General features: G+C 30.2%; 49 protein-coding genes (2 of these 49 cut by a window edge). 8 read left to right on the forward strand and 41 right to left on the reverse strand.

Annotation, left to right across the window (positions count from 1 at the left end):
- Positions 1 to 1,105, reverse strand: partial view of a phosphoribosylamine--glycine ligase gene (gene purD / locus ABD939_RS08140; RefSeq protein WP_345166819.1) — the 5' portion only. The gene continues 167 nt to the left of window position 1, outside the view; only the first 1,105 of its 1,272 coding nucleotides appear in the window; the start codon lies at positions 1,103 to 1,105; its stop codon lies off the left edge, out of view.
- Between the two features lie 91 nt (positions 1,106 to 1,196).
- Here purD and ABD939_RS08145 point away from each other — a divergent pair, with 91 nt between their 5' ends.
- Complete coding sequence (locus tag ABD939_RS08145; RefSeq protein WP_345166822.1) at positions 1,197 to 2,504, forward strand: phenylacetate--CoA ligase family protein; 1,308 nt, start codon at positions 1,197 to 1,199, stop codon at positions 2,502 to 2,504.
- On the opposite strand, the gene ABD939_RS08150 is transcribed toward ABD939_RS08145, so the two are convergent.
- The 24 genes from ABD939_RS08150 to ABD939_RS08260 all read right to left on the reverse strand — a co-directional run bounded on the left by ABD939_RS08150 (position 2,488) and on the right by ABD939_RS08260 (position 30,915).
- Positions 2,488 to 3,267 carry a glycosyltransferase family 2 protein gene (locus ABD939_RS08150; RefSeq protein ID WP_345166825.1) on the reverse strand — a complete coding sequence of 260 codons (780 nt, stop codon included), beginning with the start codon at positions 3,265 to 3,267 and terminating at the stop codon, positions 2,488 to 2,490. The genes ABD939_RS08145 and ABD939_RS08150 overlap by 17 nt on opposite strands.
- A gap of 2 nt (positions 3,268 to 3,269) precedes the next feature.
- On the reverse strand, positions 3,270 to 4,679 hold the full coding sequence (locus ABD939_RS08155; protein WP_345166827.1) for an exopolysaccharide biosynthesis polyprenyl glycosylphosphotransferase: 1,410 nt from the start codon (positions 4,677 to 4,679) through the stop codon (positions 3,270 to 3,272).
- A 7-nt stretch (positions 4,680 to 4,686) separates the two neighbouring features.
- On the reverse strand, positions 4,687 to 5,673 hold the full coding sequence (locus ABD939_RS08160) for a UDP-glucuronic acid decarboxylase family protein (RefSeq protein ID WP_345166829.1): 987 nt from the start codon (positions 5,671 to 5,673) through the stop codon (positions 4,687 to 4,689).
- 102 nt (positions 5,674 to 5,775) lie between these two features.
- Positions 5,776 to 7,728, reverse strand: coding sequence for a polysaccharide biosynthesis protein (locus ABD939_RS08165; protein WP_345166831.1), 1,953 nt, complete (start codon positions 7,726 to 7,728; stop codon positions 5,776 to 5,778).
- A gap of 27 nt (positions 7,729 to 7,755) precedes the next feature.
- Complete coding sequence (locus ABD939_RS08170) at positions 7,756 to 8,892, reverse strand: aminotransferase class I/II-fold pyridoxal phosphate-dependent enzyme (RefSeq protein ID WP_345166834.1); 1,137 nt, start codon at positions 8,890 to 8,892, stop codon at positions 7,756 to 7,758.
- Positions 8,893 to 8,907: 15 nt separating this feature from the next.
- The gene (locus ABD939_RS15735) at positions 8,908 to 9,885 is read right to left on the reverse strand and encodes an MraY family glycosyltransferase (RefSeq protein WP_425550281.1); all 978 of its coding nucleotides are present in this window, start codon (positions 9,883 to 9,885) and stop codon (positions 8,908 to 8,910) included.
- Entirely contained in the window at positions 9,878 to 10,822 is a 945-nt protein-coding gene (locus tag ABD939_RS08175) for an NAD-dependent epimerase/dehydratase family protein (protein ID WP_345166836.1), read from the reverse strand. Before ABD939_RS08175 ends, ABD939_RS15735 begins: the two co-directional genes overlap by 8 nt.
- Positions 10,812 to 11,939, reverse strand: coding sequence for a glycosyltransferase family 4 protein (locus ABD939_RS08180; RefSeq protein ID WP_345166839.1), 1,128 nt, complete (start codon positions 11,937 to 11,939; stop codon positions 10,812 to 10,814). Before ABD939_RS08180 ends, ABD939_RS08175 begins: the two co-directional genes overlap by 11 nt.
- A gap of 96 nt (positions 11,940 to 12,035) precedes the next feature.
- Positions 12,036 to 13,166 carry a hypothetical protein gene (locus tag ABD939_RS08185; protein WP_345166842.1) on the reverse strand — a complete coding sequence of 377 codons (1,131 nt, stop codon included), beginning with the start codon at positions 13,164 to 13,166 and terminating at the stop codon, positions 12,036 to 12,038.
- A 183-nt stretch (positions 13,167 to 13,349) separates the two neighbouring features.
- Positions 13,350 to 14,450: a glycosyltransferase gene (locus tag ABD939_RS08190; RefSeq protein ID WP_345166844.1), complete on the reverse strand. Its 1,101-nt coding sequence runs from the start codon at positions 14,448 to 14,450 to the stop codon at positions 13,350 to 13,352.
- A gap of 4 nt (positions 14,451 to 14,454) precedes the next feature.
- The gene (locus ABD939_RS08195) at positions 14,455 to 15,621 is read right to left on the reverse strand and encodes a hypothetical protein (protein ID WP_345166847.1); all 1,167 of its coding nucleotides are present in this window, start codon (positions 15,619 to 15,621) and stop codon (positions 14,455 to 14,457) included.
- Positions 15,618 to 17,432: an asparagine synthase (glutamine-hydrolyzing) gene (asnB, locus tag ABD939_RS08200; RefSeq protein ID WP_345166849.1), complete on the reverse strand. Its 1,815-nt coding sequence runs from the start codon at positions 17,430 to 17,432 to the stop codon at positions 15,618 to 15,620. Before asnB ends, ABD939_RS08195 begins: the two co-directional genes overlap by 4 nt.
- Positions 17,433 to 17,450: 18 nt before the next feature.
- On the reverse strand, positions 17,451 to 18,971 hold the full coding sequence (locus tag ABD939_RS08205; RefSeq protein ID WP_345166851.1) for an oligosaccharide flippase family protein: 1,521 nt from the start codon (positions 18,969 to 18,971) through the stop codon (positions 17,451 to 17,453).
- Complete coding sequence (locus tag ABD939_RS08210; protein WP_345166854.1) at positions 18,952 to 20,193, reverse strand: O-antigen ligase family protein; 1,242 nt, start codon at positions 20,191 to 20,193, stop codon at positions 18,952 to 18,954. Before ABD939_RS08210 ends, ABD939_RS08205 begins: the two co-directional genes overlap by 20 nt.
- On the reverse strand, positions 20,186 to 21,199 hold the full coding sequence (locus ABD939_RS08215) for an SDR family oxidoreductase (RefSeq protein ID WP_345166857.1): 1,014 nt from the start codon (positions 21,197 to 21,199) through the stop codon (positions 20,186 to 20,188). The genes ABD939_RS08210 and ABD939_RS08215 overlap by 8 nt, the downstream gene beginning before the upstream one ends.
- Before the next feature lie 3 nt (positions 21,200 to 21,202).
- Positions 21,203 to 22,486 carry a nucleotide sugar dehydrogenase gene (locus ABD939_RS08220; protein WP_345166860.1) on the reverse strand — a complete coding sequence of 428 codons (1,284 nt, stop codon included), beginning with the start codon at positions 22,484 to 22,486 and terminating at the stop codon, positions 21,203 to 21,205.
- Between the two features lie 7 nt (positions 22,487 to 22,493).
- Positions 22,494 to 23,282, reverse strand: coding sequence for a dTDP-4-dehydrorhamnose reductase (gene rfbD / locus ABD939_RS08225; RefSeq protein WP_345166862.1), 789 nt, complete (start codon positions 23,280 to 23,282; stop codon positions 22,494 to 22,496).
- A complete protein-coding gene (gene rfbC / locus ABD939_RS08230) occupies positions 23,279 to 23,824 on the reverse strand; it encodes a dTDP-4-dehydrorhamnose 3,5-epimerase (protein WP_345166864.1) in 546 nt (181 codons plus the stop codon). The genes rfbD and rfbC overlap by 4 nt, the downstream gene beginning before the upstream one ends.
- Positions 23,821 to 24,690: a glucose-1-phosphate thymidylyltransferase RfbA gene (rfbA, locus tag ABD939_RS08235; protein WP_345166865.1), complete on the reverse strand. Its 870-nt coding sequence runs from the start codon at positions 24,688 to 24,690 to the stop codon at positions 23,821 to 23,823. Before rfbA ends, rfbC begins: the two co-directional genes overlap by 4 nt.
- Positions 24,691 to 24,701: 11 nt before the next feature.
- A complete protein-coding gene (gene rfbB / locus ABD939_RS08240) occupies positions 24,702 to 25,745 on the reverse strand; it encodes a dTDP-glucose 4,6-dehydratase (RefSeq protein ID WP_345166868.1) in 1,044 nt (347 codons plus the stop codon).
- 10 nt (positions 25,746 to 25,755) lie between these two features.
- On the reverse strand, positions 25,756 to 26,820 hold the full coding sequence (locus ABD939_RS08245) for a hypothetical protein (protein WP_345166871.1): 1,065 nt from the start codon (positions 26,818 to 26,820) through the stop codon (positions 25,756 to 25,758).
- Between the two features lie 4 nt (positions 26,821 to 26,824).
- Positions 26,825 to 28,513 (reverse strand): DUF6909 family protein, encoded by a 1,689-nt coding sequence (locus ABD939_RS08250; RefSeq protein ID WP_345166873.1) that lies wholly within the window; start codon positions 28,511 to 28,513, stop codon positions 26,825 to 26,827.
- A gap of 38 nt (positions 28,514 to 28,551) precedes the next feature.
- Positions 28,552 to 30,045: a GH3 auxin-responsive promoter family protein gene (locus ABD939_RS08255; protein WP_345166875.1), complete on the reverse strand. Its 1,494-nt coding sequence runs from the start codon at positions 30,043 to 30,045 to the stop codon at positions 28,552 to 28,554.
- On the reverse strand, positions 30,046 to 30,915 hold the full coding sequence (locus tag ABD939_RS08260; protein ID WP_345166878.1) for a M23 family metallopeptidase: 870 nt from the start codon (positions 30,913 to 30,915) through the stop codon (positions 30,046 to 30,048).
- 116 nt (positions 30,916 to 31,031) lie between these two features.
- On the opposite strand from ABD939_RS08260, the gene ABD939_RS08265 reads away from it, so the two are divergent.
- Positions 31,032 to 31,211, forward strand: a complete 180-nt coding sequence (locus ABD939_RS08265) for a Sec-independent protein translocase subunit TatA/TatB (RefSeq protein ID WP_345166881.1) — start codon at positions 31,032 to 31,034, stop codon at positions 31,209 to 31,211.
- A gap of 874 nt (positions 31,212 to 32,085) precedes the next feature.
- Here ABD939_RS08265 and ABD939_RS08270 read toward each other — a convergent pair.
- The 6 genes from ABD939_RS08270 to ABD939_RS08295 all read right to left on the reverse strand — a co-directional run bounded on the left by ABD939_RS08270 (position 32,086) and on the right by ABD939_RS08295 (position 38,111).
- Complete coding sequence (locus ABD939_RS08270) at positions 32,086 to 32,586, reverse strand: hypothetical protein (protein ID WP_345166884.1); 501 nt, start codon at positions 32,584 to 32,586, stop codon at positions 32,086 to 32,088.
- 11 nt (positions 32,587 to 32,597) lie between these two features.
- Positions 32,598 to 33,203: a hypothetical protein gene (locus ABD939_RS08275; protein ID WP_345166886.1), complete on the reverse strand. Its 606-nt coding sequence runs from the start codon at positions 33,201 to 33,203 to the stop codon at positions 32,598 to 32,600.
- 366 nt (positions 33,204 to 33,569) lie between these two features.
- Complete coding sequence (locus ABD939_RS08280) at positions 33,570 to 34,109, reverse strand: hypothetical protein (RefSeq protein ID WP_345166889.1); 540 nt, start codon at positions 34,107 to 34,109, stop codon at positions 33,570 to 33,572.
- A 182-nt stretch (positions 34,110 to 34,291) separates the two neighbouring features.
- Positions 34,292 to 35,275 carry a DUF4837 family protein gene (locus ABD939_RS08285; protein ID WP_345166892.1) on the reverse strand — a complete coding sequence of 328 codons (984 nt, stop codon included), beginning with the start codon at positions 35,273 to 35,275 and terminating at the stop codon, positions 34,292 to 34,294.
- A 20-nt stretch (positions 35,276 to 35,295) separates the two neighbouring features.
- Entirely contained in the window at positions 35,296 to 36,849 is a 1,554-nt protein-coding gene (locus ABD939_RS08290) for a lytic transglycosylase domain-containing protein (protein WP_345166895.1), read from the reverse strand.
- 74 nt (positions 36,850 to 36,923) lie between these two features.
- Complete coding sequence (locus ABD939_RS08295) at positions 36,924 to 38,111, reverse strand: phosphoglycerate kinase (protein WP_345166897.1); 1,188 nt, start codon at positions 38,109 to 38,111, stop codon at positions 36,924 to 36,926.
- 246 nt (positions 38,112 to 38,357) lie between these two features.
- On the opposite strand from ABD939_RS08295, the gene ABD939_RS08300 reads away from it, so the two are divergent.
- A complete protein-coding gene (locus ABD939_RS08300; protein WP_345166900.1) occupies positions 38,358 to 39,551 on the forward strand; it encodes a serine hydrolase domain-containing protein in 1,194 nt (397 codons plus the stop codon).
- A gap of 187 nt (positions 39,552 to 39,738) precedes the next feature.
- Positions 39,739 to 40,893, forward strand: a complete 1,155-nt coding sequence (locus ABD939_RS08305) for a DNA polymerase III subunit (RefSeq protein ID WP_345166903.1) — start codon at positions 39,739 to 39,741, stop codon at positions 40,891 to 40,893.
- Between the two features lie 66 nt (positions 40,894 to 40,959).
- Here the strand turns inward: ABD939_RS08305 and ABD939_RS08310 are convergent, their stop codons facing one another.
- The 5 genes from ABD939_RS08310 to ABD939_RS08330 all read right to left on the reverse strand — a co-directional run bounded on the left by ABD939_RS08310 (position 40,960) and on the right by ABD939_RS08330 (position 48,457).
- Complete coding sequence (locus ABD939_RS08310) at positions 40,960 to 41,481, reverse strand: OmpH/Skp family outer membrane protein (RefSeq protein ID WP_345166906.1); 522 nt, start codon at positions 41,479 to 41,481, stop codon at positions 40,960 to 40,962.
- Between the two features lie 241 nt (positions 41,482 to 41,722).
- A complete protein-coding gene (locus ABD939_RS08315) occupies positions 41,723 to 42,574 on the reverse strand; it encodes a class I SAM-dependent methyltransferase (RefSeq protein WP_345166909.1) in 852 nt (283 codons plus the stop codon).
- A gap of 88 nt (positions 42,575 to 42,662) precedes the next feature.
- On the reverse strand, positions 42,663 to 44,534 hold the full coding sequence (mnmG, locus tag ABD939_RS08320) for a tRNA uridine-5-carboxymethylaminomethyl(34) synthesis enzyme MnmG (RefSeq protein ID WP_345166912.1): 1,872 nt from the start codon (positions 44,532 to 44,534) through the stop codon (positions 42,663 to 42,665).
- A 79-nt stretch (positions 44,535 to 44,613) separates the two neighbouring features.
- On the reverse strand, positions 44,614 to 45,024 hold the full coding sequence (ybeY, locus tag ABD939_RS08325) for an rRNA maturation RNase YbeY (protein ID WP_345166915.1): 411 nt from the start codon (positions 45,022 to 45,024) through the stop codon (positions 44,614 to 44,616).
- Entirely contained in the window at positions 45,017 to 48,457 is a 3,441-nt protein-coding gene (locus ABD939_RS08330) for a hypothetical protein (protein WP_345166918.1), read from the reverse strand. The genes ybeY and ABD939_RS08330 overlap by 8 nt, the downstream gene beginning before the upstream one ends.
- Positions 48,458 to 48,570: 113 nt before the next feature.
- Here ABD939_RS08330 and gltX point away from each other — a divergent pair, with 113 nt between their 5' ends.
- A complete protein-coding gene (gltX, locus tag ABD939_RS08335; protein ID WP_345166921.1) occupies positions 48,571 to 50,082 on the forward strand; it encodes a glutamate--tRNA ligase in 1,512 nt (503 codons plus the stop codon).
- A gap of 27 nt (positions 50,083 to 50,109) precedes the next feature.
- Entirely contained in the window at positions 50,110 to 50,526 is a 417-nt protein-coding gene (locus ABD939_RS08340) for a hypothetical protein (protein WP_345166924.1), read from the forward strand.
- Between the two features lie 7 nt (positions 50,527 to 50,533).
- On the opposite strand, the gene ABD939_RS08345 is transcribed toward ABD939_RS08340, so the two are convergent.
- Positions 50,534 to 51,217, reverse strand: coding sequence for a hypothetical protein (locus ABD939_RS08345; RefSeq protein ID WP_345166927.1), 684 nt, complete (start codon positions 51,215 to 51,217; stop codon positions 50,534 to 50,536).
- A gap of 77 nt (positions 51,218 to 51,294) precedes the next feature.
- Here ABD939_RS08345 and ABD939_RS08350 point away from each other — a divergent pair, with 77 nt between their 5' ends.
- Both ABD939_RS08350 and ABD939_RS08355 read left to right on the forward strand, forming a co-directional pair.
- Complete coding sequence (locus tag ABD939_RS08350) at positions 51,295 to 52,221, forward strand: SPFH domain-containing protein (RefSeq protein ID WP_345166930.1); 927 nt, start codon at positions 51,295 to 51,297, stop codon at positions 52,219 to 52,221.
- Positions 52,214 to 53,326 (forward strand): serine hydrolase domain-containing protein, encoded by a 1,113-nt coding sequence (locus tag ABD939_RS08355; RefSeq protein ID WP_345166932.1) that lies wholly within the window; start codon positions 52,214 to 52,216, stop codon positions 53,324 to 53,326. Before ABD939_RS08350 ends, ABD939_RS08355 begins: the two co-directional genes overlap by 8 nt.
- Here ABD939_RS08355 and ABD939_RS08360 read toward each other — a convergent pair.
- The 4 genes from ABD939_RS08360 to ABD939_RS08375 form a co-directional block, all read right to left on the reverse strand.
- Complete coding sequence (locus tag ABD939_RS08360) at positions 53,313 to 53,807, reverse strand: hypothetical protein (RefSeq protein ID WP_345166935.1); 495 nt, start codon at positions 53,805 to 53,807, stop codon at positions 53,313 to 53,315. The two genes, ABD939_RS08355 and ABD939_RS08360, sit on opposite strands and share 14 nt — an antisense overlap.
- A 68-nt stretch (positions 53,808 to 53,875) precedes the next feature.
- Positions 53,876 to 55,030, reverse strand: coding sequence for a GNAT family N-acetyltransferase (locus ABD939_RS08365; protein WP_345166938.1), 1,155 nt, complete (start codon positions 55,028 to 55,030; stop codon positions 53,876 to 53,878).
- A 66-nt stretch (positions 55,031 to 55,096) separates the two neighbouring features.
- Positions 55,097 to 55,582 (reverse strand): DUF1761 domain-containing protein, encoded by a 486-nt coding sequence (locus ABD939_RS08370; protein ID WP_345166940.1) that lies wholly within the window; start codon positions 55,580 to 55,582, stop codon positions 55,097 to 55,099.
- Positions 55,583 to 55,677: 95 nt separating this feature from the next.
- On the reverse strand, positions 55,678 to 57,671 hold the 3' portion of the coding sequence (locus ABD939_RS08375) for a glutamine--tRNA ligase/YqeY domain fusion protein (RefSeq protein ID WP_345166943.1). It continues 4 nt past the right edge of the window; only the last 1,994 of its 1,998 coding nucleotides appear in the window; the start codon falls outside the window, past its right edge — the gene reads right to left on this strand; it ends in the stop codon at positions 55,678 to 55,680.

The following is a 57,671-nucleotide window of genomic DNA, read 5'->3' on the forward strand; positions in this document are numbered from 1 at the left end:
CTGCATGAAATGGAATTGAATCTTCGATTTTGTTAAGGCCTGTTATTTCCTTTCCTTTTTCGTATGCTTCAGGGTAGCCACCTGACACCAACATGATGGTTGTTGCAGCACGCTCATCAATTTCTATATCAATTTCATTTAGAGTTCCATTAGCCATAGCTTTAAGAATTTCAACAAAATCATTTTTTAATCTTGGTAGAACTACTTCAGTTTCTGGATCTCCCATTCTTACATTGTACTCAATCACTTTTGGGTCGTCTCCAACTTTAATCAATCCAATAAATACGAAACCAACGTAAGGTAAATTATCCTTTTTAAAACCGTTAATAGTTGGTTTTACAATGCGTTCTTCTATTTTATTTAAAAAAGCATCTGTTGCGAAGGGTACTGGAGAAACTGCTCCCATACCTCCTGTATTTAAACCAGTATCGCCTTCGCCAATTCTCTTATAATCTTTTGCGGTTGGTAAAATCTTGTAGTTTTCTCCATCTGCTAACACAAAACAACTTAGTTCTATCCCGTCTAAAAATTCTTCAATAACTACTTTAGTACTGGCATCTCCAAATTTAGCATCAACAAGCATGCTTTTTAATTCTGATTTGGCCTCGGCTAAGTCATTTAAAATAACAACTCCTTTTCCTGCTGCTAAACCATCTGCTTTTAAAACATAAGGAGGTTTTAAAGTTTCTAAAAACGCATACCCTTTTTCTACGGTTTGTTTAGTAAAACTCTCGTATGCTGCTGTTGGGATATTATGACGGTATAAAAATTCTTTTGCGAATTCCTTACTACCTTCCAACTCTGCGGCTAACTTTTGAGGACCAATAACTGAAACGTGTTTTATAGCGTCATCATTCAAAAAATAGTCGTGTACGCCATTAACCAAAGGGTCTTCAGGCCCCACAACAACCATATCTATATTTTCTTTTAAAACTAATTCTTTTATAGCCTCAAAGTCATTAACTCCAATATTAACATTTGTTGCAATTGAGGCAGTTCCTGAGTTACCTGGAGCAACATACAATTGTTTACATAAAGGGCTTTGTGCTATTTTCCATGCAAAGGTATGTTCTCTACCGCCAGAACCAAGAATTAGAATATTCATGAGTGTTATTTTTAATGCATGGCAAAAATAAAATTAATGCTTCTAAAACACGAATATTTTTTATTTACTTTACAGAAAATTATCCTTTATCTTGAATTTATTTAATCTTTCGTTAAAATTTAATGGCTTTCCTATAACCAAAGCTAAAAAGCACTTAAAGACAATTCAAAATAAAAATGATGACGAGCTCAAAGATTACATTAAATCGAAAAAGCAAGACATTGTAGCTTATCATTTAAAACACAACTCCTTTTATAAATCCTTTGCTAAAAATACAAATCCATTGGAATGGGAAACTATTCCCGTAATGACAAAAAGTGATTTACAACAACCTTTAGTAAATAGACTTTCTGATGGATTTCATTCAAAAAATATTCATTTGAATAAAACCTCAGGATCATCAGGGACTCCATTTATTTTTGCTAAAGATAAGTTTTCTCATGCTTTAACTTGGGCCATTTTTTTTGATAGATATAATTGGTTTAATTTAAACTTAAATCGTGCCAAACAAGCTCGGTTTTATGGAATTCCATTGGACAAAAAAGGCTACTACAAAGAGCGCTTTAAAGATAGATTAGGAAATAGATTTCGGTTTTCTGTTTTTGATTTAAGCGATATTCAATTCGAAAAAAATATAGAAAAGTTTACAAATACTTCTTTCGACTATATAAATGGCTATGCAAGTGTTATTGTTCAATTTGCTAAATATTTAAAACAAAAAAATAGTATCCTTAACTCAATTTGTCCTTCTTTGAAAGCTTGTATTGTGACTTCTGAAATGTTATTTGAAGAAGATAAAACTCTTCTAGAAACGCAATTTGGTATTCCTGTTATTAACGAATATGGTGCTGCCGAATTGGGGTTAATTGCTTTTCAGAATTTAAAAAACGAATGGGTAATTAATAGTGAAGATTTGTTTGTTGAGATTTTAGACGAACAGAATAATATTTTGCCTTACGGAAAAGAAGGTCGCATTGTAATTACATCTCTTTACAACAAGGCTCACTCATTTATAAGATATGATTTAGGAGATATTGGAATACTCTCAAAAAAAAGTACAATACAAAAACCAATTCTAGAAAAGTTAATTGGACGAACAAATGATATTGTTCTTTTGCCTAGTGGAAAAAAATCTGCTGGATTAACCTTTTATTATGTTACAAAAACTGTTATTGAAGATAGTGGAAATGTAAAAGAATTCGTTATTCAACAGCTAAAATCAGATACTTTTAAGATAATTTATATTAGCGAAACTGAACTTTCTGAGAACGAAAAAAATAATGTGCAAATCGCAATTTCTAAATATTTAGAACCAAACTTGAATGTTATTTTTGAAAGACAAGAAAAATTAGATCGCTCGAATAGAGGGAAATTAAAACAATTCAAGTCTTATTTATAGAAACTATAAGCTTAGATTTTACAAAAAATTGCTCTTTTAAAAAAACAATCATAAAGTAAATTGATTTTATTGTAGAAAATCCCAAACCCTTTTTATAAACCCAATAATTGTGCTTAATCAATTCAAATTTATTTGACGACATGGCGTTTTCTCTAACTCTGTAATATGCCAGAGATTCTTCAATTCCGTAAGCAGGTTGTCCAGCTTTTTTAATAACAGATAACCATAATAACCAATCTTGCCTTTTTCGTAAATTGGGAGCTTTTATTTTTCCAAGTATTTCCACAGAATACATTCCAGTTAAATTACCTATATAATTACTCTTTAAGTATTTATTGTAAGGCAGATTAGGCAATGCCTTAACTAACTTATTTAAAGGGTTTCCGTTTTCATCTATTTGTTCATAACTACTATATGAAACGGCGTATTTGTTAGCATTCATGAAAGCAATTTGAACTTCTAATTTATGAGGTTTCCATAAATCATCACCATCAAGAAAAGCAATGTAACTACCTTTTGCAACTTCAATCCCTTTGTTTCTAGTTATTGCTGCGCCAAGATTTTTGTCGTTTTTAATTAATTTAATATTTGAATATTTTGATAAAAAGGGCTTAACTTTTTGAAGTGTGTTATCTTTAGAGCAATCATCTATTAGAATCAATTCCCAGTTTTTATATGTCTGCTTAATTACACTGTTTATAGTCTCTAAAATAAAATTTTCAGAGTTGTACATTGGTGTGATTATAGAAACTAAAAACTTCAAATCTAATAGGCTTTTTCTTCTCCTTTTATAATATTTGCTATGGTTTGAAAAATAATCTTTAAATCTAAGAGTATAGACCAATTTTCAATATAAAAGTTATCGTATTTAACTCGATTAATGATATCATTATCAGTTTCAACTTCTCCTCTAAATCCGCTAACTTGAGCTAACCCTGTAATCCCTGGTTTTATATGATGCCTGTATATAAAATTGTATTTGTTTATCACTTTAGAATATTCATCTGTGTAGGATAACATATGTGGCCTTGGACCAACAACACTCATTTCCCCTATTAAAACGTTTACAAATTGGGGCAGTTCATCCATATTGGTTCTCCTAAGAAACTTTCCGATTTTTGTTAGTCTAGGGTCTTGTGGTTTTACGTAAGTTCCTTTTACTTCTTCCGTGGTTTTTAAAGATCTGTATTTATAGCAATCAAACTCTTTATAATCAATTCCATTTCGCTTGTGTTTATAAAATAACGGCCCTTTTGATTCTAACTTAATTAAAATAAATAAAATAACGGATAGCCACGAAAGAATAAATGTTATAGTGAATAAAGAAAATAAAACATCAAAACCTCGTTTTATGAACTTATTAAAATCATCACTCAAAGGTCCTTCTTGTATTGATAAAATGGGTTGATATGCATAATAATCAGCTCTAAGCTTTTTTGTAAAAAGCTTAGAAGTTTTAGGTATAAACTTAATATTGCTATGGTTTATATTGGCGTATTTTACGTATTGATTAACCTGCTGATCTGATAATTGATCAATAGCGCAGTAAATTTCATCTATGGATTCGTTATTCTTTAAAAAATTAAAACTATCCTTTATAGTGCCTGTTACATTTTCAGAATTATTATCACTAAAAGTTGCCTTTATAATATAACCTAGTTCCTTCTTAGTAGTAAAAAAATGGATAAGGTCTTCAACATTTTTTCCATATCCAATAATTACAATCTTTCTGATATTCCCATTTAAATAGGCACGAAAGCTTTTTAATATTAAAAAGCTAATTACTTTAATAAATCCAATAGCTATGAAAGTATATAAGATATAGTTAAAAACAACAAATGCTTGTATATTTATACTTCTAAATATGCCAATAAAAGCAAAAACGCTTACAATAAAAATTAGAAGTTGTTTAAATAATAATGATATAATGTTTAGGAATGATGTGTATCGATATACATCATAAAATTTTAGAAAAGCAGTAGATACTATCCAAAATATAATAGAATATATTATGTAAAGTAATTCTTTATTATTTAGTATTTCTAACGAAAAAAAGTATAAGTTGCCATCATTTAAATCTAACAAATAATGAGCAAAAAGATTGATAATAAATATATCGTATACAATTAGCAGAGGTCTTAATAACCACGAAAATCTTCCGCGTTTATATTCCATAGGCCAATTATTTATTTATGAACCCAGAAAAATCTTTATGCTCGCTTTTATAAAGTTCATCTTCAGTTAGGCTTTTAAAATAATCAAACGTTATTTTCATACCTTCTTCTCGTCCTACTTTTGGTTCCCAACCCAGTAGTTTCTTAGCAAGACTAATATCGGGTTGACGCTGCATAGGGTCGTTAACAGGTAAATCTTTATAAATTACTTTTTGAGTCGTACCTGTTAGCTTTATTATTTCTTCAGCAAAATCGCTGATAGATATTTCATGTGGATTACCAATATTTACTGGTTTAGCATAATCGCTTAATAATAACCTATAAATACCTTCAACTTGATCATCTACATAGCAAAACGATCTTGTTTGAGAACCATCTCCAAAAACAGTTAAATCTTCACCACGAAGTGCTTGACCCATAAAAGCTGGAATAACTCTACCATCATTAAGCCTCATTCTTGGTCCGTAAGTATTAAAAATACGAACTATTCTGGTCTCTACCCCATGAAATGTATGGTATGCCATAGTAATAGATTCCTGAAAACGTTTTGCTTCATCATAAACACCGCGAGGGCCTATTGTATTTACATTTCCATAATAATCTTCAGTTTGAGGGTGTACTAATGGATCTCCATAAATTTCTGATGTTGAAGCAATAAGAATCCTAGCATTTTTAGCCTTTGCTAAACCTAATAAATTATGAGTTCCTAAAGAACCTACTTTAAGTGTTTGTATAGGTATTTTTAGGTAATCAATAGGGCTTGCTGGTGATGCAAAGTGTAAAATATAATCAACACTTTCATCTATAGCTATATATTCTGTAACATCGTGATTAATGAATTGAAAATTTAGATTATCTAATAAGTGGCTTATGTTTTTTTTATCTCCAGTAATAAAATTATCCATTCCAATAACTTTATAGCCTTCTTTTATAAAACGATCACATAAATGAGAGCCTAAAAAACCCGCCGCACCTGTTATTAATATTGTTTTCATAATTTTTGTAAAGCTTTGGGTAAAAATAGAAAAGTAAATTGAAAGTCAAACAAATAACTTAAAATATACGACGTAAAACTATTTAACAGGGAGGAAATAAAACTATTTATCTAACTTTTCGAAACTTGAATTTAAACTTTTATACTCTGGTACAAGTTTTTTTATTTTTTTTACAATATCCGTAGATTGATACTCCTGCGCTGCTTTTATTATCTTATCTACTTCCTTTTTAACATAATCGTATTCATCATTACTTTCTTTTACTATCATTATTTTTTCATGATAAGTCGGTAAGGTAACAGATTTATCGTTAAGTAACTCTTCATATAACTTTTCCCCAGGTCTTAATCCAATAGATTTAATTTTAATATCTTTTTCAGGAATAAATCCAGCTAAACGAATCATTTTTCTAGCCAAATCAATTATCTTGACAGCTTTACCCATATCAAAAATAAAAATCTCCCCTCCTGTTCCCATGGAGCTTGCTTCCATAACCAATTGGCATGCTTCAGGAATTGTCATAAAATACCTTATAATATCTGGGTGAGTAATGGTTACTGGACCGTTTTCTTCAATCTGTTTTTTGAATAACGGTACTACTGAACCGTTTGAACCTAAAACATTTCCAAACCTAGTAGTAATATACTTAGTCTTAGTTTTATTATATGAAGAACTATGGAATGACTGAACATACATTTCGGCAACACGCTTAGAAGCCCCCATAACATTACTTGGATTAACCGCTTTATCGGTAGAAATCATTACAAAACGCTCTGCTCCGTATTTAGATGCCAAATCAGTTAATACCTTAGTTCCCATAATATTTACTGATACAGCTTCAGATGGGTTTTTTTCCATCATAGGAACATGTTTATATGCAGCACAATGATATATAATATGTGGTTTAAATGTTTTAAACAAATAGTCTAAACTTTCCTTATTTCTTATATCACATATAATGGGTATAAAGTCTAGCTCACCATACTCTTTCTTTATTTTAAGAGTTAAACTATGAAGTGGTGTTTCAGCTTGGTCTAGTACAACAAGTTTTTTAGGTTTATATTTACACAATTGATGTACAATTTCTGAACCTATTGACCCAGCCCCGCCAGTTACAAATACTGTTTTATTTTCTATTAATCCTAAAATCTCATTATTGCTTATTTTAATAGGTTTTCGCTCTAACAAGTCCTCAATTTGAATATTTTGAATACTTTTATTAATACCTTCGTTTAAATCGAACTCTGATATTGAAGGTGCTCTGTATATTTTTAAATTATGCTCAATACAATCTTCTATATGTTTTATGTTTTCTTCATTTTTCAGGTCATTTTCCAATACAATCAAACCAACACCGTTATGTGCTCTAATTAAAACATGGGCTTTGCGTTTAAGTACTAATATTGGCATTCCAAAAATTCGCTTGTTACCTATCTTTTCATCACTATCTAAAAAACCTAATACTTTAAATCTTTTTGGAAGCTCATTTTCTATTGCCACTGCAACTGATATTGAGTTTTGAGAAATACCTAAAACAAATACTTTTTCATATTCTGAATCATTTTTGTTAAGAAAACTAGCATAAACCTGTTTTATAAGAGCTCTAAATAAAAATAATCCCACAAATTGCCCTAAGGCAAATAATATTAAAAAAATAGGCTCATATAAATAAAAGCCTTTTAATTTAAAAATTATGAAATTTGCTAAGAACAGAATTGCTGCCGAGAAAAAAGAAGCAAAAAATAATTTTACAGCATCAATATAGCTAGAATGCCTTATTAAACCTATATACGTTTTAAAGACAATAAAACAAAATGAAGTACTTAAAAGAGCAACACAAAATTCTGGAAGAAACTCTCTATTGAAAAATGTAAGTGTAAAATTGTTCGTTATCAGGCCTATGATAACCAAAACAATTGCTGCAATTTGAAGATCAAACCAAAAAACTAACCATCTTGGGATATATCCAATATTTGCAAAACTAAAATTGAAAGGAGTATACTTTAAGAATAATTTTAATGTTTCCTTTATTTTTCCTAAACTGTCTTTTAGCATAAAACGTACTCTAACTTAAATACAAATTTAATGATTTATATAATCTAATATCGTTTTTGCTATTAATGCTTTTTCTTTTTTTGTAAGATTAGATCCTGATGGTAAGCATAGCCCATTATTGAAAAGGCTTTCGGAGACATTACTGCCGTAAAACGGATAATCTTTAAAAATTGGTTGTAGATGCATGGGTTTCCAAAGTGGTCTTGATTCAATATTTTTTCTTGATAATTCTATTCTTAAATCATCACGAGTAAATCCTGTAATTTTACTTTCGATTAAGATACAACTTAACCAATGATTTGAAAAATAATCTGTATTTGGTTCTTGAAAAACTGATACTCCTTTTACATCTTTAAAAATTTCTTTGTAAAATATATTCATACTCCTTCTAAGTGAAATATGTTTATCTATTACTTCCATTTGCCCCCTTCCAATTCCTGCTAGAATATTACTCATTCTATAATTGTATCCTATTTCTGAGTGTTGGTAATGAGGAGCATTTTCCTTTGCTTGGGTAGCCAAAAAAATAGCTTTATTCTTTATTTCTTTATCTCTTGTAGCTAATGCTCCTCCTCCAGATGTTGTAATAATTTTATTTCCATTAAACGATAGTATAACAAAATCTCCAAAAGTTCCGCACTTTTGTCCTTTATATGAAGACCCTAGGGCTTCTGCAGTATCTTCGATTAAGGGTATTTCATATTTCTCTGCAACTGCAACGATTTCACTTATTTTTGCTGGCATACCATATGAATGAACTACTATGATTGCCTTTGGTTTTTCACTTTTAAAAATTCTATCTTCTATTGCTTCTTCTAAGTAATTTGGACACATATTCCACGTTTCGTTTTCACTATCAATAAAAACAGGATTTGCTCCCAAATATAAAATCGGATTTGCAGATGCAGAAAATGTCATACTTTGACAAAGAACTTCATCATCTTTCTTTACACCCGCCAAAATTAATGCTAAATGTATAGCTCCTGTTCCAGAGGATAAACATGCTACTTTATAATTCTTTTCTAAAAAAGCTTCTAAGGTTTTCTCTAAACAACTGATATTCTCTCCATAATTAGACACCTGATTAGCATCTAACGCTTGTTTAATATATTTGTATTCTTTCCCACTAAGATGAGAATCAGAGAGTCCAATATTGATTTTCATCACATTTTAATTATGTCACTTAATATTTTTATAAACTTTATTTTTTATTAAGAAATAGAAAATAGAAAGTAAAAACAAAATAAATAATGTTTTGTAAAGGTTATTTGATTTGGTAGTTATCAAAAAAAACATGACTAAAACATTTAAAACTAATTGTAGAATACAATAATATACCGAAATTTTTAAATGAGGCGTTTTTAAATCATTCGCAAACAATTGATACAAATGCCTTTTGTGGGGTTCAAAAACTTTTTCTTTTCTCACTATTCTTTCAAAAATTGTCCAACCACCATCAAGAAGATAAACTCCTAATAGCAGGAAAACAATATAATTATTAGAAACAAAAAATAACTTTATTAGAAAATAAACAATCGTGAAACCAATAGTAATACTTCCTACATCGCCAGCAAAACATTTTGGTTTTAACCTAAAATTAAAGAACCCAAAAATCAGTGTTGAAATGATTAAAATTATTAACAAACTTGAATTTGTGAATTTAAATATATAAACATTAAATATATAAAAAGTAACATATGAAATAAGTGCATTTAAAAAAGTTATTCCATTAATCCCGTCCATGAAGTTATATATATTTAAATAACCTAACGAAAAAATATACCTTAAAAAAATAAGTCCAATACTAACTATTGATAGATCATTAAAAAAATTCAAATGATAAAAAATCACAGTAAAAGCAATAAAATGAATTAGCATTCTAATGTAGGTTGAAAGGCTAACTATATCATCAATAAAGCTAATAGTCGAAACTAATAATACAGATGTAATAAAATAATAATTAGTTGATTCCTCTGGGAAAAACAACAAGAATAGTAGAACTGCTGGAATAAATATAATACCACCTCCTCTGATAGTTGGTTTAGTGTGAGCGCTTCTATGATTAGGAGAGTCTATTATACCTTTATGAGCAGCTATTTTTAAATAAAAAACTTCTGTTACAAAAAGTAAAACGAATATAATTATATTATTAACCATTATGATTTTTATCCTTAAATGAACTAATTGTTTTATTTAATCCTTCATATAAATTTAATGGTAGCTCTTCGCCTAAAACCATATTGATTTTAGCGTTTGAAACACAATAGTTTTGAGTAAGTTTTTCAAGTTTTTCTGTATTAAATGGAAGTCCAAATTTTTCTCCTATAAATACTAATTTACCAATTATATTTTTGGGGATATTTAAAATTAATACTCTTTTGTTAGATGCCTTTCCAATTAACTTAACTAATTCCTTAGTAGAAATAACATCATTATCAGCAACATTATAAACTCCTGAGTTAGGGACGTACTCAACTAATTTTTCTATTATAAAGCATAAGTTCTCAATTGATAGAAAAGATCTCTTATTTATATATTTACCTAAAGGATAAGGGATTCTTTTTTGTATAATCTGATACAATAAATTTAGGTTTCCTTTATTATTTGGCCCGTGAATCATACATGGTCTAAGAATATATACTCGTTTTTCTTTTGATATTACTTTGGATAAAATGTATTCTTCTGCTTTTAATTTAGATTTTCCATAAGCAGTAATAGGGTTTGGTATATCTTTCTCAGTTAAAAATCCATCAACTCTATCAGCAACAGCCTTAACAGAGCTTAAATAGACGAATACTTTACAATCACTATTTAAAAATTTATCAAATAAGTTAATTGTCAAGTATGTATTGGCTTCATAATATTCATCAGCAGAAACAACTTTTCTTAAATCATGTGCTTTTCCAGCTAAATGTATAAAAGCTTCTGAATTACTAAAGAGGCTTATATCACAGTTTTTGTATGATACTATGCCTTCAATCAAATTCTCTTCTCTAGATACACCTATAACCTTTATATTTTTCTTATTTAGATATGCCTTTAGATTTTTACCAACAAAACCAGTAGCACCAGAGACGAGAAATTTATTTTTCATAAAGTTCTTTGTAAATGTTTAAATGTTTATTAATAACCATCTCTTGGGAAAATTCTTTTTCTGCTTTATTTCGAGAATAATTTCCCATTCTCAATCGATCAGACTCAGAAAGTATGAGTTTTTCAATTGCTATAGCAAGTTCCAAAATTGACTTTACAGGAACTTTATACCCATTTTTCCCTTCATCTACACATTCTTTACAACCTATTGCATTTGTTGTTACTATAGGTCTACCAACTGCGCACGCTTCAATTAATGATTTTGGTATTCCCTCTCTATAAGACGGTAAAACTACTATATCAGATTGTTTATAAATGTTAACCATATCTTTATTATACCCAATCCATTTAACATAATCTTTTTCTTCCCAATCTTTCAAATAATCTTCTGGTACACCTGCTTTATTGTCATTATCTGCTAAACCCGCTAATACAAATAAAACTTTACCCCTATATTTATCTTTTAAAATTTTTGTAGCTTCTCTTAATTCTGAAACTCCTTTATCCCAAAGCATTCTGGTGGGCAACAATATTTCAATTTTACCATTATTAAATGGTTTAGAATAGTTAAACTCATATAGATTAACACCAGATCCTTTTATAAAATTAATCGTATTAAATTTAGAAATTATACCCAATTTTAAAGTTTCTTGATAATCATCTTGATTTTGAAAAATAATACTTAGATTATTTTGGTTAAAACCATATTTCATTAGTCTAATCATAACTTTTTGAACCAAACCTTGCCGATTACTTGTAAAGTTATACCCCAAACCGCTAATAGCATTTAAAGTTCCCTTTACCTTTAACAATTTTGAGACAACACTTCCATAAATAACAGGTTTAAGTGTAACATGGTGAATAATATCTGGCTTAACCTTTTTATATAACTTATAAAATAACATAAGGGTTTTACTTTCTTGCAAAAAATTAGTTCCTGAACGAGAAAAAGACATGTTAATAAAAGTTATCCCCTTATTGATAATTTCATTTGACCTACCGGTGTCTTCGGCTGCTACTAAAACCTGCCAACCCAACTCAACCGCTTTTTCAGCAATACACAATCTGTGTGAAATAAAAAACCAATCAACATTAACTACAATTAAAACTTTAGGCATAAAAACTAATTACTTTAAGCAAAAGTACTTTCCACAATTGGATAATTCAAAAAAAAAGATAAATATCGTTAAGCAACTATATTAAGCAATAAGTTTTCAATTAAAAGTGTACTTTTTATAAGACATAATATAATTAATCAAAAGAAGTAAATTTAGAGCTAATATTATTATTAATAATTTTTGAATACTAGAGGTTAAACTTCCTCTCAACAAATAAAATTCATAAAAAATGAAAATAAAATAAAAAGAATTAAAACTAGATGAATTATAATTCAAATAAGTTTTATCGAAAAAGGCATTAAAATAAGCTAAGAACAATAGAAATAAAGTTAGGCCTACATACCCAAAATTAATATAGCCTTCACCAAAAAAACTTAAAGCAATATTACAAAACCCATCAAACTCTATTTCATTACAAAGTAAAAGAGAACTCGTTCTTGATTTTTCAGCCCAAATACTTCTTGGAATGAAAAACAATAAAGATCCAAACAATTGTTCACCATTTGTAATAATAGAGAGTTTAATAACACTTATGGTGTTTTGAAAAGTATCAAAATGTAGTGAATTGAACATTCCAAAAAAATTATAATTATCTCTTTGTAATTTTAAACTGTATCTAAAATTATGTAAGTAGGGAAATATTAACAAAAAACTTGACAAAAACACTAAAACAAAATATTCTTGCAATTTTTTGAAATAAAAATAAAACAATGGCAAATAAACTAGTGCCACTTGAAATCTAGAAATTGCAGTAGGGAAATTAAAAAGTAGTATTGATAAAATTAAAACAATTTCTACTCGTAAATCTTTTACTTTTCCTTGTTTAAAATTTAACAAATAAAATAATGGAATTAACCTTAAAGTGTCTCGGAAAAAGTTAATAGCATAAAACTTATAACCCTTTAGGCCTTTTAAATATCTTGCTGAAATAAACGATTCAAAATCAAAAAAAATAGTAACTACAAATAGTGATAATAATATTATCAATACTGATGATACAATTTTAAAATCAAAATTAACTTCCAATCTTTTTGTTGGAAACTTTATTTCTGGAGTTAATTTTTTAGTTGAAATAAAATAATACATTAAATTATGAAATATGATTATTGTCAAAGAAAGTAATCCTCCATAATACATGTCTGTTTCATTTATAACACTATTAACTCCAAAAAAATATGTTGAACTTTTGTATTGTAAAACCGGAGCGACCCCAAAAAACAAATACATAAATATGTTAAAAATCTTTTTTAAAGATAATAATACTTTATCAAAAAAATAATATGAAGAAATATTTAAAACTAAAAAATAAATAGATAAGGTAAGTAGGTTCTGTTTTTCAGAATCGTAAAAAATAATTATTGTATTTATCAATAAAAAAAGATAAAAAAATATTTTGTTTTTTTTATTCATTTAATTCAAAGTCAAAAGGTTATTTTCAACTATTTCTATAAATGAGGCTATGTTTCTTTTATCTAAATACTCATTATAAATTTTCCTATTTCCTACTGTATCTTTTGTAAGTAACTCTAACAATCCATTTTTTAAATCTTGTACGTCATCAGTTTTGCAAACAGTAATAGATGGGATGTCACTTATACCACCAGCACAATCAGTACTCAAAATTTTTTCGTTCTGAGACATCATTTGTAGCAATACATTTGGAAACCCCTCAATTCTTGAGGATACAATACAAGCCATTGCGTTTTTAAAATAAGGATAAACATTAAGTACTATTCCTTTTAGAATAACTTCTTCTTCTAAATTCAATTCACGTATTAAACCCTCTAATTTAGATCTTTCTGGCCCTTCACCCAGTAAGATTAATTTTAATTTTTTATTACTCTCTTTTTTTAGTATTTGAAAAGCTTTTATAAGTACATCAAACCCTTTCTCGGGAATTAAACGTCCCGCTGAAACCAGATAGTTATGAAAATTTTTTATTTCTTCTATTTCTTTTATTTCTGATGAAGATATAAGATCTCTATCTACAGGGTTTGGTATTACAACAGTGTTTTTTTTAAAGTTGGGATAAACATTTAAGAGTTGATCTTTCATAACTTTTGTTTGGCATATTAATAAATCTACTTTTGAATATCCAATCTTATATAATATTTTGTATAGCCTCAATTCTTTTCCTTTAAACCTAGTAAATACTGTTGTTGACTCTCTAGCTATAAAAAAATCTTTTTTGAATATATTAAAACGGAACAAAACACCTAATAAACTGGTTGTTTTAACATGAGAAGAATAAACATAGTCAAACTTATTGGTGTTAATATAAAGTAAGTATGTAATAAATTTTATTATGTTTAAGAATTTAAATTTTCCTGTGTATAGTTTATACTCTACATTCTTTCTATCTCTTAAATTCAACCAACTGTTATCGAATCTATCATAGAGAAAAACTATTGTTATATGTGCATTTTTCTTTAAGTAATACTCAGCAATCATTTTCAAATACTGTTCTGCTCCACCTAAACCATTATCAGGAAGTAAAATTAATATCTTCATTTTGCTAGTGCTTATTTTGAAATAGGTTCTTAGAATTTGATGAAAACACCAACAATATAGATAAGAAAAACCAAGTTACTAATAAATTAATATAATGTGTGCTTAAAGTAAATAATACAGCAATCAAAACATATTTAAATTGTACTTTGAAAGTATAAAATATCCACATTAATAATACACTAATCGGTATTGAAAAAAAAACACCTGATTTTATAATAAATTTACTTATGAAAGAACCTAAACTGTCTTGTATAGAAATATTTCCATAACCTATTCCAAATATTTTTTGAGTTATTGGCAAATCATTGAAAACGACAAATATGTTGCCTATTCTTTGTTTATATGATTCATACTCTTGGAAGTTACTTATTTTGTAAATAAAAGAATTTATAGGTTTTTCTCCTATAATATCAATAATAAATATTTTAAATATTACATAGGAAGATAATAAAACTGTAAAGTAGATTACTGTTTTCTTTAGACTAAAAATTTCGTTAGAATATACTACTACCATAATAATGGCTAAAAACATTACTCCCGAAGCGCTAAAAGATAAGAAAATAGATAAAATACCTATAATTTTTAAAAAATCAATTTTTTTATTATGTACTAATAAACAAAATAAAATTGAAACAGTAAAGAGAGCGTAACTAGCGGGTTCATTGGATAATCCTGCAGGTCTTATCATAGTTGCTTCTGTAAAAACACCCCCTATGGTCCTCTGAACCTCTCCTGTAATAAATACTAAATAATCTATTTTATATTTAAAGAACAAAAACGCAAAAAATTGCAAATAGAAAAAAAACAAATGGACTTTAAAAACTAAGCGCAAGTGTCTAACTAATAAATCTGAGCGATTAATATAAAAACTAAATAATAATAGCCCATAAAGTGGCGCAATTATTAATCCAAAATAACTAAAATAATGAGGATTTACATTAGTGTTTAACACTAGTGAAAAAAGAACATTTAAAAAAAATATCAAATAAAGAACAACTAATATTTTTAGGTATTTCATATTTACTTTATATAGGTAACTAAAAATTATTAGTAGTAAAAAAGAAGATAAAATAAATAATCGAAGCCCTCCTAAAGAATAAAAATGAAACCCTCTCAAAGTACCAAGGAATAATATAAAAAAACTAACTATTGAGAGCTGTTTTACTGTCATACACTATTAGTTTTTTTATACCAAAGTGTAAACATTAATATTTTCCATATTTCAGCAGAATGGTTTGCTTTTCCATCAAAATACTCCTTAACCATAAACTTTAATTTATCGTAATCTATAAATTCTAAATTCATTTTCTCAAACTCAACTAAACATTCTTCTAATAAATCTTTTAAATCTCCTCTAAGCCAATTTTCAATTGGAACTGAAAACCCTTTTTTTGGTCTATCAAATAATTCTTTTGGAATATAATCAGATAGAATATCTTTTAATATATACTTTAACTCTCCTTTCCTATACTTAAAATTTATAGGTAATGAATTTGCAAACTCTACTATTGTATGATCCATAAATGGAGATCTTGTCTCTAAGGAGTATGCCATGGACGCTCTATCTACCTTAGTATTTATATCAGAATTTAAGTATATATCGATGTCATATTTACTACAGGCTTCAATTAACAATTGTGCTTTAAAATGTTCATTAATTTTATTCTTGAAATTAAAGTTTGGGCCATTTTTAATATAATTAGATTTAAACGTAGTCATTAATGCAAAATACAACTCATATATATATTTAAACCCAATACCTTTCCCAAGCATTTTAACTTTATAGTTAGGAATTATTTGGATTATTTTAGATAAAGGCTTCCTTAAAAAAAAAGGTAACTTGTAAACTAAGCTAACTTTATCCATCCATTTGTAGCGTTGGTAACCTATAAATAGCTCGTCTGCACCATCTCCAGTTAATGCAACTGTAATTTTTTCACTAACTTCTTTACATAATAACATTGATGGTAAAGCAGATGCATCTGCAAATGGTTCATCATAATAATTATAAAAATCATTAACTAAATTTTTAGCGGTATTTAGATCGCAAGTAAAAATATGGTGATTCGTATTTAAATAATCTGCTATTATTTTACTTTCAACACTCTCGTCAAATTTTTTCTCTTGAAACTTAATAGAGTATGTATTTACATTGTCATTGAGCTCTTTAGCAATGGAAGAAATTAAGGACGAATCAATACCTCCAGATAAAAACAACCCAACAGGAACATCAGCTTGTAAGCGCATGCGTACGCTATCTTTTAATAATTCCTTTAACTTAAGCCTAGCCTCATCATAAGTCCCTTTAAATTTATTCTTTTTATTCGAATCAAACCAATATTGTGATATTTCAAAATTAGATGTACACAGGTTGTATACAAATTTGTTACCGGGTTTAAGTTTAAAGACCTTTTTATAAGGGGTTTCAGGATCTACAAAATAACCAAAATAAAAATAATTTACACATGCTTCATAATTTAACTCTAACTTATTTCCTATCTCTATCTGTTTCAAACTAGAGGCAAACTCAAAAGTCTTATCATCTAAATAATAAAAAAAAGGTTTTTGCCCAAGTCTATCCCTTGCGCCAAAGAGTATGTCTCTGTTTTTATCATAAATTACAAAAGAAAACATACCTTTAAAATAATTCAAGCAATTTTCTCCATATTCCAAATACATAGCGCAAATAACTTCGGTGTCAGAGGTAGTGCCAAAAGTATAGCCTTTGGTTTTTAAATCATCCTTTAAATCTTTAAAATTGTAAATTTCTCCGTTAAAAACGATTAATAATCCTTTGTAAAAAAAAGGTTGATTGGAACGCTTTTCTAAATCAAAAATACTCAATCTATTATGCCCGAAAGTCAAATTATTTGAAACTTTAACGAAATTCGAAAAATCAGGGCCTCTAAACTTAGCTATAGTAAGTTTTTTAAGAATAATATCTTCGTTATAAGGTCTTGTTGACCCAAATATTCCGCACATTTATATTGAATAATTGATTTATTTTTTTTGTTTTATTGAAGCGTATTTTATTATCTCAATTGATTTTTTTGCAATAGACAATCTTAAGTTGCTATTAAACAAAACTAATATTAATATTACAATAATCATAGATAAACCAATTTCAATTGCAATTGCTAAAAAACCATCAATTATCTTTAATTTAATTAATCTAATAATTATAATCAATATAGAGGATATAAGAATATTTACCATTATATTTTTCAACCAATTAAGCGTAAACTTAATACCAAGATTTTTATTAAACAGATAAATAGCTCCTACAAAATACAAACATATAGCTAATAAATAAGAAATTGCAACCCCTTTAAGTTCTAGCATGTTTGAAAAAACATAAAGACATCCCAGATAAAGTATATTTGAAAAAATAAAATATTTCATTACAAACTTAACCTTCCCTAATGCTGACTCTATAAGATAAGGTATTTGGGCAGTCGCATAAATGCAACCTGCTAAAACTAATATTAAAAATAAATTTTGGGTGTCTTCACTGTTTAATTCTCCAATCCAAAGGCTTAAAATTTCCTCTCTAAATGAAAAAAATAAAACTAGAAAACAAAATGATATCAGAATTAAAATAGAAGAAATAGTCTTGACTTTTTCTAACAATTCATCTCTTTTTTGAGCAACAATTAACTCATTAATTTTTGGAAAAAAGGCATATGTTACTGGATAAACTATTTGTACAATACCTATAGATAGACTAAACAATACAGTATATATTCCCAAATCTGAAAGATTACCTAATTTTGTAAGATAAATTTTATCCAACTGAATAAACAGTAATGTTAATGTTGAAATTACCATTGATCCAAGTGCATAAGTGAAATGACCTTTCAAGGTATTGTATTTAAAAATTAATGTGTTCTTAAACCCTAATTTCTTTTTAGAAAAATAAAAATATGATGCAACAAGCAAGAAATTAGTGAAAGCTATTACTATTAGGTATTCACCTATATCAAAAGCCATTACAATTATCAAATAATATAAGCTCAACATTAATATTAAATACACAATCATTTTAATAATATTGACACCAACCAAATTTTGAAGTCCAGAATTAATATTAAAATAAAAAGATATAGGCCATCTAAAAAACATTGATACAGCTATTAATCTGATAAAAAAGATTAATTCTTTATCACTAAATGTTTCAGCAGAAAGTATATTTTCCGAAATATATGGTGCAGCAAAATATATTATTAGTAATATTATAAATGAAATAATCCAATATAGAATTTCTAATGTGCTAATAAGATTCAAAATATTCTTGTCAAACTTATTCTTAACTATATTTTTGGATATTTCTCTGTTAGCTAATAAGCCAAAACCTAAGTCAAAAAATGCTAAGGCAGCAAATAAAGTATTGTAAAGCCCTATTACACCTGCAGCTTCGGCTCCTAAAGTACTTAAAACCGCAGGTAATAGTAAAACACTATATAAAATTACAAAAGCGTTACCTGCTAGGTTGAAAATAATATTATGAGATAGTTTTTTCAATTTTATTATTCCAAAATAGTGTTACAAAAAACATAAAAAAAATAATTCCATATTGTCTAAGTAAAAAGGATTCTGTAAGAAAACTTATGCTTAGTGTTACAATTAAATAAAAAAGAGTTTCATTTTTTTTCTCTAAAGCTCTTTTAAATATAGCCCTAATAACAAAAATAAAATAGAACCCTCCAATCATTCCTAATGCACAAAAAAATTCTAGAAATAAGTTATGAGCATTATATTTACTCCCTTCACTACCAAGTGGTCCTTGAGGAAGTGTAGTAGAATTTAATATATGTAATTCTTCGTGAAAATTTTTAAAACCTATACCCTTCAAATTATTAAAAAATATCTTACAGGAGTTAGACCATAAATTTATTCTGAAATCAACAGCATAGGGCACATCCTCTACAAACTTATGGTATAAATAGGAATATTCATTATTCAAAACTAATTTTGAAAAACAAAAAAATGATAAAACTGTAATTAATAATAAGGAAACTGATATTTTTTTATTCTTTATTTTTATTATAAATATTAGAATTAATATCGTTATTGTAATATAACTTATTCTTGAAGCAGCTATAAAAACAAATATAATATGAAAAAATATTAGTAAACATGATAACCATTTGTGCTTAACATATTTTAGATTAAAAATTAAGAATAAAACCGAACAAATACTGTATACTGAATAATATACACTATGAAATATTTGACCTAGCTCATTGTTAGAAAACAGCACTCTTTTTAAATCATAAAAGCTATACCATATTAAAGGTGCTCCTGTTTCAACAGCTGTTCCAGTTACTAAATAATAAATTATTATTCTAAAAGAATAAAACAATAAACCTAGTGAAAAACTATAAAAAATAATATTTTTTATGAACGCCTTCTTTATTAACTCTTTATTTATATTTAGCATTAATAAAGGAAAAAGGAAAAAGGAAATATTTCTCTCTATGTATTTGTACTCTTTAAATACTAACGAGTAAATTAAAATTATTAAAAAAAAAAGATAGAATATAACTACTTCTTTTTTCAGGTTAACTTTTTTTACATCAAAACTTAAAAAAGAGAATACTGTCAATAATATAAGGGAATAAACGGTTAACTTTTCATAACCTGTCCCTAAAAAAAAAGAAAAAACACCAAATAAAAACAGAATTAATTTATGAACTGAATATTTGTTATTTCTGGTTTTTATATTTAGAGAATATTCAAGCATTTTTTTTAGAATACCAATCTACAGCTATTTTAATTCCCTCATTAAAAGAAACATTTGGGTTATAATCTAAAAGTTTTTGTGCTTTAGAAATATCAGCTAATGAATGCTTTACATCCCCATTTCTTTCAGGTCCATAATGTACTTTTGAAGAGGTATAATCAATACCTAAAGAATTAAGACCAGATTTTATAGCTTCAACTAGTTCTAATAAGGTTGTATTCTCACCAAAAGCAACGTTGTAAATTTGATTCACCGCATCAACATCATCAACTAAAGCCGCTTTTATATTTGCTTGAACGACATTCTGTATAAAAGTAAAGTCTCTAGAATGTTTACCATCCCCGTTAATAACTAAATCTTCTTTATTTAAAAACTGACCAATAAACTTCGGAATTACAGCAGCATAAGCTCCATTTGGATCTTGTTTCTGTCCAAATACGTTAAAATATCTTAATCCAATTGTTTCTAGCCCATAGGTCTTATAAAAAACATCTGCGTATAGTTCATTAACATACTTAGTAACAGCGTAAGGGGATAACGGATTCCCTATTTTATATTCTACTTTTGGCAACCCCGGATGATCTCCATAAGTGCTAGAAGATGCTGCGTATACAATCCGTTTAACACTTTCGGTTTCTTTAGCTGCTACTAACATATTTAGGAAACCTGAAATATTTACCTCGTTTGAGGTTATTGGATCTTTTATAGATCTTGGAACTGATCCTAATGCCGCTTGGTGCAATACATAATCAACCCCTAACATAGCATTCTTACATGTTTCTAAGTTTCTTATATCTCCTTCTATTAATTTACAACGGTCATCTTTTAAAAAAACTTCAATATTTTTTTTATGACCATTCGAGAGATTATCCAGAATAACAACTTTTTTTACATTAAATTTTAATAAGTACTCTACTAAGTTAGAGCCTATGAAACCGGCACCTCCAGTGACCAGAAAGGTTTGCTTAGAAAGGTCTCCTGCATGATATTTCTCTTTATCACTCATATGTTATAATCTTTTATCAGTTAAAAGAGGGTTTAAATTACCTTTAACATCATAAACTACCGCATTATTATTCTTTAAAGAATTTAAATTTAAATTTAAAAATTCATTGTGAGAAACTGTATGCACGATGGTGTCATAAAAATTTGATTCTAGTGAATCAATCATATCAAGACCATACTCTTTTTTTACTTCTTTTTTAGAAGCCCAAGGATCATAAACTTCTACATCCATTTGAAATGACTTTAATGTTTTATAAACTTCAATGGCTTTAGTGTTTCTTATATCTGGGCAGTTTTCCTTAAAAGTAATTCCTAACATTAAAACTTTAGCGTTCTTTACTGGAATTCCATTTTTAACCATAAGTTTTAAAACTTCAGTTCCTATATATTCTCCCATACTATCATTTAATCTTCTTCCTGCTAAAATTATTTCAGAATGATATCCTACTTCTTGTGCTTTTTGAGCTAAATAATAAGGGTCTACTCCTATACAATGACCTCCAACTAAACCTGGTTTAAATGGTAAAAAATTCCATTTAGTAGCAGCAGCTTCTAAAACGGAATGGGTATCAATATTCAATTTATTAAAAATCTTAGCTAGTTCATTTACAAAAGCTATATTAATATCTCTTTGAGCATTTTCAATCACTTTTGCTGCTTCAGCAACTTTAATAGATGGTGCTAAATGGGTTCCAGCAGTAATAATGGAATTATATAAATTATCTACAACTTCTCCAATCTCTTCTGTAGATCCAGATGTGACTTTTTTTATTTTTGTAACTGTATGCTTTTTATCTCCAGGGTTAATTCTCTCAGGCGAATATCCACAATAAAAATCCTTATTAAAAGTCAAACCACTTACAGATTCCAATACAGGCACACATTCGTCTTCGGTCACGCCAGGATATACTGTAGATTCGTAAATGACTATATCTCCTTGTTTAAGAACTTTCCCAATAGTCTCAGAAGATCTTAATAGTGGGGTTAAAACTGGTCTATTATTTTTATCTACTGGTGTAGGGACGGTTATGATGTATATGTTACATTCTGCTAAAACTTCATACTTATTGCTTAACTCTAAGCCTTTTGTTGATTTCATACTCAATACAGCAAATAAATCATCATCACTAACTTCAAGAGTGCTATCATGACCAGTATTTAACTCATTTATTCTAGTTTTGCTTATATCAAAGCCAATAACTTTATACTTTTTTGCGAACTCTACGGCTAACGGTAAACCAACATATCCTAATCCTACGACAGCTATTTTAATCTCTTTATTGTTCATTTATGTATTAATTATTTAAACTTAAAACACTAGTCTTTGGTCTAACTGCAAATGTACTATATTTAGCTACTCTCACAAGATTAGTTTTAGCTAAAAGATTATTTTTAGATAAGATTTCTTTGGCAAAATCAAACCAAGTCATTATTTTTTGATCTCGAAAATGGTGCATTCCAAAAGAATGGCTCTTGTGTACTATGAGGAGAATAATAAATTTAGATAAATTAGCTGCATCAGTAGGGCAGCCTGTTTGACTATCAGTTACAAAAACTTTTTTTTCTGTCTTGGCCTTTTTAAGAATTGATTTATAAAAGTTATTTCCGTGTTTTTTGCTATATAACCAAGATGTCCTAATAATAAAATAATTTTTCATTAATCCTCTAATATGTTCTTCACCTTCAAGCTTTGATTTACCATATTCATTTATGGGGTTTGGCTTATCATATGTTGAATATGGTTCCTCTTTTTCTCCATCAAAAACATAATCGGTTGAAATATGAATTAAAACAGTACTAAATACTTTACATATTTTAGCTAAGTTTTTTGCTCCTTCTGCATTTATTTTAAAAGCAATATTTGGTGTTTTTTCAGCTTGTTCAACATTGGTATACGCCGCACAATTAATACAATAATCAAAGCTGTTTTTTTTAAAAAAAACTTGTAAATCATTTAAAACAGTTATATCTAAATCTTCTTTAGTTACAAAAGTAAAATTCAAACCAATTTTATTATTTGAATAAAGTTCTTTTATAGTTTTTCCTAATTGCCCACTAGCCCCAGTAACTAAAATTTTTGTCATAAAATAGCATTTTTAAGCGTTGGCAATATTTTGTCTTTTTCTGATATTACAAGTTCTTCATTATTTAATTTCCAATCTATATTTAACTCACTGTCATTATAGATTATCCCACATTCAGAATCTTTATTATAAAAGTTATCACATTTATAGGAGAACAAAGCTGTGTTACTTAAAACAACAAAACCATGAGCAAAGCCTCGCGGTACAAAAAGTTGTTTTTTATTTTCTCCAGATAATATCAATGAAACATGTTCTCCAAAAGTTGGTGAGTTTTCTCTAATATCTACTGCAATATCTAAAACCTCTCCCTCTATTACACGAACTAATTTAGCTTGAGCATATTCACCCTCTTGATAATGTAATCCTCTTAATGTGCCTTTAACTGAAAATGATTCATTATCTTGAATAAAGTTAATACTTTGTTCGAGCATATTATTAAATACTTCCAGATTATAGCTTTCAAAAAAATAACCCCTACTGTCCTCAAAAACTTTTGGTTCAATAATAAAACACCCTTCTATGTTAGTTTCTGTTACCTTCATTTCTTATTCTTAAGTAATCCTAACAAATTTTTACCGTAACCACTTTTCATTAAAGGTTTTGCTAAACTTTCAAATTGCTTTTTACTTATATACCCCATTTCAAATGCAGCAGCTTCTATGGCTCCAATTTTCAAACCTTGTCTTTCCTCAATAACTTCTACAAATTGAGATGCTTGCATTAAAGATTGAAATGTTCCTGTATCTAACCAAGCTGTTCCTCTATCTAGTATGCTTACACTAAGTTTTCCCTGTTTTAAGTAAGCCTTATTAATATCTGTAATTTCTAATTCTCCTCTCTTACTTGGCTTGATATTCTTAGCGATTTCAACAACAGAGTTATCGTAAAAATATATCCCAGGAACAGCATAATTAGATTTTGGTTTTTTAGGTTTTTCTTCTATTGATATTACTTGCCCATCATCATTAAATTCAACAACACCATAGCGTTCTGGATCATGAACTCTGTAAGCATAAATAACTCCTCCATTAGGATTATTGTTTTTTTGTAATAGTTTTGATAGCCCAGTACCATAAAAAATATTATCTCCCAATATTAAGGCTACTTTGTCTTTTCCTATAAATTTTTCTGCTATAATAAACGCCTCGGCAAGACCATTAGGTGACTCCTGGATAGCAAATTCAAACTTACACCCATACTTTTCTCCATTTCCTAATAAATCCTTGAATAATGGTAAATCTTTTGGAGTTGAAATAATTAATATTTCATTTATTCCAGAGTATATTAACGTAGAAAGGGGATAATAAATCATAGGTTTATCATAAATAGGCATAAGTTGCTTACTTATTGATAATGTTAAAGGGTGTAGTCTTGTTCCAGACCCTCCAGCAAGTATTATTCCTTTCATCCTTTTAAAGCTTAACTATATTGTTTTTTATAATATAATTTATATTCACCAGTTGTTACATTTTTTAACCAATTTTCATTATTTAAGTACCATGTAATTGTTTTTTTTAATCCTTCCTCAAATGTAACAGTAGGGGTCCACGCTAATTCATTTTTCATTTTAGAGGCATCAATGGCGTATCGTAAATCGTGTCCAGGCCGATCTTTTACATATGTAATTAATTGTTCTGAAGTTCCTTTTTCTCTTCCCAATTCTTCATCCATTTGTTGACATAATAACTTTACCAAATCAATATTTTTCCATTCATTAAAACCTCCAATATTATAGGTTTCTGAGTTCTTACCTTTATGAAAAATTAGGTCTATTGCTAAAGCATGATCTTTTACATAAAGCCAATCTCTTGTATAATTTCCGTCTCCATAAACTGGCAGAGGTTTATTGTTTATTATATTATTAATAAATAGAGGTATTAACTTTTCTGGAAATTGGTTTTGTCCGTAATTATTGGAGCAATTTGAAATAACATAGGTCATCCCGTAGGTTTCTCCATAAGCTCTAACAAAATGATCTGAACTCGCTTTTGAAGCAGAATATGGAGAATTTGGATCGTATGAGGTACTCTCTGTAAATAAACCTGTCTCTCCTAAAGTTCCGTAAACTTCATCTGTACTAATGTGGTAAAACAATTTGTTCTCAAAATTATTTTTCCAGGTATTTTTAAAGGCATTTAAAAGAATAATGGTACCTATTACATTTGTTTTTACAAATGCCAACGGGTCTTCAATAGATCTATCTACATGAGATTCTGCTGCTAAATGAATTACTGAATCAAATTTATAAGTTTCAAAAAGTGAATTTATCAAATGTTCATCTGTTATATCTCCCCTTACAAATGTGTAATTTTTATAGTTTTCAACGTCTTGCAAGTTTTCTAAATTTCCTGCATAAGTTAAAGCATCCAAATTAAATATATTATAATCAGGATATTGCTGCACAAAAAGCCTAACTACGTGAGAACCTATGAAACCAGCTCCTCCTGTTATTAATACATTCATTTTTAAAATTTTAATTTTTGTATTTCTCTAAAAACTTAAGAAAACGAAATGCTAATAGAAAAAAGAAGGTTAAAAATGTTAAAAGAACACCATAATAAATTTTGGGACTAATTGGTAGTCCAAATAACTCCATTCTATTATCGACAGAACCACTATCTTGTTTACTTGAAAGAATTTCAACGATAAGTTCTTTATCTGCTTTTTTTCTTTCAATCTCAACAATCTCTCTTCTTAATTCTAAATCATTTAAGTATAAATCATACTCTTTGGTTTTATCCTTATCACTATTTCCTTCAAAAGTAATTCCTAATTCAGCATTTTTGCTGTTAATGCTTTTTTCTAAAAACTTTTTATAAGTATTCTGGAGCGAATCCGATTTAACCAAAGCTTCTTTTAATGCTTCCTGCCTGTTATTTAATTCTGCAAGATCTTTTTCTTGCTCTCTTTTAAAATACTCATTAGACTCAATGGCCTTGACTATATTATCAAAAACGGCCTTGAAATTATTTCTAGTTTCAGCTTTAATTGTTATTTGCTGATACTCATGAGTATAATCTTTATTATTTTCTAAAAACGTTTCATATTCTATTTTTGAAGCTGCTACAGAATCAAGTGTTTTAATATATCTGTCAAACGCTTGAAGTTTTTCATTTTCACTAACTACAGACTCTATTTCAAAACTTAAAATAGATGATGCTTCGTCAGACTTAAAACCTAAAACATTTTTTAAAGTATTATAATCTTGTTGCTTTACTAAGTCGTTATAGTAAGCGATAGAATTATATAGATTTTCACCTGTATCGTAGTTTTGCTTAATTGTAACGTAAGATTTGTAAACTGGTGAAGACGTTTTTTCAAAATAGAAACCCCAACCAACACCAATTATAGCAGCTATTGCAATTTTAATAATATGCTTTTTCACAAAAAACACTAACCAAACAAAAGCTAAAAAAATTTTATTGAAAATACTCCCTATAAACTTAAAAAACCTATCAAATGCGTTTCCGATAAGCTTGAATAATTGCCCTAAATCTACCTCTTCGTTTTGTTGAGGTTGTGGTAAATCTTTACTCATAATCTTAATTTAATATTTGTTCTAATATAGTTCTTGTTATTAAATATGTTGGTCTTACACCAGAAGTTCCTAAACCTCCAGAAGCTAAGGTAGCTCCTGTTTCTAGAGGATTATCACTTGCATAATATGCATATCTCACTTTCACATCTGGACTTATACTTGCTCTTACTTTTGAAGCTGCTTGTATTGCCTTTTGATAGTGAGCTCCTTCCATTTCTAAACCTATTACACGCCAAGTAGAGTTGTAAAAAAACTTTAAAATATCTTTGTTTTGTAATGAAGTTCCTAAAACCGTAATCATAGACCCTTCATAAATATCGACTCCTTTTCCCTGTAAATCTTCAACTGTCAATTCGTTTTTAAAAGGATAGTTATCGGCTGTTCCTTCAAAAATATGTGCAGAAGGAATCATAATATCTCCTTTTCCACCCTCTAATATACCTGCTTTCCCCATTATAGAAACAGACTCAACATTCAAATGAACTTTTTTCTTTTTTTCACCATAAGGTTTCAATAATTCATCAATGGTTTCATAAGCTTGCTCGCCAAAAGCATAATCCATTACTAATATAACGGGTTTTTCTTGTTCAAGAACAGTTTTGTTTATGTTGATGTCAATCTTTGAAATATCTATGTTTGAAGCATCAAAAATTTGAACATCTATATTAGCTCCAGAAGTATCTTTTACATACAGCATACCATTTTGTAACGCCTCTTTACTAACTTTATTTCTAAGATCTTTATTGTTGTTATTGCTTAAAGATTCATAAATCTCAAAAATATCTTTTTTAGCTACATCGGTTTTCAAAGCATTTGAAGCAAAAAGAACATTCATAACACTGTGCATATTAGCACTAATTATATGAATTGGTCTATTAAGTAAGCCATTTGTATGCAATACATCTTTCACTTTGTTTGCCCAAATTTCACCATGAATATGATGCCCTATTCGTTCTCTTAAAACCGGACTAAACGTTACGGTTCGTTTGTTATTATTTACCTGTTCTTCAATAGCTAATTTACCTAACCAATAAACAATATGCAACAGGCGTTCTGGTTGACTTGATGTTGCAAAATCATCATAAACGCACCTTAACTCATCAAAGGTTCTTCCTAAAATATTAGCCGTATGTGTAATTACAACTTCACGTTCTTCTCTGGTTAATTTCTTTTTCGATAAAACTGCTTTTTCGAGTTTAATCCAATCTCTTGTAGTTACGCCTTCCTCGTTAATAATAACACGATTGCTAATTTTATGAGACTCTACAAAAAGAAACGTAAGGTGTGTTAGTATATCATAGATTTCTGAGCGTCCTCGAGTAATCTCAATATTCATTTGTTCAGCATCTATTCTGTAACAATTTCTGCGACGCTTTTCTGGAATAATAGGTTTAAAATGAGAATTTGAATAACCCTCGTCGCTTGTTAAATTGATGTACGTACATTCTTCTATGCCTTGTGGTAATCTATCAATTACATAAAGCAAGCCTTCAAGTTCTGCTTTTTCTTCTCCTATGGAGCCATAAATTTCTGGCCTTAAAAGTAACAGAGAATTACGTAAGGTCTCGCCGGAAATTCCCATAGGCTTGTAAAACCCACGATTAAACAAATGGCGCATAGTAATATACATCCGTTCAATAGCATTAGAACTCTCCTGAGCCCTGGTTCTTTCATGATGTTTTTTACTACTCATTCTTTAGTTTGGTTGTGCCAAAGATAGTATTATTTGCGCTAATTAATGTGAGAAAAACTATCAACAATTTTTCTATCGTTTGACAATCTTGGGATTTTATTTTGTCCGCCTAATTTACCAACAGATTTCATGTATTGTTGGAAGCCTCCTTTTTTAACCTTATTAATTTTTAAAGGCTGTAGAACTTTGCCTTCAATTAAATCGAAATAATAACTGTTCTGTTTTTGCAGAGATTCATCTATTCTGCTTGCTAAAGCAGATAAGTTTTCAGGTTCGTTTTCAAACTCAACAAACCATTCATGATAAGGTAGTCCTTCTTTAGGATTAATTTGAGGAGCCACTGTAAATTCCGAAACGCTTACTTTAGTACCTGATATTGCCTGTTGCATTGCTTGTTCAACTTCTTTGCCAATAACATGCTCCCCAAACGCAGAAATAAAGTGCTTTATTCTACCTGATACGATAACTCTGTAAGGTTTTAATGATGTAAACTCTACTGTATCTCCAATATTATAGGCCCAAAGACCAGCGTTAGTAGAAATTAACATGACGTAATTTACCCCGACCTCAACATCTTTAATAGTTATTCTATTTGGGTTTTCATCAAAAAAAGTATCCGCTTTTACAAACTCATAAAAAATACCTGAATTTAATTGCAGTAGCATGCCTTTTTCATTTTGCCTATCTTGAAAAGCAAAAAACCCTTCACTGGCTGGGTATAATTCTATACTATCTACTTTTCTGCCAATTAAATTTTCAAATTTAGCCCTGTAGGGTTCGTAATTAACACCTCCAAAAATAAATAAGTTGAAGTTTTTAAAAATATCTCCTACTTGCTTTCCTGTTTTTTGCTGTAGTTTTTCAAAATACATTTGCACCCAAGATGGAATTCCAGAAATTACAGTCATATTTTCTGGTAATGTCTCTTCAACTATAGCATCAACTTTTGTTTCCCAATCTTCAATACAATTGGTTTCCCAAGATGGCAATCTGTTTTTTTGAAGATATTTAGGAACATAATGAGCCACTATTCCTGAAAGACGCCCCAACTGAATACCGTTTTGCTCCTTTAAAATGGGACTTCCTTGTAAAAATATCATTTTTCCATTTACAAACTTTGACTTTCCTGTTTCATAAATGTAAAGCAATATCGCATTTCTGGCAGCTTCAACATGAGTTGGCATACTGTCCTTAGTAATTGGAATATATTTAGACCCTGATGTTGTACCCGATGTTTTAGCAAAATAAATGGGTTTACCTTTCCAAAGAATATCTTCTTCACCAGCTACAACACGCTCAACATAAGGTTTTAAATCCTCATAGTCTCTAATAGGTACTCGTTTTGTAAAATCTTTATAAGAGTTTATACTTATAAAATCGTGGTCTTGTCCAAAAACAGTTCCAGCTGCACTTGAAACTAAGTACTGAAAAACTTTTTCTTGAGTTTTTACGGGGTTGTTTACCCACTTTTTAATTTTCTTGTGGACTCGTTTTGCAAGGAGTTTTGCTAAAGTAGATTTTAATGAAATCATTTATTTAAAATCTATAAAGTTTGTTGGGTTAATTGGGTAGCCATCATTCCATAGTTCAAAATGTAAGTGAGGTCCTGTAGACAACTCACCTGTATTTCCTGCGGTAGCAATCACCTCTCCTGCTTTTACCAAATCGCCTTGAACTTTCGTAAGAGCGGCATTGTGTTTGTATACCGATATAAGCCCATAACTATGTTCTAAAATTATAACATGTCCCGTTGTTGACGTCCATTCTGAAAAAATAACAATACCATCTGCGGTCGCTTTAACAGGCGTATCTTTTGCTACAGCAATATCTACAGCGTAATGTTTTTCTTTAGCATTATATACTTCGCTAATGGTTCCATTAACTGGTGGAAACAGCACGAAATTAGTTGCCGTTGTAGCAGATTCAAATATGTTATATTTATCTTCTTTATCTACCTTTTCTCGTAAAAGTGAATCTTCCACTGTAGGTCTAAAATCGACTTCACTAGCTTCTAATTTAACAGCTTCAATTATAGAATCTTTATTAAAATCAGCAGCGCTCACATCACCTTTTAATACTTGCTTAATAGAAGCATAGTATTTATCATTTATTGAAATAACGCGTTGTAAAGAGTCTGTTTTATAATTTAATTCTGTGGCTTTCTTTTTTAAAGCTGTAGATGAGTATCCAGGGATGTACTCTCTAAGTGGCGTAAAAGCAATTATGGCGTAAGTGATTGCAATTAAAAAAATAGCCGATAACGAAACTAAAACAAAAACATTTAGTCGTGTTAACTTAAGAGACAAGCGCTCTTCAAAAGTATTTTCGTTAAGTACAACTAGTTTATATTTGTCTAGTAACTTACGCTTTATTCTTTTAGGTTTCTTTTTCTTTTCTGCCATCGTTAAACAAAAATAAATAAAATTATAACAAGACTTGTTTGTGCTTTTACTAAAGTTATTCTTAAAACGACTTTATTAAACTTTAATTACTAACTTTGTGCTTTAAAATAATTATTATGAGTTTATATATGATTCCTTTAGCAATTGGTCCTTGGCAAATCGCATTAATAGTTGTGATTGTTTTATTATTATTTGGTGGGAAGAAAATTCCTGAACTAATGCGTGGTTTAGGTAGTGGTATTAAAGAATTTAAAGATGCTAGTAAAGAAGAGGACTCTCAAGAAGAAAAAAAATAATATAATTATACTGTAACAAAAAACCCAACATTGTATAATGTTGGGTTTTTTTATTTCTTTAAAATTTTTTGTCGTTGTTCTAGTCTCAGTAATTATTATAAAAATTAATAGCTAGATTAATATCTGTTTAGCTATTTATGGCTACTAATTGCTGATCATGAGGTTTGTTTTGCATATTATTTTTATAATTTGAGCTAAAGGTAATTGGATTGACTTTAACATTAGATGATATATTTATTAATATTATGAGAACTATAGTAGTCTAATGTTGAATTTACATTTTTTAATTATAATCAAATTCTGATTGTAAAATTTACTAAATAATAAAAATTATTAATATCGTTTGGTTTTTGAATGTATTGAAATTTATGAGACATGGCTTCGTTTAATATAGCTTCAACTCCAGCATTTGATAAGACAATTAATCCTTTTGGCACGTAAACTGAACAAGAATAAACAGGCTCACCAGTTTCATCAATTATATATCTAACATTAATATGACTTTTTTCTATTATTTCTATTACTTTTCAAAATATTATAATGTGCCGAAGTTAAAGCTGACTGAAAAAATCAGTTGTAAATCCAGAGCCCAACTTTAATTTTGTTTTTATCTTAAAGTCAGTAATATATCTTCTTATTTTATACGTTTGGTTTTCTACTAAGTTTAAATATTGATCATACAATTCTGTTTTATAGATATTAAAATCATTATCGGAAGTAGGGGATTGAGCATTGGTAGTTTGATGAACCAAAATTAATAGTAATATAATATAAGTTATTGATTTCATTATTTTTTTAAATAACCTTAAATAGTGAAACCTAGCATAGAACTAGGTTTTCTGTTTATATGCTAGAAGTATAATTACTTTAAAAATCATATAGCTAAATTAATATCAAATAAGAAGTAGAAATTATTTATAGTATTAGGCTTATTGAAATAATTAAACTTATGCGTCATAGCTTCTGTAAGTATGGATTCAATTTCAGAATTAGATAAAACTAATAAATGTTTTGGAAAATGTAATGAACAAGATAAAACATTTCCAGCTTCATCTACTATATACCTCACTTTAAAAAGGCCTTCTCTTGTACTTTTGCTATTTAAGCTATTATAATTTGTTGACGTTAATACTGATGCAAAAAAGTCAGAAGTAAATCCAGAATTAATTTTATATTTAACTGTTGTATTATTCTCAAAAAGTGTTTTATTGATACTTGTTTGACTATTTTTATTTACTAATTGTTGATCGTATAAACTTGTTTTATAAATATTATACTTATCATCTGAGCTAAATATTATTGGATTAACTTGAGCATTAGACGATAGGTCTATCAAAACTAAAAGTAAAATGGTGATATATGCTTGAATTTTCATGATTTTGATTTTTAATTACAATTTTCTATTGATTTTTCATATAAATTTATAAGTGCGTCTGGTTTAAAAGTGGGATCAATTGGACATCCATAGACATCAGTTATACCACATCCATTAACTGCAAAATGATGTGCCCTAAAAGCTTCTAGAGCAGTAAACCAAGATGATAATTCATTTTGCGTTAAAGAAATGTTTCCAGAAGGATTATTTAAAATAAAGTCTACAATCCAATCATTCAACAAAGTTAATTCTTCGAATATAGGTGCTGCATCTGCGACAAATAATCCTCCACTAGCTGAATCATCATGATTATCCATTTTTCTGAAATTTTCAACCCAGATTGATAACTGCGTGTAAGCTTTTTCTTCAAATTCTATATTAGACCCTCCTAAATGACCAGTATTCGGGTTACCAATACCAATAAGCGTGCCATATAACTGTTGCTGATAAGCATGGAATAGTTCCTCTCCTAATGAATTACCAATACCGTCTGGTCTAAATATAATGGTATTAGTAGTTGGTCTATATTGAGCTTGTGCTCCAGGAACAAGCGTGCCTGTAGTAATATTGACGCTTGTAACTGAAGTTAAAAGTGCATTTCCGATACAATTTTCCATAAGTTTATCAACAGCTTCTTGAAATTCTTCTTTTTGTTCTGTAGTTAAACTTTCTGTATTAAATGGATCATTATCAACTATAACATCTTCAAGACAATTACCATCAATATCAGTTTCAGCAGCGTTCCTATCTTCGCAAGGAATTGGTCTTGGGTTGGTAACAACGTCATCATTTGTTGCGTCACCACCTCCACCACCGCCAGAATCATTTGGTTCTTCATCTTTATCATCAGTTGGGTTTGTGTCAAAGCAAACTGTTCTACAGGATTGGAATTGATATGCCGCTCTATCGTGATTATTGATTAAAGGACAACTACCATTACCATATTCATGTTGATCTCTACCAGTACAAGGTATCGATATAGTTTAACAGGCTCTAAAACAACTACTTTTACTAAATAAAGAGCTTATAGTACCCGAAGCCAATTTCGAGATTTTAACCTCTGTATCTTCCCTTAAAGGAAAACTATCTAATAAATCCTGATATTCACCAACCTCAACATCATACTGCACCAAATATTCATCATAATCTTCAGTATCAATATTGAAGTGAATCACAATATTTTCAATATAAAATTCTGGGTTATCTCTCAAGAGTTTAAAAGTGTATGTATGGGTATCTGCATATTCCATGAAGAGAACTTTATCTGTAAATAAAGTTATATCACTTTCTTCAGAGGACTTACTAAATAAACTATTAGGCGAGTTTAAATCGGATTTTAGTTTGTTATAGACTTTACTTACCTTACTAAAATGTGGTGATTTTTCAAAAGACACCTCTCTTGATATTATATCTTGTATCTCATCTGAATTTTCCAGGTTTTGATTTTGGTCGTCTTGTTGGCAATTTAATACAAGTAGAAAAAATCCAAAAGAAAGAAAACCTAACTTAAAGATATTCTTCAAATAACTTTTTTTGAGCATAATAAATAATTAGTTTATGATTAAATTTTTTATGCTATTAATTAAGAGGGAAAATTGCTATGCGTAAATCTAACAAAATTATTGTAAAATCTTACATGTATTAATATAAAAATCGTTCTTTATCTAAGAAAAAGATATTAATAATACGAAATACTAGAAGAGTATCATTCTATTTTAATAGATTTAATAATGGCTTCTAATTCAAACATATAGTTGCGTTTTTCAACCGATGGTGCAAAAGCAAAGCCTTCTGCTATAATCCATCTATTATTAATTTTATCCTCGATGGCATAATTAATATATGGTCCTGCCATAACCGCATTTTTTACATCCCACATGCCTTTGGTTTCCAGGGTTGGTTTATTATCTAAAATCGTTTCAGCATGAAAAGGCGTGTATGCATTTTCGGTAATCATATAAGAACCATCCACAGGACCTCCAATGTACTTTTTACCTATTGAATCTCTAATTTTTATTACTTGCCCAATTAAATTTGAGTCTCTTTCTATAGCTTTTAAAGGTAATTCGTAGAGTAAAATATTTACATATCCTGTTCGAATATCTCTTTTCATCCAATAAAATTTATCTTCTTTGGTTGCCAGAGTTTTGGTAATTCTGTAGGCTGTTGGGAAATTAATATCTAAACCTAAGTTCTCTTTAATCTCTTTTGTGTTGTAAAGGGATTTTTTTATGAGTCTTTGCTTTTCTTTAATCTCAATACCTTTAAAGGTTTCTATGATTCTTGCGGAATTTTCAGAAATTAATTTAATGACATCATCTTTAGTTTTACCAGAAACTTTTATAACTTTTTGAGGTTGCGCATAAATATCGTTTTCAAAAGCAATTCCTGATTCATTACCAATATCAACTATTAAAATAGTTCTGTTTTTAGTTATAAACCCAGAAAAAATATTAGTTGGTATTTGGTTAATGTTAAATATGGGTTCGTCTTGTGGTAAACCATAAACCGGAGATGCTAAAACATCTCTTATAGCTTCACCAACTCTTCCTTCCCACAAATCGTTTGCCATTACAACAGAAACATCATTTAATTTTCCGCCAGAGTCTAAAAGTGTTTTTTTCTTTTCCGAGTCTTCACATGATGTAACTAAAAATAGTGATAACACTACTAAAAAAATTTGCCGCATAATTATTAGTTTTTTAGAATTTAGCTTTTTGATATTTTAAGCTTCATTCCTGGTTTTAATTTACTCCCACTAATATCGTTCCAATCTTTAATATTTTGAACAGAAACTCCAGGAAATTTTTGAGAAATGCTCCAAAGTGAGTCTCCGCTTTGCACAGTGTAGGTTGTAATATTACCCGATAAAGGCTTTGAAGTTATTTTTTTAGAAGCTGTTTTTGGTGCTTCTACGTAAGGTTTTCTTGGGTAAATGGTTAGTCGTTGTCCAATACTTAGGTTGTTACTCCTTAATCCGTTCCATCGTTTAATATCGCTTACTCTAACGCCATATTTTCTTGATATTTTTCCTAAATAATCACCAGATTTTACTCTATATCGTATTCTATCATTTGCATTAAAAAACTTGGGTAATGGCTTTTCGCGTTTATCAAATTCTGCTTTTGCAAAGGCGTAAATACTATCTTCATTATTTACAAACTTACCAATAACTTCGTTTGGTAATCTTAAACTGTAGTTTTCATCTTTTATAAATGGAATAATATCTAATTTGTAAGACGGGTTTAAAAACTGAAGTTCCTCAATAGGCGTTCCTGTAACTTCTGAAACTTGATCGAGTGTAATCATCCGTTTTACTCTAACTGTATCTGTTTCAAAATAAGCCGTTTCAGATTTGTATTGTTTAAAACCGTGCTCTTTAGCATATTCGAAAATATACATATTAGCTAAAAAAGCTGGTAAATAACCTGCTGTTTCTCGTGGTAAATTATGACGGATATTCCAATAGTTTTTATAACCACCAGAACGCCTAATGGCTTTTGAAACATTTCCTGGACCAGAATTATAGGCTGCTAAAGCCAAATCCCAATCGCCAAAAATCTCATAAAGTTTAGCCAAATATTTTGACGCTGCTACTGTAGATTTTATAGGGTCGCTACGTTCATCAACATAACTACTTACATCTAAACCATACATTTTCCCTGTGGCAAACATAAATTGCCATAAACCCGTAGCGCCAACTCTAGATTTTGCTCTTGGTTTTAAAGCCGACTCAACAATGGCCAGATATTTAATTTCTAACGGAATATTTTGATTGTCTAATTCTTGTTCAAACAGCGGAAAATAAAACGAACTAAGCGTTATTAATTTTTGAATTGACTTGCGCCTGTGTTTTAAGTATCCTTTTATTACGTTTTCTAAAGCTGGGTTATATTCTACATTAAATGGCGTTCTTGCATTTAATTCTTTTAACCTCGCTTTTAAAGTATCTGTATGTAATTCTGGATACTCAACTTTTTCGTAAGTTAGTTCGGTAACAGATTTGTAAATGGTATCGTATAAGTTGTTGCTATAAAGCTCTTCATACCATTTTTCGTCAAACTTTAAAGCTAATTCATTATCTAATAATGTTTTTATTGATGTACTATCAACTATGGCTTCAATTGTTTTTATTGCAGGTACTTTACCATCAATTAAAGAATCTTTAACAACTTGATTTTGAGATACTATAGAGTCTTGGTTTTGAGAAAAGCCAGCTATAATATTAAAAAACAATAAAACTATAAAAAAACGAGAAGCCATAAAACCTATTCATTAATGAATGATGTTATGGCTAAAATCGTATTTTTTAAGGTAATTAGAAAACTAATTCTAAATTATTCTAAAATAGCAGCAATTCCAGGAAGTGTTTTACCTTCTAAACTTTCTAACATAGCTCCACCTCCAGTACTTACATAGCTCACTTTGTTTTCAAAACCAAATTGTTTAACAGCTGCAACAGAATCGCCTCCTCCAACTAAAGAAAACGCACCGTTTTTAGTAGCTTCAGCAATGGAGTTTCCTAATTCTATAGTGCCTTTTGCAAAACTTTCCATTTCAAAAACACCTAATGGCCCGTTCCAAAGAATGGTTTTAGAATCCATTACAACTTTATGAAACTGCTCTCTAGATTTTGGTCCAGCATCAACACCTTCCCATCCATCAGGGATTTCGTTAATATCTAAAACTTGAGTGTTGGCATCGTTACTAAAATCGTCAGCAGCAATAGTATCTACAGGAATATGTACTTGTACATTTTTAGCTTTTGCTTGTTCTAAAATTTCAAGAGCTAAAGGCATTTTATCATCTTCGCAAATTGAGTTTCCTATTTTACCACCTTGTGCTTTTACAAACGTAAATGCCATACCACCGCCAATTATTAAGTGGTCTACTTTATCAAGAATATTTTCTATAATGGTAATTTTTGAAGATACTTTAGCACCTCCTAAAATAGCCAAAACAGGTTTTTCACCAGTTTCCATTACTTTATTGATGCTTTCAATTTCTTGAGCTAATAAGTTACCGAAGCATTTTTTACCCTCAAAAAATTGAGCTACAATGGTTGTTGATGCGTGCGCTCTATGCGCCGTACCAAAGGCATCGTTTACGTAAATATCTCCTAATTTTGATAGTTTTTCTGCAAAGTCTTTATCGCCAGCAGTTTCTTCTTTATAGAAACGTAAGTTTTCTAATAGTAAAATTTCTCCTGACTCTAAACTTGCAGCAGCCGCCTCAACATCATCACCAATACAATCTGCAACAGTTTTTACTTCAACACCTAAAATATCTTCAACTTTACTAGCAATATGTTTTAATGAAAACTCATCTTGAAACCCTTTAGGACGACCCAAATGCGACATTAAAATACAGCTTCCACCATCTTCTAAAATTTTAATAATTGTTGGTTTAGCAGAAACAATTCTAGTGGCATCTGTAACTTCAAAATTATCATTTAAGGGCACATTAAAATCTACTCGAATTAGGGCTTTTTTATTTTCGAAATTAAAATCGTTTAGCGTCTTCATTTATCTTTAATTTTATCGTTTTAACTGTTTGTTTAACAAATGTAACTAATTATACAGCGATAAAAAATGTGTTTTTTTACGAAAACGATTTAGCTGAAAAAAAATTTAAGAATTACCATTTTTTATTGAGTTTTATAAGGGCGTTTATGAATTTAAAAGAATGATATTTAGCGTCTTGACTTTGTCAGAAAAAAATGATAACTTCGAGACAAAGGCAAACATCAAACTAACATGAACCATTTAATTATGAAAAATTTACTGTTTACACTAATTATTATTTCAATATTAACTGGTTGTAAAACTGAAAAACAAGAAAGAGAAAAAGCAATTAATCCATTGCCTCTTAATACTTATTTTCAAAATAGCGAGCTTCCTGCTGCCATTATGGGATACAGTAACAAAGATGGGCAAATAAAATGGTATACATATGGACCATCTGTTTGGGATGGAAAAGACACAATAAATGAAAACAATATTTTCCGAATTTATTCAATGACCAAAGCCATAACTTCAGTTGCAGCCATGCAACTCGTGGAACAAGGAAAAATTGGACTAGATGACCCTTTAGACGACTTAATGCCAGAAATGACATCTATTCCAATACTAACTAAAGAAGGAGAATTAGTTAAAGGTAGTAAATCAATAACATTAAGACACTTACTGACCCATACTGCAGGTTTTGGCTATGATTTCACGTCATCAAGACTTCAAAGCTTTCAACCAGATAATTGGGAATATGAAGATAAACCTAGACTTTTTGAAGCTGGTACCAATTGGCGCTATGGAACCAACGCGGATTGGGTTGGTAAAATCGTAGAAAAAATAAGTGGTGAAAATCTAGAACAGTATTTTAGAAATTATATCACAGGTCCACTTCAAATGGATGCCACATGGTTTAACGTACCGGATAATTTGAAAGATAGAATTGTATCATATGGAGTTAGAGATTCAACTGGTTTTAATGAATACCCTCGAATTCCCAAAAAACCAGTGACATCATATAATGCAGGGGGTGGTTTATTTGGGTCGCCAAAAGATTATATGACATTTCTACAATGTATGTTAAATTATGGTAAATATGAAGGAGGGCAATTATTAAAAAGAGAAACTTTTGAACTTATGTTAAAAGATAATTTGCCGAAAGAAGTAAGTCTAAACTATGAACAATTTAATAACGACGTAATGAGTTATACAGGAGGATTTGGCGATGTATCTGACAGGTGGGGTTTGGCATGGGCAATTGAAGCAAATAAAAGCGAATTGTTTAGACCCATTGGTTCAGTTTATTGGGCAGGTGCTGCGAATTCTTATTATACCTTGGATATTGAGAATAAAATTGCCATAGTGTATTTTACACAATACTTTCCATTCAATGACAAAGAAAGTTTTGATTTCTACAGATTATTTGAACAAGAAGTTTTCCAAAGCTTTAATAATTAAAAACGCCTTAAACAAACTAGCCCGCGTTAGGGATTGCAGCGGTATCCTTTTTTACTTTTTCTGTAAAAAAGATATAGCGCAAAGCCCGACCCTTGGGTAACGCCCTAATTAAAAAATGAGAAAATTATCTTGGTTTCTTATGTGAAAGCAAAATTTTGTTTCAAAAAATTCATTTACTTTTGTCTTTATGCTTTTTGAAGACATTTTAGGTCAAGAACACATAAAAAAATACCTTACGCAAAGTGTTGATAACGGACGGATTCCGCATGCTCAATTATTTGTAGGCAACGAAGGGTCTGGAACGCTACCAATGGCTTTAGCTTATGCACAATATGTATTATGCTCTAATTCTAATGGTGAAAACCAAAGCGGAAATGAAGCTTGTAACCTAAAGTTTAAAAACTTTTCGCACCCAGATTTGCATTTTGCTTTTCCGGTAACTACTAGCGATAAAGTTAAGAGCAAACCCGTATCTAGTTTTTATCTTGAAGAATGGCGACAACTTTTAAACGAACAGCCTTATGGCAATTTATTTGACTGGTACAAATTACTTGGAGTAGACAATAAGCAGGGGCAAATAGGAGTTGATGAAGCACACGAGATTGTAAAATCGCTCACCCTAAAATCTTATGAAGGCGGGTACAAAGTAATGCTAATTTGGATGGCTGAAAAAATGAATACCGCCTGTGCAAATAAGCTTTTAAAGCTTGTTGAAGAGCCGCCAAACAAAACGATTTTTTTATTAATTGCGGAAGATGAAGAGCAAATTATAAACACGATTCGTTCCCGTTGCCAAATTTTACATTTTCCGCCTTTGGCTGAAGATGTTATAAAATCTGCCTTAGTAAAGCAGTATAATATTGATGTAGGTGTGGCTACTAAAATAGCACATCAATCTAACGGGAATTATAATAAAGCTTGCGATTTAGTGTATCAAGATTCTGAAGATATTCAGTTTGAAACTTGGTTTATTTTCTGGATTAGAAGTGCTTTTAAAGCTAAAGGAAACAAGGCTGCTATTCATGATTTAATTTCTTGGAGTGAAGATATTGCCAAAACTGGCCGCGAAACACAAAAACAGTTTCTTAGTTTTTGTCTAGATTTTTTCCGTCAGGCTTTGTTACTGAATTATAATGCAACCGATTTAGTGTTTTTTGAACCTAAAACGGATAAATTTAAATTAGAGAATTTTGCACCTTTTGTGCATGGTAATAATATTATGGATATTAGTAACGAACTACAAGATGCTATTTACCATATTGAGCGTAACGGGAATTCTAAAATTATACTTACAGATTTATCGATTAAATTAACGCGGTTGCTTCATAAAAAATCAATGTAAAAGAAAAAAGTGCTATTAATTTTCATTAAAAGCACTTTAGTTATTTGATATTCAGATTATTAACCCTTACTTCTTTTCGTATTCAGCATTTAGTGCATCCAAAATAGTTTGTGTTAAATCGTTCTCCTCAGCACCAAATAGAACAGTGGCTTGAGCATCGCTAGTTCCTAAAATATAAGTATAACCGTTTGTTTTACCATATTCATTTTCAAACTTTTTAACCTTGTTGATAATAGAATCTAATTCTGATTGAAATGCTTGTTGAAATGCTTGAGCTTCGACTTGCTTTTGCTGATCTTGAATTTGCTTTTTCTGCCCTAACTCCTGGTATTTTTGTTGCGCTTTATTTTGAGACATTCTTTGAGCTTCCGATTGAAATTTTTGAACCTCCATCTGAAACGCTTGGTCTATACTATCAAATTTGTTTCTGTAAGCTTCTTCTTTAATTTGAAACTTAGCTTCTAAATCTTTCTTTTCTTGATAATCGTTAATTATAGTTCCATTATCTACAAAACCTATTTTGTTTGGTTTTTCACAAGAAGCGAAAATTAACATGGCAAATACTGCGTAAATTATTTTTTTCATCATTTTATGTTTTTTGATTGAAGTCGTTTTTAATCCGAACAAAAATAACAAAGTAAGTTAAAAATGAAAGCGGAATTAGTTCGAATTTAACTTATAAGAAAAACTTATTAATTCGATTGTTTAAAATAATAAATCTCTATGAAAAATAAAGCGGTATAAAGCGATTTAAGACGTTTTTAAAAAACACTCATGCATTTAGGCGTTTAGCCAATTAAGATTAAAAACACCATTGCAAGAATTGATTTTAACTATTTTTAATGATGTAAATTAAAGAAGAGGCCTCTTTTGTACTAATAGCTTTTACATTTGAAAGCAGACCAACCAAAAATCCTTTAAGCGGATTCATTTTATCTGTTTTATATTTTTCAGAAAGCATACTTACGTAAAATGAATCAAACCACATGGGTTTAACTTTTTCAACTTTAAAAGAATGTTTTGAAACTAATTTTGAAATAGACGTTTGGTTAAAGTGCCAAAGATGTCTTGGCACATCATAAGCCGCCCAAAACTGTTTATAATATTGTGCATCATAGCTTTTATAATTAGGTACAGCAATTATTAAAGTGCCACTTGGTTTTAAAAGTTTTTTAAAGATGGCTATATGGTCTTCTAAATTTGGTAAGTGTTCGAGCACATGCCAAAGTGTAATGACATCAAAGATTTGTGCATCGAATTTTAAAAGTTGTTCTATTTCAAAAACAGAATTTTTTGTTTTTTTATTGGCTATGTCTCTTGCCTGTTCGTTAGGTTCTATTCCAGAAATATTCCAATTATTTTGAAAAGCTTTTTGCAAAAAATCACCTGTTCCGCAACCCACATCTAGTAGTTTTTTATCCTTTGAAGAAAATGAGTTTATTAAACTTAATTTCTTTTTTAAAGACAAGCTTCTAACTAAATGATATACTTTTTCAAATAGATTTCTTTTAGAATCTGTATGAGAAATGTAATCTTCACTTTCGTAATATTCGGGTAATTTATCTGAAGATGGCTGAGGTGTTGTTTCTAAAAAACCATATTCTGAATTCTGAATTAACTCAAATTGTTCTCCTGAAACAGAGTGGTCTTTTACAGATAAAAAAGAGCTTTTATTTTTCATTTAAATAGATACTGAATAAGGTTCAGAATGATAAAAAAAGGACATTAAATTATATGTTCCACGTGGAACGTTTTAAATATTCATTCAACTATCGCCCCATATAAACTAACAAAACAGAAATATCATTTGGAGAAACACCACTTATTCTTGATGCTTGAGACACACTTGTAGGCTGAATTTTTTTCAACTTTTCTCGTGCTTCAAAACTCATAGATTTTATTTGTGAGTAATCAAAATTCTCTGGAATTTTAACGTATTCTAATCGCGTTAACTTATCTGCGTTGTTTTTTTCCTTCGCAATATAACCCGCATACTTAACCTGTATTTCTGTTTGCTCTATAACTTCCCTATCCAAATTATTACCTTGAATATACTGTTCGACACTTTCTACTTTTCTAACATCTTCCATCTCAATATTTGGTCTAGAAAAAACTTTAAAAAGCTTCCCAGATTGTTTTACTGGTGATGATTTTTTAGATTCTAATATTGGATTTATTTCTTCGGGTTTTACACTTTGAGTTTCAAAAAAATTGACAAACCTTTCAGCAGCTTCATGTTTTTCTTCCATACGTTTTAATCGCTTTTCTGAAGCCAAACCTAATTCAAAACCTTTTGGTGTTAACCTTAAATCTGCGTTATCTTGACGTAGTAAAGTTCTATATTCAGCTCTAGAGGTAAACATTCTATAGGGCTCTTCTGTGCCTTTTGTAATTAAGTCATCAACCAAAACACCTATATAAGCTTCGTCTCTTTTTAAAGTAAAAGGATCCTTTTCTTGAACTTTCAAACTCGCATTTATTCCTGCCATTAAACCTTGAGAAGCGGCTTCTTCATAACCAGTAGTTCCATTAATCTGACCTGCAAAATATAAACCTTCAACAAGCTTAGTTTCTAAAGTATGTTTTAGTTGTGTTGGCGGAAAATAATCATATTCAATAGCGTAGCCTGGTCTGAAGAATTTCACATTTTCGAAACCAACTACAGATCGTAATGCTTTAAATTGAACATCTTCTGGCAATGATGTAGAAAACCCATTTACATAAACCTCACAGGTATTCCAACCTTCAGGTTCTATAAATAATTGATGTCTGTCTTTGTCCGCAAAACGATTAATCTTGTCCTCAATAGATGGGCAATATCTTGGACCTAAGCTTTTAATTCTACCATTAAACATTGGGGATCTATCAAAACCCTCTCTTAGTAAATCATGAACTTCGGTGCTTGTGTAAGTCATATGACAAGATCGCTGATTTTCTAGTGACTTTGTAATATCCAAATACGAGAACTTTTCAGGATTTTCATCTCCAGGTTGCTCTATCATTTTAGAATAATCTAAACTCCTTCCATCAACTCTTGGTGGTGTTCCTGTTTTCATTCTACCAGAAACAAAACCTAAATTAACAAGCTGTTCTGTAATACCAGTTGCCGCTCTTTCGCCTGCCCTTCCGCCTCCAAAATTCTTATCACCAATATGAATTAATCCATTTAAAAAAGTACCGTTTGTTAAAACAACAGACTTTGCTCTTATCTCAATTCCTAAAGATGTTTTAACACCAACAACTTTATGATTTTCTACTATTAAACCAGAAACCATTTCTTGATAAAAATCAAGATTAGGCGTGCCTTCTAAAAGCAACCTCCAATCTTCAGCAAAACGCATTCTATCACTTTGCACCCTCGGACTCCACATAGCAGGTCCTTTAGATTTATTAAGCATTTTAAATTGAATAGCCGATGTATCCGAAACAATACCACTATACCCTCCAAGCGCATCAATCTCACGCACAATTTGTCCTTTAGCAATTCCTCCCATAGCAGGGTTACAAGACATTTGCGCAATGTTCTGCAAATTCATGGTAACAAGCAACGTTTTGCTTCCCATATTGGCGGCGGCGGCAGCGGCTTCACTACCAGCGTGACCTGCTCCAACTACTATAACGTCATAAAGTTCGTTAAACATAATCTTTCATTATAAAACATGTTCCACGTGGAACATATCAGTAATTTGAGTTTGCAAATATACGTTGAAATCTTTAATTCTATTCTAGCACAGACAAGTAGTAATTCTCTTTATCTCTCATAACCTTAGCGTCATTATCCGTCTTATCTTTAAAACCACAATAATGTAAAACTCCATGAATGATAACTCTATGAAGCTCTTCAATAAACGAAACACCAAAATCTTTAGCGTTGTCTTTAACTCGTTCGACAGAAATAAAAATATCGCCTTGTATAATTTTTCCCACTGAATAATCGAAGCTAATTATATCTGTTAACGTATCATGATTTAGGAATTCAACATTCAATTTATGTAGATATTCGTCATCGCAAAACACATAATTTATCTCTTCCAATTTATGAGCTTCGGACGAGATAGTATCAATTATCCATTTTGTAATTTGTTCTTCAGAATCTAATTTAAAATCGGTTTCGTAATTGAAATTAATCATTAGCTTTTTTAAAATACTCTTGTACCTTCTTTTTATAAACTTGCTGCAAAGGTAAAGCTTGGCGATTTAATATTTCTGTAGTTTGAAAATATTGTTTTGCAGTTGGTATTTGATTATTGGAATCATTATCAAACCTGTTTTTATTAGTTTCAGATTCTCGTTTATTATCCTCACCTTGTTGGAATGTTGCATTATCAAGTTTCAATAATTGATGTTTTAATTGCATCATTTTTTGAAGTGTTTGATTTGTAAACCCTTTGTTTAATAAATCCAATTCAATGTCTTCCATTTTTCGAACTAGCGCATCACCATTTCCACCTTTGCCTTTTCCTTGTTTATCAAGCTGTTCTTGAAGCGCTTGTCTTAATTGTTGTTGTTGTTGATAAATTTCGTAGAGTAATCCGTTTTGGTCTTCGTCTCTACCCTCTCCTTCTCCTCCTTGTTGTTGACCATCTTTACCTTTTTGCTCTCCTTTTCCCTCACCATTCTTTCCAGACTTTCCTTCTTTCCCTTCCTCACCTTCTTTTTCATCTTCACCTGGTTTCTTCCCTTCTCCTTCTTTCGGCTCGCCTTGTTCGCCTTTTTTCATACCTTCTTCCATCATCTTATTGAGCTCTTCTTGACTCATAATAATGTCTGGTAATTGCATATCTCCTTTACCTTGACCCATCGACATGCTCATATTCTCTTCCATGTTATCCAAAATATCACTCAAGAAGTTAGCCAAGTTATTTGCTGCTGTAATTGTAAATTGTTGATTTGAAACACCCTGATACAATTGCGCTTCAGAAAATTGGTTTAAAGCCTTTTCTATGTTATAATATACATCTGTAATTTCCTTATTAACTTGCTCAGATAGTTTTGGCTGTCTTAAAGATAATGCAAACAAACTATCATCAATATGCTCAAAATGTTCTTTTAAGTTACTTTGCTTTCTTAAATAAGTTGCATACTTATTATGGTTAACATCAATAGATTTAAACTGATTCATTAACGCTTCCTGATCAAATGAAAATAGGACTAAATTATCTAATATTTGCCGAAGCATTTCAACATCCTCCTCCATTTGGTCTCCACCAGATGCACTCATAGCACTTTGCATTTTCTGGCTCATTTGCATCATTTTTTTTGCTGCTTTCTTTTGGCTATTCTTAGCTTTTTGTAAGCTATTATTCTCCTTAGGTTTGTTGGGTTGTTCTCCTTCTTTACTAATAGCATTCTCTTCCTTTTGCTTTTCTAACTCTTCTGATGCATTTTTCTGTTCTTGCTCAACGTCTCTTTCATCAATCTTATCTCTGGGTATATCAATCGGCTTTTTTAATTTTTTACTGTCTTTTTCTAATGCTTCTATGTCTTTTTTGAAATCTTCAAACTGTTTATTGAGTTTTTCTTGTTCTTCTTTTGTGTTCTTTTCTTCTGGCTGATTAGATAATTTTTCTTGATCTTCCGCCAACTTCATTAAATCTTCTTTAAGTTTCTCTAGTTTCTTTTCAACATAAAAACGTTTTGTTAGCTCAACCAACTGCTCTAAGCTTCGTTTTTTGTTTTTATTTTGTTTGGCTAATTTTTCTAGTTTTTGAGTGAGCTCTTCCTTGTTAATTTTCTCTTGAAGTTTTTCTAACTCTTCAAGAAGCTTTTCATCTTGCTTTAGCTTTTCCTCATTTTCTTCCAATCGCTCTTTTAAATCTTCTTTAAAAGTGTCTTTTTCAAGATTCTCTTTTTGAAATTCTTCTAGGTTATCCTTTAACTTTTTGTTAAAGTTTTTCATCATTTCGTCCTGTTGTTTCTGACGTTTAAAAAAGGATTCCAACTTTTTCTTGTCGTTAAAATTTAATGTTGTTTTTTCCTTTTGTGTTTTGGTTAGCTCTTCTAATTTTTTGTCTTGCTCATTAAATTTTTCTAAAGATTTATTTAAATCTTTGATGGTTTCACTCTGCTCTTTTAACTGCTTCTGTGTTTCTTCTTCTTTGGTTCGCTTTCTGTACGTAAAGACTTTACTTTTTACACGTTTGTAATTGTTAACTCTATCATTATCAAATACTTGAAAGTATAGTTCGTAAGGAATACCTGTTTCAATTGTTAAGTTATTTGGAAACGCACTAATAAAATCTGAGATGTTAGAATTAGAAAAAGGGATGTCTACAATTCTTTTATCTTCCTCATTTTCAGATGGATAATAAACTAATTGTAATTTACTAAACCCATAATCATCACTTATTTGACCATAAAAATACAACGTCTGTAAATCCAAGCTATCTACTTCAGTTTTTAAGTTAAGCTCTGGGTATTCGTCTATAATAACATCAATGCTAAAGGCTAAATTCTCATAGTTCTTCAAGTCTTTATTGCTCGTGCTAAGTATGTAATCATAATTAGAATAAACGTGTTTAGAAGCTTCAAAAACACCAACCTTGTCTGTACTAAAGCCAAGAGTGTCTTTGGCAAATAAAAACACCTCTTCTGTGGCTTTCGTTTTAAGCTGCCATTTTATTTGCGTGCCCTCTGGTACAATTGCATTTCCTGTACTTTTTAAAGTTTCGTCTCTCTTCTTTGTGTAATTTGGATAGTCCAAAACCATTTGAAAACTCAACAAAGAAGGCACCTCAACAATATTAATGTTGTAAGGCTTAGAAGTTACTTCATTAGCTGTTAATTTAAATGTAACGTCTGTTTTCAGCTGCGTAAACACGTATTCAAATTCACCAACGCCTTTTTGTTGTAAAAAATATGTTTCGTTATTATAGGTTATTTGTGCGCTTTCTGGTGTAACATCTCCAGCAGTTTTAACAATGAGCTTGAAGTCTTTATTTTCAATGGCATTTAAATCTTCATTAATTACAAAAAACTGAAAAGGTTCAGGTGGATCGTAAGCTGTTTTATAATTTACAACACGGTTATAGCTATCGCTAAACCAATTAAAATCTCCTGCAAAAAAAGTTAAAAGTAAAATGGCTACAGGAATAGCAGCATACTTTAAATACGCTATATTCTTCTTAAAATTAACCGCCAATTTAAATGGAACTGGTTTAAGTTCAAACGACTTTTGTTCGATGCTAGCTATTAGTAATTCAGATTTTGCATCATTATCATTTAGCTGCAATACGTTTAACAACTTATCATTAACCTCAGGAAAGTGAGTACCAATAATTTTTGATGCTACTTCATAATTAATGCCTTTCTGAAACTTCAATAACTTAGCTAAAGGAATAAAAATAAACTTGATTAGTAAACCTAATTCAACAGCTATAAATAGCCAAAACAAAATAGTTCTAGACGTTGTATTTAACCATAAAACATATTCGATAAAAAGTGTAAACAAAAAATAAAGCAACCCTATAGCAAAAAACAAGATAGTGCCTTTAAGCAATTCATTCGTGTAATAACGCCTAATAAATGCCTCTAATTTATTTTGTATGTCTTTAAAATTATTCATGATTTGGGAAAAATGACTTAGCCACTTACAATTAACTCACTAAACTACAATTTTATTTTTTACAAGGTTCTTAATTAGCTGTTAATTGTATCTTTGCCACAAATTTACAAAACATGACCAAAAACGTTCGTGTGCGTTTTGCACCTAGCCCAACAGGACCATTACATATAGGAGGTGTTCGTACCGCATTATTCAACTATTTATTTGCTAAAAAACATAATGGGACTTTTGTTTTAAGAATAGAAGATACCGACCAAAATCGTTATGTAGAAGGTGCAGAACAATATATTATTGATGCTTTAAATTGGTGTGGAATGCCTTTTGACGAAGGACCAAATAAAAACGAAAAATTTGGACCCTACAGACAAAGCGAACGTAAGCATTTATACAAACAATATGCTGATGGTTTAATTGCTTCTGGCAATGCATATTATGCTTTTGATACCAGTGAGAATCTAGATTTTCACAGAAAAGACCACGAAGCTAAAGGCAAAACCTTTATTTATAATTGGCATAATCGCTTAAAATTAAGCAACTCTTTATCGCTGAGTGCAGAAGAAACTCAAACCAAACTAGATGCTGGAGATGATTTTGTGATTCGTTTTAAATCGCCACAAGATGAAACCCTACATTTAAAAGATATAATTCGTGGCGATATTAAAATTGACACTAATATTCTTGATGATAAAGTATTGTTTAAAAGTGATGGTATGCCAACATACCATCTTGCAAATATTGTAGACGACCATTTAATGGAAATAACGCACGTAATTCGAGGTGAAGAATGGCTACCTTCTTTAGCATTGCATTACCAACTTTACAAAGCTTTTGGTTGGGAAGCTCCCGAATTTGCACATTTACCACTCATTTTAAAACCAACAGGAAAAGGGAAATTAAGCAAGCGTGACGGCGATAAATTAGGTTTTCCCGTATTCCCTTTAAAATGGACAGATCCAAAAACAAAAGATGTTTCTAGAGGCTATAAAGAAGACGGATATTTTGCCGATGCTATGGTTAATTTCTTAGCCTTTTTAGGTTGGAACCCAGGAACAGAACAAGAAATTTTTTCACTTGAGGAGTTAATTAAAGCTTTCGATTTAAACAAAGTAAACAAATCAGGAGCCCGTTTTGACCCCGATAAAACGAAATGGTTTAACCACCATTACATGCAAGAACAGAACAATGATGCCCTGGCTGAAGCTTTTAAAAACAGCCATCAAAAATTAGCAGATATAGATGTTAATTACATAGCTATGGTTGTAGATTTAATTAAAGAACGTGCTACTTTTGTGTCCGATTTTTGGGATTTGAGTCATTTCTTCTTTACCGCCCCTACCTCTTATGACGAAAAAGCATCTAAAAAAGCCTTTAAAGAAGGCACGAAAGATATTTTAGAACAAATCGCTTCAATAGCGAAAAATATTGAAGATTTTACAGTAGAAAACCTTCAAACGGAAATAAAAGGTTGGATAACTTCAAACGAGATAGGTTTTGGTAAAGTGATGATGCCTTTACGTTTAGCGCTTGTTGGGGCTTTACAGGGTCCTGATGTGTTTGATATTATGTATATGATTGGGAAAGAAGAGACGGTTAAGCGTGTTCAAAAAGCGACTGAGGCACTATAAATTTTATTAAACTATGAAAGCAAGTATTTGAAATATAAATATTCAATTTATCACCCCAATAAACCTGAAGTAGAGACTTCTAATGAAACAGTTAGCAAAACAGAAGTAATAGATTTAGTTGAAAATTATCCTTGGATTGAAAAATTAAACTTGCTAAATTCTTTAAAAGAAGGAGAAGTCTACTACAGCCCGTCAATTAATTTTCATAATATTTCTAATAAACATAGTTTAGAATTAACAGCTAACTATAAAAATGGAAAATTAGAGTTTTCACTATGGTACAATAGAAAAGTCAATGCTCGAATACTACTAGGGCTTTTTGGCGAAAAAGAAAAAATAAAAGTTATTGACAAATGGGGGTTTAAAAAAGAAGATGCTTTAGAATATTTACAAGTATTTTTAAATGAAGATTATGTAAAAATGGAACAGCTTATGACTGATTAAATTCGATCTAAAAAGAAACAACTGCACCTAAAACTAACATTGTTTGGTTTCCTTTAAAACGAGAATCTCCCCCAGTAGCATCTATGCCTTCATTTTCAAGCTTCTTTAAAATATTGGTGAAGCCATAAATGTATTGCGCCTTAAGTTTAAAATTTCTTACGCCTAAAGAAGCGCCAATAGCACCATTTAAATTAAACTGAGAGATGTTCGTTATATCTTCGGCAGACAAATTTGTGTAGTTATTAATAAAATATTCGTCTTGTGAGCTATCCTTAAATTCAAGTTTGCCATTGTACTGTAACATGGGTCCAATATCTATTGTAAAATAACTTGGCGCTACTTTTATATGCATTAACATAGCTACTTGAGCAGCAAACATTTTATATTCAATAAACTCTTCTTGGGTACTAATTAATGTTGGTCTTCCTAAAATTTCAATATTACTTTCAGAAAGTTGCATACCAAAACTAACATCGTACCATCGTACAGGAATTTCAACTATAGCACTTAAACCGCCAATGAATCCATTAGATGATTTGGTTGTAAAATTATCGGTTACAATATCAAATTGTGTAACACCTCCTGTTACACCTATAGTATTGGTAATTCTGTAATTTCCTTTTTGCGAAAAACTTTTTGTAACAAAAGTAAGTGATATTGCTACTAATAAGATAAGTTGTACTTTTTTCATTGTATCTTTAGGGTTAACGTGGCAAATATAACTTAATTTAATAATTCTCTATTTTTTAACCATTATTACTACATATTATGAACTTTTATCTCATCCCATTTATTGTTCTTGGACTAATTATTTTAATCTCCTCGTTCTTTATTGTAAAACAACAAACCGCTGCTATTATTGAGCGTTTTGGTAGGTTTCAAAGTATTCGTCAATCTGGTTTACAGCTTAAAATTCCACTAGTAGATAAAGTTGCTGGTAGATTAAGTTTAAAAATTCAGCAACTTGATGTTATTGTAGAAACCAAAACATTAGATGATGTTTTTGTCCGCTTAAAAGTATCTGTTCAATATCGTGTTCTTCGCGAAAAGGTATATGATGCTTTTTATAAATTAGATTACCCACACGAACAAATTACAAGTTATGTATTTGATGTAGTGCGCGCCGAAGTGCCTAAAATGAAATTAGACGATGTTTTTGTAAAAAAGGATGATATTGCATTGGCTGTAAAAGCAGAGCTAAATGATGCTATGACAGAATACGGATTTGATATTATAAAAACACTAGTAACAGACATAGACCCAGATGCGCAGGTAAAAGAAGCCATGAATAGAATTAATGCATCAGAGCGTGAAAAAACCGCAGCACAATACGAAGGTGATGCTGCACGTATTTTAATTGTTGAAAAAGCAAAGGCTGAAGCAGAAAGCAAGCGTTTACAAGGTCAGGGTATAGCAGATCAGCGTCGCGAAATTGCTCGTGGTTTAGAAGAGTCTGTTGAAGTGCTTAATAAAGTTGGCATCAACAGTCAAGAAGCTTCAGCTTTAATAGTAGTTACTCAGCATTACGATACCCTTCAGGCTATTGGGCAAGAAACAAATAGCAACTTAATTCTATTGCCCAATTCTCCACAAGCAGGCAGCAATATGCTTAATGATATGGTGGCTAGTTTTACGGCTAGTAATCAAATTGGTGAGGCTATGAAGAATACAAGTAAGAAGAATAAAAATGAATAAAATAACAGCAAGTGTTTTAATGCTGCTACTCTTTTGTAGTAGCATTTCTTTTTCTCAGAAAACAACGATTAGCTTGCTTTCGTCTGAAATAAAAGAAGAAAACATTCTTAAAATACTTGAGACAAACACACTTAGCTTTCCAAATAATACACAAATTTCCATAGCAATTGTTAATGGCGATAACACAAATTATATTGGATTAATTAAAGAAAATGATACGCTTAAAGTAATTAATAACAAGAGAAATATTTTTGAAATTGGTTCAATATCGAAAACGTTTACAAGTGTTTTACTCTCCAATTTTATTAACCAAAAAGAGCTCACTTTAAACGAAACTCTTGAAAATCAATTTGATTTTGAGTTAAAATCTGGGAAAAACATTCAACTTGTTCAATTAGCAAACCATACATCTGGCTTACCAAGAATACCGAGTAATATGATGCTTCTTATGAGCTTGAATCAAAACAACCCTTTTAAAAATTACACTCCAAAATTATTAGAAACATACTTGAAAGATGAATTGTTTTTACTAAACCCAACAGGCGAAAAAAGTTCTTATTCCAATTTAGGAGCCGGTTTACTAGGTTACATATTAACCAAAAAATCTCAGACCTCTTATGAAGGTTTATTACAAAAATATATATTCAAGCCTTTAGGAATGAGAAGTAGCGCCTCTTTACTTGAAAATGTAAATAAAGATTTATTGGTTAAAGGAAGAGATGATAAAGGAAACGTAGTTCTAAGCTGGGAGTTTACTGATGCCATGGTTGGTGCGGGTGGAATAAAATCATCAGTATTTGATATGGAAAAGTATTTAAGAAAAAATTTAACTGATGACCCTGTTTATAGTTTAACACACAAAACTACATTCACAATTAGTGAAACCTCCGAAATTGCTTTGGGTTGGCATATTTCTAAAAATAAAAAGACTAATATAATTTGGCATAATGGTGCAACTGGCGGTTACAGATCTTGCATGACCTTTAACAAATCGTCAAAAAAAGGTGTTATTGTTTTATCAAATGTTTCGGGATTAAGCACAGAATCCTATAAAATTGACAGTTTATGTTTTCAACTAATAAAAACATTAACTAAGCCTTTTTAAACTTAGGCTTTTTTTCAACTTTTGTCTCTTTTTCATTTGTAATATTTCCCGGAAAAGAAAGCGAAGTGCTAGTAAAAGTAGTACCAAAATTAATATTAGCGTAGTATACTTGACTCACAGCATCTTTTACTTGGTCTTCTGAAAGTTCTTTTAAAGGGTGAATAAAAACTGCCCATAAAATACCATCTGAAACTGCATATTTTACATCCAAAGCTGTATGGAAATTTGCGACCAAACAAGCTTTAATCAACTCCTCGCTTAAACTATTTGAATCAGCGATAGGTGAAATAATACGCATCCGGTTGTGGTTTGTATCTGTAATACTAATAAAAGGTGTTTGTTTTATGTAAAATTCCCAACCTCCAGCTTGTCCCTGAATAGAATCACTTACAGATTTATATATAGTTTCAAGTTTTTCATTGTTCATGGTTTGTGAGAAACCAAAAAATGGAATAAACAAAAGAATAGCTAGCTTTTTCATAATAGAGGATTTATTATCTATCAGTCGGAAAACAAATTGTTTCCAAACACTAAAAAAGCAATCAGTTTTTAAAAAGGGTGCCTTTCCTCCCATTTTTGAATAGGATTCATGTACTTCACAATACAGCGTAATACCGTATTTGCAACAAAACTATTCGTGTGGTTTAAATATACATGCATCGTTTGAGGCTTGGCTCCTATTGAGCTTTTTATTTCCATGGCTGTACGCGCATAAACAATTGTTTTAAATCCGTTATTTATGCCAAACGCTGCCATATTAAAAAGCATATTTAAATACATTTGGTGTTGGTGCTGTAATTCTTTATTGTAACCTAGAAAATAAGTTTCTAGAGTTTTATTATTTAGAATAAGCGTATAAAAGCCTACTAAACTCTCATTTAAAAAAACACCAAACACTTTAAAATTCTCTTTTAAATGAGATTTTAATTGATAGAAATGATCTTTTTTAAGCTTAAACGAATTAACGCTTGCGTTATCTGAAACCGTTTCATATAGCTTGAATATAGTATCAGAATTCTGCTTTAGGTAATCAGTATCTAGTTCCCTATAATTTAAATTAGCTGCTTTTTTTCGTGCTGTTCTATATCGTCGTCTATATTTCTTATTGAAATCTAATACATAATCATTTTCTGATTTCCATCTATCTGCGACCTCAAACACCATATTGGGTTGCAACTGAATTTTGAATAAATTATTAGCTTTAAAAAAGGAGGTGTTTTCGTGTATTGTATCATTTTCAAAATAATCTTTGAAAACAACTATACGCACTTTCTTGTTAAATTTGGTTTTAATTTCTAATATCAAATCGTCAATTGCATTTTCTAATTGACTTAAATAATCGTTTTGTGCTATAGCCTCGTTTTTAAAGTAAACCCCGTGTTGTCCTGTATGCATTAAATTCCCAACAACTAAGGCGTTACCTTTAACAATTTTAGAAACTACTTGTTTAGCAAATTGCTTTAAGGTGTTGGCTCCATTATTTCTGAAAATATCTTCTGCATACATTTTAACTCGTTGAATAATAGCTATACCAACTAGATTTTCATCTTTAAAAACACTTAAATAATATGATGAAATATTTGATGGAAAAGACGCTTCTAAACCTTTTAAAAAATCCAGTTTTAAGAAAACATCTTGTATAGGAAGCTCGTCCCATGCTTTTGGAATCTCACTCGTGTTTCTGTATATTTTATAATGTATCAAATACGAAAAGAAAAAGACCGAAAATTATAATTCTCAGTCTTTTTGTGTGTTAAAAGTTTACAAATTTTATACCCAACCGCAAATAATAGTTCCCATAACACCAAGGGTTACAATCCAGTACCCTGCATTAATAAATATATATTTAGCGCTTTTACGTTCAAATAATGCATTAGTTCCTATAATTGGAAGTGCAATAAAAACTCCAGCTAAAACACCATGTAAAGCTCCATGCTTATATGATCTAAAAGCATCTCCATAATCTGCCATAAAAGCATCATAAGATGGAAGGGCTACACTTGGGTCGCCACCAATTAAGCTTAAAGCTCCTGTTTGATGAATTGTTAATTGCATCATAGTCATAGCTAAAAGAAAAGCAAAAATAAATGCCATAATGAAAATCTTAGCCATGTTTCCGCTTTTAATTTTTTCTTCTGTCATGCCAGCTTCTTTCATCCAAGCATTTCCAAAAACCTTAGGGTTATACCAAATAAAACCGACAACTAATGCCGAAACTGCTGCTACAAGAATTGCAGGAAAATTTAAAAAATCCATAATAATATTAGTTTTAGTTTGTAGTTAAATGTAATCAAAATAATATTATTCTTTGTGTTTCTAGATATACTGACGCTTTTTAAAGCCTCAAAAAACTATAAAATATTATTAGCCTCAGCTACTAATAAGTTGTTTTTATCTGCTTTTGCTTTTTCAATAAAATCATTGATTGTATCGTTTTTTTCTAGACCTTTTTCCAATAAAACGCTAAGAGTTATCATAGTAATAATACGTGTTCCAGATTTTTTTAATGAAGTATTAAATAACGGCTCAAGTTCTTCATAAGTCACATTTTTTGCTAATTCCTGAATCTCTGCTTTTGCTTTTGTTTGCTTATCTTCTGGCATTCTATCGTACTTTTTTCCATACGATTTTATTTGATCTATTGCAGAACGAGTATTTTGTTGCTGTTGTTTTTGCTGATTATTATTTAGGTCATTTTTTGGTTTTACTTTAGCCCAAGTATCTCGCAAACCAACTGTTTTGTTAAATACTAAATGATCTGATGTAGAATCATCATCAACATTGAAATACCCTAAACGCTGAAACTGAAACCTGTCTCCTATTTTAGCTTCTTTTAAGCTAGGCTCAACAAAAGCTTCAATAGTTTTTAATGAATTTGGATTTATAAATTCCATAAAATCTTTATCTGGATGACTATCTGGAGCTTCATCAACAAACAACCTGTCGTACTCTCTAACTTCAGCTTTTACCGCATGCCCAATGGACACCCAATGTAATGTGCCTTTTATTCTACGCTCTGTGTCTTCAGAATATGTACAATGTATTTCAGTAATATTACCTTCCGTATCTTTTAAAACGCTTTCTGCTTTAATTATGTAGGCGTTTTTTAACCTTACTTCCCCTCCTAACTTTAGCCTGAAAAACTTATTGCTAGCTTCTTCTTTAAAATCTTCCTTCTCTATATATAACTCTCTTGAGAAAGGTACTTTTCTGAAGCCTGCACTTTCATCTTCTTGATTATTTTCAGCATCCATCCATTCAACTTTATCTTCGGGATAGTTAGTAATTATCAACTTTACAGGGTTTAAAACCGCCATAACGCGTGGTGCTGTTTTGTTTAAATCTTCACGAATACAAAACTCTAAAAGTGATACATCAATAATATTTTCACGCTTAGCCACACCAACTGTTTCTACAAACTTTCTAATGGCAGCAGGGGTATAGCCTCTTCTGCGTAATCCAGAAATTGTTGGCATTCTTGGGTCGTCCCAACCTTTTACAATCCCATCTTCTACTAGTTTGAGTAGCTTACGTTTACTCATTATGGTATAACTTAGATTTAAACGAGCAAATTCACGCTGTTTAGGTCTTAGCTTATTGGGGTCAACTATCTGGTCTAAAAACCAATTGTAAAGCTCTCTGTGAGGTTTGAATTCAAGAGAACACAAAGAGTGAGACACTTGCTCTATATAATCACTTTCACCATGTGTCCAATCGTACATGGGATAAATACACCAATCGTTTGCAGTTCTGTGATGATGCTTTTTTAAAACACGATACATAATAGGATCTCTCATTAACATGTTAACATGTTGCATATCTATTTTTGCACGCAAAATATGTTCGCCTTCATCAAATTCGCCTGATTTCATTCGTTCAAATAAATCCAGGTTTTCTTCAACTGTTCTATTTCTAAAAGGACCATCAACACCAGGTTGTGTGGGAGTGCCTTTTTGTTCTGCCATGGCTTCGCTAGATTGTGAATCTACATAAGCTTTCCCTTCTTTTATTAAGTAGACAGCCCAGTCGTAAAGTTGTTGAAAGTAATCAGAGGAAAAAAGTTCTTTATCCCATTTATAACCCAACCAAGCCACATCTTCTTTTATAGCATCAACATACTCTTGCTCTTCTTTTGCTGGGTTTGTATCATCAAATCGGAGGTTAACAGGCGCATTATAATACTCGCCTAACCCAAAACTAATACCAATAGCTTTGGTGTGACCAATGTGTAAATATCCATTAGGTTCTGGCGGAAAACGAAAACGAAGGTTGTTTTTAGACATTCCGTTTGCTAGGTCTTCTTCTATAATTTGCTCAATAAAATTGAGTGATTTTCTTTCTTCAG

It is taken from the genome of Algibacter aquimarinus (genome assembly GCF_039543265.1).
GTDB classification, from domain to species: domain Bacteria; phylum Bacteroidota; class Bacteroidia; order Flavobacteriales; family Flavobacteriaceae; genus Algibacter_B; species Algibacter_B aquimarinus.

What these genes read in the sequence shown, in the direction of transcription:
- rfbD (WP_345166862.1), bottom strand. Translation starts at nt 23,282, where the DNA reads ATGACAAAAATTTTAGTTACTGGGGCTAGTGGGCAATTAGGAAAAACT.
- ABD939_RS08195 (WP_345166847.1), bottom strand. Translation starts at nt 15,621, where the DNA reads ATGACAGTAAAACAGCTCTCAATAGTTAGTTTTTTTATATTATTCCTT.
- ABD939_RS08310 (WP_345166906.1), bottom strand. Translation starts at nt 41,481, where the DNA reads ATGATGAAAAAAATAATTTACGCAGTATTTGCCATGTTAATTTTCGCT.
- ABD939_RS08250 (WP_345166873.1), bottom strand. Translation starts at nt 28,513, where the DNA reads ATGAGTAGTAAAAAACATCATGAAAGAACCAGGGCTCAGGAGAGTTCT.
- ABD939_RS08270 (WP_345166884.1), bottom strand. Translation starts at nt 32,586, where the DNA reads ATGAAAATTCAAGCATATATCACCATTTTACTTTTAGTTTTGATAGAC.
- ABD939_RS08275 (WP_345166886.1), bottom strand. Translation starts at nt 33,203, where the DNA reads ATGGAAAATTGTATCGGAAATGCACTTTTAACTTCAGTTACAAGCGTC.
- ABD939_RS15735 (WP_425550281.1), bottom strand. Translation starts at nt 9,885, where the DNA reads ATGGTTAATAATATAATTATATTCGTTTTACTTTTTGTAACAGAAGTT.
- ABD939_RS08245 (WP_345166871.1), bottom strand. Translation starts at nt 26,820, where the DNA reads ATGAGTAAAGATTTACCACAACCTCAACAAAACGAAGAGGTAGATTTA.
- ybeY (WP_345166915.1), bottom strand. Translation starts at nt 45,024, where the DNA reads ATGATTAATTTCAATTACGAAACCGATTTTAAATTAGATTCTGAAGAA.
- ABD939_RS08370 (WP_345166940.1), bottom strand. Translation starts at nt 55,582, where the DNA reads ATGGATTTTTTAAATTTTCCTGCAATTCTTGTAGCAGCAGTTTCGGCA.
- ABD939_RS08215 (WP_345166857.1), bottom strand. Translation starts at nt 21,199, where the DNA reads ATGAGTGATAAAGAGAAATATCATGCAGGAGACCTTTCTAAGCAAACC.
- ABD939_RS08265 (WP_345166881.1), top strand. Translation starts at nt 31,032, where the DNA reads ATGAGTTTATATATGATTCCTTTAGCAATTGGTCCTTGGCAAATCGCA.
- ABD939_RS08300 (WP_345166900.1), top strand. Translation starts at nt 38,358, where the DNA reads ATGAAAAATTTACTGTTTACACTAATTATTATTTCAATATTAACTGGT.
- ABD939_RS08255 (WP_345166875.1), bottom strand. Translation starts at nt 30,045, where the DNA reads ATGATTTCATTAAAATCTACTTTAGCAAAACTCCTTGCAAAACGAGTC.
- rfbC (WP_345166864.1), bottom strand. Translation starts at nt 23,824, where the DNA reads ATGAAGGTAACAGAAACTAACATAGAAGGGTGTTTTATTATTGAACCA.
- ABD939_RS08160 (WP_345166829.1), bottom strand. Translation starts at nt 5,673, where the DNA reads ATGAAAACAATATTAATAACAGGTGCGGCGGGTTTTTTAGGCTCTCAT.
- ABD939_RS08330 (WP_345166918.1), bottom strand. Translation starts at nt 48,457, where the DNA reads ATGAATAATTTTAAAGACATACAAAATAAATTAGAGGCATTTATTAGG.
- ABD939_RS08295 (WP_345166897.1), bottom strand. Translation starts at nt 38,111, where the DNA reads ATGAAGACGCTAAACGATTTTAATTTCGAAAATAAAAAAGCCCTAATT.
- ABD939_RS08260 (WP_345166878.1), bottom strand. Translation starts at nt 30,915, where the DNA reads ATGGCAGAAAAGAAAAAGAAACCTAAAAGAATAAAGCGTAAGTTACTA.
- rfbA (WP_345166865.1), bottom strand. Translation starts at nt 24,690, where the DNA reads ATGAAAGGAATAATACTTGCTGGAGGGTCTGGAACAAGACTACACCCT.
- ABD939_RS08210 (WP_345166854.1), bottom strand. Translation starts at nt 20,193, where the DNA reads ATGCTTGAATATTCTCTAAATATAAAAACCAGAAATAACAAATATTCA.
- ABD939_RS08170 (WP_345166834.1), bottom strand. Translation starts at nt 8,892, where the DNA reads ATGAAAATCAATATTGGACTCTCTGATTCTCATCTTAGTGGGAAAGAA.
- gltX (WP_345166921.1), top strand. Translation starts at nt 48,571, where the DNA reads ATGACCAAAAACGTTCGTGTGCGTTTTGCACCTAGCCCAACAGGACCA.
- ABD939_RS08350 (WP_345166930.1), top strand. Translation starts at nt 51,295, where the DNA reads ATGAACTTTTATCTCATCCCATTTATTGTTCTTGGACTAATTATTTTA.
- ABD939_RS08305 (WP_345166903.1), top strand. Translation starts at nt 39,739, where the DNA reads ATGCTTTTTGAAGACATTTTAGGTCAAGAACACATAAAAAAATACCTT.
- ABD939_RS08190 (WP_345166844.1), bottom strand. Translation starts at nt 14,450, where the DNA reads ATGAAGATATTAATTTTACTTCCTGATAATGGTTTAGGTGGAGCAGAA.
- ABD939_RS08175 (WP_345166836.1), bottom strand. Translation starts at nt 10,822, where the DNA reads ATGAAAAATAAATTTCTCGTCTCTGGTGCTACTGGTTTTGTTGGTAAA.
- ABD939_RS08155 (WP_345166827.1), bottom strand. Translation starts at nt 4,679, where the DNA reads ATGGAATATAAACGCGGAAGATTTTCGTGGTTATTAAGACCTCTGCTA.
- ABD939_RS08165 (WP_345166831.1), bottom strand. Translation starts at nt 7,728, where the DNA reads ATGCTAAAAGACAGTTTAGGAAAAATAAAGGAAACATTAAAATTATTC.
- mnmG (WP_345166912.1), bottom strand. Translation starts at nt 44,534, where the DNA reads ATGTTTAACGAACTTTATGACGTTATAGTAGTTGGAGCAGGTCACGCT.
- ABD939_RS08290 (WP_345166895.1), bottom strand. Translation starts at nt 36,849, where the DNA reads ATGGCTTCTCGTTTTTTTATAGTTTTATTGTTTTTTAATATTATAGCT.
- rfbB (WP_345166868.1), bottom strand. Translation starts at nt 25,745, where the DNA reads ATGAATGTATTAATAACAGGAGGAGCTGGTTTCATAGGTTCTCACGTA.
- ABD939_RS08315 (WP_345166909.1), bottom strand. Translation starts at nt 42,574, where the DNA reads ATGAAAAATAAAAGCTCTTTTTTATCTGTAAAAGACCACTCTGTTTCA.
- ABD939_RS08285 (WP_345166892.1), bottom strand. Translation starts at nt 35,275, where the DNA reads ATGCGGCAAATTTTTTTAGTAGTGTTATCACTATTTTTAGTTACATCA.
- asnB (WP_345166849.1), bottom strand. Translation starts at nt 17,432, where the DNA reads ATGTGCGGAATATTTGGGTCAACAAGACCTTATAACGAAGATATTATT.
- ABD939_RS08360 (WP_345166935.1), bottom strand. Translation starts at nt 53,807, where the DNA reads ATGAAAAAGCTAGCTATTCTTTTGTTTATTCCATTTTTTGGTTTCTCA.
- ABD939_RS08185 (WP_345166842.1), bottom strand. Translation starts at nt 13,166, where the DNA reads ATGTATTTGTTTTTTGGGGTCGCTCCGGTTTTACAATACAAAAGTTCA.
- ABD939_RS08180 (WP_345166839.1), bottom strand. Translation starts at nt 11,939, where the DNA reads ATGCCTAAAGTTTTAATTGTAGTTAATGTTGATTGGTTTTTTATTTCA.
- ABD939_RS08220 (WP_345166860.1), bottom strand. Translation starts at nt 22,486, where the DNA reads ATGAACAATAAAGAGATTAAAATAGCTGTCGTAGGATTAGGATATGTT.
- ABD939_RS08355 (WP_345166932.1), top strand. Translation starts at nt 52,214, where the DNA reads ATGAATAAAATAACAGCAAGTGTTTTAATGCTGCTACTCTTTTGTAGT.
- ABD939_RS08345 (WP_345166927.1), bottom strand. Translation starts at nt 51,217, where the DNA reads ATGAAAAAAGTACAACTTATCTTATTAGTAGCAATATCACTTACTTTT.